Annotated in this window: 34 protein-coding genes and 1 pseudogene (1 of these 35 running past the window's edge); 28 read left to right on the forward strand and 7 right to left on the reverse strand. The window is 65.1% G+C overall.

From position 1 onward, the window contains the following. Positions 1 to 278 precede the first annotated feature (278 nt). The gene (locus LL972_RS13370; RefSeq protein ID WP_228328011.1) at positions 279 to 3,434 is read right to left on the reverse strand and encodes a TonB-dependent receptor; all 3,156 of its coding nucleotides are present in this window, start codon (positions 3,432 to 3,434) and stop codon (positions 279 to 281) included. A gap of 638 nt (positions 3,435 to 4,072) precedes the next feature. Between LL972_RS13370 and LL972_RS13375 the strand changes: the two genes are divergently transcribed. The 25 genes and pseudogenes from LL972_RS13375 (at position 4,073) to LL972_RS13495 (ending at position 45,914) form a co-directional block, all read left to right on the forward strand. Next, a complete protein-coding gene (locus tag LL972_RS13375) occupies positions 4,073 to 4,813 on the forward strand; it encodes a flagellar motor protein (protein ID WP_026064871.1) in 741 nt (246 codons plus the stop codon). Between the two features lie 7 nt (positions 4,814 to 4,820). Continuing rightward, the gene (gene motD / locus LL972_RS13380) at positions 4,821 to 5,795 is read left to right on the forward strand and encodes a flagellar motor protein MotD (RefSeq protein WP_104585116.1); all 975 of its coding nucleotides are present in this window, start codon (positions 4,821 to 4,823) and stop codon (positions 5,793 to 5,795) included. A 1-nt stretch (position 5,796) separates the two neighbouring features. Beyond that, the gene (locus LL972_RS13385) at positions 5,797 to 6,579 is read left to right on the forward strand and encodes a ParA family protein (protein ID WP_016904758.1); all 783 of its coding nucleotides are present in this window, start codon (positions 5,797 to 5,799) and stop codon (positions 6,577 to 6,579) included. Next, positions 6,576 to 7,754: a chemotaxis protein CheW gene (locus LL972_RS13390; protein WP_228328012.1), complete on the forward strand. Its 1,179-nt coding sequence runs from the start codon at positions 6,576 to 6,578 to the stop codon at positions 7,752 to 7,754. Before LL972_RS13385 ends, LL972_RS13390 begins: the two co-directional genes overlap by 4 nt. Before the next feature lie 103 nt (positions 7,755 to 7,857). After that, positions 7,858 to 8,166: an STAS domain-containing protein gene (locus LL972_RS13395; protein WP_026064926.1), complete on the forward strand. Its 309-nt coding sequence runs from the start codon at positions 7,858 to 7,860 to the stop codon at positions 8,164 to 8,166. Continuing rightward, on the forward strand, positions 8,163 to 8,528 hold the full coding sequence (locus tag LL972_RS13400) for a response regulator (protein ID WP_002806565.1): 366 nt from the start codon (positions 8,163 to 8,165) through the stop codon (positions 8,526 to 8,528). Before LL972_RS13395 ends, LL972_RS13400 begins: the two co-directional genes overlap by 4 nt. A 32-nt stretch (positions 8,529 to 8,560) precedes the next feature. Continuing rightward, on the forward strand, positions 8,561 to 10,564 hold the full coding sequence (locus tag LL972_RS13405) for a chemotaxis protein CheA (protein ID WP_228328013.1): 2,004 nt from the start codon (positions 8,561 to 8,563) through the stop codon (positions 10,562 to 10,564). 499 nt (positions 10,565 to 11,063) lie between these two features. Further along, positions 11,064 to 13,199, forward strand: a pseudogene (locus LL972_RS13410) (methyl-accepting chemotaxis protein); the annotation flags it as partial. 296 nt (positions 13,200 to 13,495) lie between these two features. Then, positions 13,496 to 14,029 carry a hypothetical protein gene (locus LL972_RS13415; RefSeq protein WP_228328015.1) on the forward strand — a complete coding sequence of 178 codons (534 nt, stop codon included), beginning with the start codon at positions 13,496 to 13,498 and terminating at the stop codon, positions 14,027 to 14,029. Between the two features lie 347 nt (positions 14,030 to 14,376). Beyond that, the gene (locus LL972_RS13420; RefSeq protein ID WP_228328016.1) at positions 14,377 to 16,554 is read left to right on the forward strand and encodes a methyl-accepting chemotaxis protein; all 2,178 of its coding nucleotides are present in this window, start codon (positions 14,377 to 14,379) and stop codon (positions 16,552 to 16,554) included. 50 nt (positions 16,555 to 16,604) lie between these two features. Next, positions 16,605 to 19,397 carry a methyl-accepting chemotaxis protein gene (locus LL972_RS13425; RefSeq protein WP_228328017.1) on the forward strand — a complete coding sequence of 931 codons (2,793 nt, stop codon included), beginning with the start codon at positions 16,605 to 16,607 and terminating at the stop codon, positions 19,395 to 19,397. Between the two features lie 215 nt (positions 19,398 to 19,612). Continuing rightward, on the forward strand, positions 19,613 to 21,868 hold the full coding sequence (locus LL972_RS13430; protein WP_228328018.1) for a methyl-accepting chemotaxis protein: 2,256 nt from the start codon (positions 19,613 to 19,615) through the stop codon (positions 21,866 to 21,868). A gap of 389 nt (positions 21,869 to 22,257) precedes the next feature. Beyond that, the gene (locus LL972_RS13435) at positions 22,258 to 24,510 is read left to right on the forward strand and encodes a methyl-accepting chemotaxis protein (RefSeq protein ID WP_228328019.1); all 2,253 of its coding nucleotides are present in this window, start codon (positions 22,258 to 22,260) and stop codon (positions 24,508 to 24,510) included. Positions 24,511 to 24,618: 108 nt separating this feature from the next. Beyond that, on the forward strand, positions 24,619 to 27,093 hold the full coding sequence (locus LL972_RS13440; protein ID WP_228328020.1) for a methyl-accepting chemotaxis protein: 2,475 nt from the start codon (positions 24,619 to 24,621) through the stop codon (positions 27,091 to 27,093). 671 nt (positions 27,094 to 27,764) lie between these two features. Then, entirely contained in the window at positions 27,765 to 30,023 is a 2,259-nt protein-coding gene (locus LL972_RS13445) for a methyl-accepting chemotaxis protein (protein WP_228328021.1), read from the forward strand. Between the two features lie 505 nt (positions 30,024 to 30,528). Continuing rightward, positions 30,529 to 32,793, forward strand: coding sequence for a methyl-accepting chemotaxis protein (locus LL972_RS13450; RefSeq protein ID WP_228328022.1), 2,265 nt, complete (start codon positions 30,529 to 30,531; stop codon positions 32,791 to 32,793). Between the two features lie 331 nt (positions 32,794 to 33,124). Further along, on the forward strand, positions 33,125 to 35,797 hold the full coding sequence (locus tag LL972_RS13455; RefSeq protein WP_228328023.1) for a methyl-accepting chemotaxis protein: 2,673 nt from the start codon (positions 33,125 to 33,127) through the stop codon (positions 35,795 to 35,797). 625 nt (positions 35,798 to 36,422) lie between these two features. Next, positions 36,423 to 37,208: a flagellar brake protein gene (locus LL972_RS13460; RefSeq protein ID WP_228328024.1), complete on the forward strand. Its 786-nt coding sequence runs from the start codon at positions 36,423 to 36,425 to the stop codon at positions 37,206 to 37,208. Between the two features lie 131 nt (positions 37,209 to 37,339). Then, entirely contained in the window at positions 37,340 to 37,825 is a 486-nt protein-coding gene (locus LL972_RS13465; protein WP_016904902.1) for a chemotaxis protein CheW, read from the forward strand. A 171-nt stretch (positions 37,826 to 37,996) separates the two neighbouring features. Next, entirely contained in the window at positions 37,997 to 38,380 is a 384-nt protein-coding gene (locus LL972_RS13470) for a hypothetical protein (protein WP_005993867.1), read from the forward strand. An 85-nt stretch (positions 38,381 to 38,465) separates the two neighbouring features. Further along, entirely contained in the window at positions 38,466 to 40,847 is a 2,382-nt protein-coding gene (locus tag LL972_RS13475; RefSeq protein ID WP_228328025.1) for a methyl-accepting chemotaxis protein, read from the forward strand. A 197-nt stretch (positions 40,848 to 41,044) separates the two neighbouring features. Next, positions 41,045 to 41,914 carry a CheR family methyltransferase gene (locus tag LL972_RS13480; protein ID WP_228328026.1) on the forward strand — a complete coding sequence of 290 codons (870 nt, stop codon included), beginning with the start codon at positions 41,045 to 41,047 and terminating at the stop codon, positions 41,912 to 41,914. Next, complete coding sequence (gene cheD / locus LL972_RS13485) at positions 41,911 to 42,507, forward strand: chemoreceptor glutamine deamidase CheD (RefSeq protein ID WP_024937701.1); 597 nt, start codon at positions 41,911 to 41,913, stop codon at positions 42,505 to 42,507. The genes LL972_RS13480 and cheD overlap by 4 nt, the downstream gene beginning before the upstream one ends. Continuing rightward, positions 42,504 to 43,580 carry a protein-glutamate methylesterase/protein-glutamine glutaminase gene (locus LL972_RS13490; RefSeq protein ID WP_228328027.1) on the forward strand — a complete coding sequence of 359 codons (1,077 nt, stop codon included), beginning with the start codon at positions 42,504 to 42,506 and terminating at the stop codon, positions 43,578 to 43,580. Before cheD ends, LL972_RS13490 begins: the two co-directional genes overlap by 4 nt. A gap of 6 nt (positions 43,581 to 43,586) precedes the next feature. Further along, a complete protein-coding gene (locus tag LL972_RS13495) occupies positions 43,587 to 45,914 on the forward strand; it encodes an EAL domain-containing protein (RefSeq protein WP_228328028.1) in 2,328 nt (775 codons plus the stop codon). 290 nt (positions 45,915 to 46,204) lie between these two features. Here the strand turns inward: LL972_RS13495 and LL972_RS13500 are convergent, their stop codons facing one another. From LL972_RS13500 to LL972_RS13515, 4 genes are all read right to left on the reverse strand, one after another. Next, a complete protein-coding gene (locus tag LL972_RS13500) occupies positions 46,205 to 47,083 on the reverse strand; it encodes an alpha/beta fold hydrolase (RefSeq protein ID WP_228328029.1) in 879 nt (292 codons plus the stop codon). A gap of 196 nt (positions 47,084 to 47,279) precedes the next feature. Further along, entirely contained in the window at positions 47,280 to 49,871 is a 2,592-nt protein-coding gene (gene acnB, locus LL972_RS13505) for a bifunctional aconitate hydratase 2/2-methylisocitrate dehydratase (protein WP_228328030.1), read from the reverse strand. A gap of 48 nt (positions 49,872 to 49,919) precedes the next feature. Beyond that, positions 49,920 to 50,330 carry a type II toxin-antitoxin system VapC family toxin gene (locus LL972_RS13510; protein WP_016903181.1) on the reverse strand — a complete coding sequence of 137 codons (411 nt, stop codon included), beginning with the start codon at positions 50,328 to 50,330 and terminating at the stop codon, positions 49,920 to 49,922. Then, complete coding sequence (locus LL972_RS13515) at positions 50,327 to 50,575, reverse strand: AbrB/MazE/SpoVT family DNA-binding domain-containing protein (RefSeq protein WP_016903180.1); 249 nt, start codon at positions 50,573 to 50,575, stop codon at positions 50,327 to 50,329. The genes LL972_RS13510 and LL972_RS13515 overlap by 4 nt, the downstream gene beginning before the upstream one ends. Before the next feature lie 151 nt (positions 50,576 to 50,726). On the opposite strand from LL972_RS13515, the gene acnA reads away from it, so the two are divergent. Further along, positions 50,727 to 53,495, forward strand: a complete 2,769-nt coding sequence (gene acnA, locus LL972_RS13520; RefSeq protein WP_228328031.1) for an aconitate hydratase AcnA — start codon at positions 50,727 to 50,729, stop codon at positions 53,493 to 53,495. A gap of 208 nt (positions 53,496 to 53,703) precedes the next feature. Here acnA and LL972_RS13525 read toward each other — a convergent pair whose 3' ends face one another. After that, positions 53,704 to 54,156, reverse strand: coding sequence for a nuclear transport factor 2 family protein (locus LL972_RS13525; protein WP_228328032.1), 453 nt, complete (start codon positions 54,154 to 54,156; stop codon positions 53,704 to 53,706). A 94-nt stretch (positions 54,157 to 54,250) separates the two neighbouring features. On the opposite strand from LL972_RS13525, the gene LL972_RS13530 reads away from it, so the two are divergent. Both LL972_RS13530 and LL972_RS13535 read left to right on the forward strand, forming a co-directional pair. Further along, positions 54,251 to 55,933 carry a long-chain fatty acid--CoA ligase gene (locus tag LL972_RS13530; RefSeq protein ID WP_228328033.1) on the forward strand — a complete coding sequence of 561 codons (1,683 nt, stop codon included), beginning with the start codon at positions 54,251 to 54,253 and terminating at the stop codon, positions 55,931 to 55,933. Between the two features lie 180 nt (positions 55,934 to 56,113). Beyond that, positions 56,114 to 56,983 carry a crotonase/enoyl-CoA hydratase family protein gene (locus tag LL972_RS13535; protein ID WP_228328034.1) on the forward strand — a complete coding sequence of 290 codons (870 nt, stop codon included), beginning with the start codon at positions 56,114 to 56,116 and terminating at the stop codon, positions 56,981 to 56,983. A 13-nt stretch (positions 56,984 to 56,996) separates the two neighbouring features. On the opposite strand, the gene LL972_RS13540 is transcribed toward LL972_RS13535, so the two are convergent. Continuing rightward, positions 56,997 to 57,671: the end of an ATP-binding protein gene (locus LL972_RS13540; protein ID WP_228328035.1), read on the reverse strand. Its footprint extends 1,500 nt past the window's final position; only the last 675 of its 2,175 coding nucleotides appear in the window; the start codon falls outside the window, past its right edge; the stop codon is at positions 56,997 to 56,999.

Below are 57,671 nucleotides of genomic sequence, written 5' to 3' on the forward strand. Positions count from 1 at the left end.
GCATCACGCCTGCCATGAAGTTGGCGATGGCCACTTAGCTCCACTTCTGGCGACCGCTAGAAGTGGGGGGATTACCAGCTGACTGCGCTGGGAAATAACGGTTCGAAATAACGGTTCCAGGTTCACTTCTTTCAGCGAGCTCTGAGTCAAGCGCAGCATCGCCGACCGACCGCGTGCGCACGAAGGTGTTGTCGTGGACGGCGAACACTTCAGCCCGCGTCGCCAAACCATCGCGCCCATACCGCCACGCGGCAGGCATGGGCGCGACAAGTTGGCGCCTAGAACTTATAGGTCAGTCCCAGATACGCCAGTCGGCCTGCGTAGCCGCCGCTGTAGAAGCGGGCGCGGGTGTCCTCGCCCAGGTGCGCGCGGGACTCCTGCTTGGTCAGGTTCAGCACCGAGGCGGTGAGGCTGAGCGCGGGGGTGATGTTGTAGGCCGCGTTGACGTCGATCTGGTAGTACGGCTCCTCAAAGACGTTCAAGCCGTTGACCAGGCCTTGCACCAGCTCACCGCGACGGTTGTACGAGGCGCGCAGCAGCAGGCTGTCGGTCTCATAGAACACGGTGAGGTTGGTCTGGTTCCTGGCGCTGCCCGGCATGGACGTCTTGCCGGCCTCGGTGCCGTCCTCCAGCCGCACCGCCGCCTTGCTGGCATCGTTGTAGGTGTAGTTGAACTGCGCACCGAGGCCGGACGGCAGCGTGTGCTGCGCGTACAGCTCCACACCCTGCGAGACCGCGTCCTGGCCGCCGGCCTGGGTACTGTAGTTCTGCACGGTGACCGGTTGCCCGTCGACCATCATGTTGACGTCGCTGATCACGTCGACCGCGAAGTTCTCCACGTTCTTGCGGAACAGCCCCACACCTGCCACCGAACCCGGGTGGAAATACCATTCCAGCCCCAGGTCGAACTGGTTGGCCTTGTACGGCTCCAGGTTCTTGTTGCTGCCCGAGCCGTACCAGCCCTGCTCGCTGGCACCGCCGGTCAGGCGCCGGTCGGCCACGTACTCGGGGCTGTAAAACTCCAGGCTGCCAGGCGCGGCGATGTCGTTGTAGCTAGGGCGTGCGATCACTTTCGCGGCTGCCGCGCGCAGCAACAGGTTTTCGGTCAGGTCGTAGGCCAGGTTGAAACTCGGCAGCACGTCGGTGTAGTTGCGGTCCAGCCCGCTGACCACGAACGACTCGGTGCGTTGCACGCTGTCGGCCAAACGCCAGTAGCCTTCGGTGCCGCAATAGGTGTCGGCCGGCGCGCCGCCGGGCGTGGCGGCGCCCTGCTGGCAGGCCAGCGGGTTGCCGTCGGTGCCATCGAAGAAGTAGTCGTTGTAGGCGGTCACCTTGTCGGTGGAATCGGCACGCTGGCCGGTGCGCGCCACCCGCACGCCAACGTTGCCACGCAGCCGCTCGGTGTGGAAGTTGAGTTGCAGGTAGGTGGAATAGATCTCCTCGTCGACGTTGTAGACGAAGTTGTCTTCGTTGCGGGTCTGCATCGCGCCGTAGGTCTGGTTCAAGTAGCCGATGTAGCCCGGGAAGTTGATCGCCGGGAACGCGCTGGCGTTGACGCCACCGGCCAGGTTGTCCTGCGCGAACAGCAGGCCCGGCGAGAACTGGGTGGCGATGGCATTGCAGCGCCCGTTCCAGTAGCGGTTTTCGTAGTCACTTGGATCGGTACCCGGGCACACCCAGTAGTTGTTGCCGGTACTGCGGTGGATGCCGCCGTCGCGACGCTTGAGGCCGAACTGCAGCGAGTCGACCACCTCGCCGTCGAAATGCCAGGTGGTATCGATCTGCGCGTACTGCTGCTGGTTGGTGTTGCGGGTCCAGGACGAGCCGGTCGAGCCCAGGTCGACCTGCAGGATGCCGTCGCGCAGGTTCTGCATCAGCTGCGGCGAGAATGTCATGGACGGCGTGCCGGTCAGGTCCCAGGCGCTGGCAAAGTTGCCGTTGCTCCAGCTGCCGTCGGCGTTCTGCAGGCGCGGCTTGATCGGCAGCGAGAACTGCAGCTCCGGCCCGCCCTTGGCCCAGGTGCGGCCGACCTTGAACGCCACGTCCACCTGCTCGCCACGCCATTCGCCGCCCAGGTCCACCGTCTGCGACTGCGATTTCTCGATGTTGTAGCTGCCGGTGATCTGCGGGGTCGGCACGGTGCAATCGTCCGAGCCCCAGCCGCCCGGCGGCAGGCCGGCCGCGGCGGCCTCGGCCTCGCTGCAGTAGTAGGTCTTGCCCGGGCGCAGGCTGTAGGCGGCGCCAGTGACAATCGTGCCGCTGGGATCGAACTGCAGCCGGTCGAGCAAACGGCCGCCGCGCCAGTTGCCGTCGCCGTTATAGCGGGCAATGTTCCACTCGGGAATCTTGATGGTATTGGTCTGCGAGTCCTGCGACAGGTCGAAGCGGAAGTAGTTCGCGGTCAGCGTCAGGTCGTCGGTCGGCTTGAACTGCAAGGTCAGTTGCGCGCCCTTGCGCTCGCGCTCCTCGCGTTTGGCGCCCAGGCTGACCGCCGTCGGCATCATGAAACCGGTGGAGTAATTGCCGTCCTGGTTCCAGAAGCCGGTCCCGCCCCACCAGTTGGCGTTGAAGTCGGACGGATTTCCGTTCACGTCGACCGCCGGGCCGACTTCGTCGCGCCCGTACCACTGCCAGCTCTCGGTACTGGCATCGAGCGTCCGTGCGGTGCGCTTCTGCTGCGTGTAGCCAACGAAGACACCGAAGCGGTTGTCCTTGTCGTGCCACGAATACGAACCGGAGAACTGGCCGTCGGTCTTCTTGCTGGTATCGGACCAGGTGCCCTCGGCCGAGACGAAGCCGGAATGTGGCTCCAGTTCCAGCGGGCGCCGCGTCTGCAGGATCACCGTGCCGCCGATGCCGCCTTCGTCGATGCGCGCTTCCGGCGTCTTGTACAGCTCCGCGCTGCCCAGCAGGTTCGACGGCAGCAGCGTGTAGTTGAACGAGCGCGTCGGGTCGCCGTTGGACTCGGCGGTGGCGATGTAGTTGCCGTTCAATTCGGTCAGCACCAGCTCCGAGGACAGGCCGCGCACACTGACGTTCTTGCCTTCGCCGCCGTCGCGGCTGATGACCACGCCGGGCACGCGCTGCAGCGCATCGGCCACGTTCTTGTCGGGGAACTTGCCCACGTCCTCGGCGGTGATCACATCGACCACGGCGTTGGCGTTGCGCTTCTGCTCCAGGCTTTTTTCGATCGCGTAGCGGTAGCCGGTCACCGTCACCGCATCCAGGTCCGTGGCCTGCAACTCGGCCTGGCCGGTGGGCGCCGGCGTGGCGTCGGCCTGCTGGGCGACAGCGGTGGTAGAGGCGGCGCTCGCGAACAAGACGATGGCGATACCGGCGGACAGCGTGCTGCGGTTGCGTGCGAATGGCATGCAGTTCATTTCGATCATGCTCTCCCAATAGTGATCGGCTTCGGCGGATTCCTGTCGATCCAACGATCGGACAAAGACGCCGCGCGAAGTGACGCAGAAATATCCGGCGCCGTTGCGCCCCCCTCCTCTTGCGTCCGCTTCCACGCAGATGCGATTAGATCGTTCTAATGCCGTGGAAAGCTAAGTAGCACAGCCCATGCGGCAGCGCATTCTGCCGCGCAACAGACCCGCGGCGTTGCGAGGCATCCACGATGGGCGGCCGGCCCGCCACGCTTGCACGCTGCACGGCAGAACCTGCCGCGTCGCCGGCTGCAGCAGCGTGATCGCTGCAAGCAACACACCCTTGCCCGCAACCGGACGCAAGCGGTTTGCCGAAGCGCCAGCACACACCTGATTTAAAACCGAGCTCAGCAAGAGACTGGATCGACGTGAGGGCATCGCCCACCACACGCCGCTTGGCGGCCGTCGCCAACGCGATCGCCACACCGAACCTGCGCGCGCTTGTTGCCTGCGTACACGCGCAAGGGGGGCGGGCCTGCTGCGGCATTGATGACACGCCCTGGTCGGGAGCGCATGCGCCGATGACCTGTCACCCCTGCATCGACGCCGTGGAAGCGGCCCATGCCGCAAAACGACAACTTTCTGGCGCATCGACCGAGCGCGCCTATCAAGTCCGCCGCGCTCGCGCCGATATCGCTTCCATGGACAGACTCAGCATCATCGGACTGGTGCTCGCGATCGTGGCGATCGTGGGCGGCAGCGTGTTGAAAGGCGCCGGCATTTCGTCGCTGTGGTCGCCGGCTGCCTTCGTGATCGTGATCGTCGGCACCGTGGCGGCGATCCTGCTGCACACCTCGCCGGCGGTTTTCCGGCGCGCCTTCAAGATCCTGCGCTGGGTGATCCAGCCGCCGGCCAGCGACCGCCCGCAGTTGCTGGCGCGCATCGTCGAGTGGAGCAACATCGCCCGCCGCCAGGGCCTGCTGGGCCTGGAAGACCAGCTGCCGCGCCAGGACGACGCGTTCCTGCGCAAGGGCCTGCAGATGCTGGTCGATGGCGTGGAGCCCGAATCCATGCGGCATATGCTCGAGATCGAAATGGACAACCAGGAGCGGCAGGACCTTGCCGCGGCCAAGGTGTTCGAAGGCATGGGCATCTACGCGCCCACGCTGGGCATCATCGGTGCGGTGCTCGGGCTGATGGCGGTGATGAAGAACCTGGCCGACCCGGCCATGCTCGGCCATGGCATCGCCGCGGCCTTTACCGCCACCATCTACGGCATCGCCTCGGCCAACCTGCTGTTCCTGCCGGTCGCCGCCAAGCTCAAGAGCGTCATCCATTGCAGCACCAACGAGCGCGAAATGGCGATCGAAGGCTTGATCGCGATCGCCCAGGGCGAGAACCCGCGCAACATCGAGTCGAAACTGGCAGGCTACTTGCATTAGTCCCGTCATGGCCCGCCGTCGCAAACACCACGAAGACCATGGCAACCACGAAGCGTGGGCGATTCCGTATGCCGATCTGATGACGCTGCTGCTGGCGTTCTTCGTGGTGATGTACGCAATCTCCTCGCTCAACGAGGGCAAGTACAAGGTCATGGCGCAGGCGCTGACCACCGCCTTCGGTGGCGCGTCCACCGCCGCCAGCCCGGTGCAGGTGGGCAGGACCCAGACCCTGGGCGCCGATTACGACCGCCCGTCGGTGATCAAGGCCGGCGCGCCGATGGCCGCGTCCAGAGGACCGACCGACCCCACCCTGCTGCCGTCGATGGCCGCGCAGATGCGCATGCCGGTGTCGCTGCGCAACCAGGCGCAGCTGGCGCGTGCGCAGCGGCAGATGGACGCGGTGGCCCAGCAGTTGGGCAAGACGCTGGCGCCGCTGATCGACCAGAAACTCATCACCATCCGCCGCAACGATCTGTGGATCGAGGTGGAGATCAACAGCGACATCCTGTTCGGTACCGGCTCGGCGGCATTGGCCGGCAGCGCCCGCGGCACCCTGTCGGCACTGGCCGCGGTGCTGCGCGATGCGCCCAACGGCGTGCGCGTGGAGGGCTATACCGACAACCAGCCGATCGCCACCGCACAGTTCCCCTCCAACTGGGAGCTGTCGGCCGCGCGCGCCGCCAGCGTGGTGCACCTGTTTGCCGACGACGGCATCGCCCCGCAGCGATTGGCGATGGTGGGCTATGGAGAATTCCGCGCACGTGCCGATAACAGCACTGAGGCGGGACGGAATGCGAACCGGCGTGTGGTGTTGATCATCCTCGCTGACTCGGCTGGCTCACTCGCACCCGATCCGCCATCGCAGCTGCATGCGACCGCCGCCGGGGCGCCCAAGCTTCCCAAGTCTGACGGCGGCCAAACGGCCGTCACCACCGAAAGCGGCACAAGTTCCGTTCCCGCCGTAATTCAAGGAGTGCAGTGAGATGCGTATCTGGGCAATCGCCAACCAGAAGGGCGGCGTCGGCAAGACCACCACGACGCTGGCATTGGGTCGTGGCCTGGCCGCGCTCGGCCACCGGGTATTGTTGATCGACCTCGATCCGCACTCCTCACTCACCCGCGCGTTCGGGGTGGCGATCGACCCGCCGCCGCGCGGGGTGCTGGACCTGTTCGGCACCCCGCCGAGCGACCTGGCCAGCCTGGCCCACGAAAGCGCCATCCCCGGCCTGTCCTATGTCTGCGCGCAAGCCGCACTGGCCACGCTGGAACGCCGCAGCGCCAACCAGCCCGGCCTGGGCCTGGCCCTGCAGAACGCGATGACCCGGCATGCCGGCCAGCACGACTACATCCTGCTCGACTGCCCACCCACGCTCGGCCTGCTGATGATCAACGCGCTGGCCGCCTGCGACCGCGTGGTGGTGCCGACCCAGGCCGAGCCGCTGGCGCTGCATGGCCTGGCCAGCATGGTGCGTACCGCCGACATGGTGCAGCGTTCGCGTCGCCGCGCACTGCCGGTGTCGATCCTGCCGACCCTGTTCGACCGCCGCACCCGCGCCGGCACCGAGACGCTCAAGGAGATGCAGGACACCTACGGCGCCGTCGTCTGGGAAGACGCGGTGCCGGTGGATACCCGAATCTGCAATGCCGCCGCATTGACCGTCCCCGCCACCGGCGGCGACTACCAGGGCCGCGGCCTGTCCGCCTATCGCCGTGCGCTGGAATGGGTGCTGGCCGATGACGCGGTGCGTATGGAGCAAGCCGCATGAGCAACCACACCGCCAACGGTGAGCTGGACGATTATCTGGAAGGCCTGCTGCACGATGCCGGCGTCGAGCCCACTGCCCTGGCTGCCACTGCCACTGCCACCGTCGCGGCGGCACCGGCAACTGCCGAGGCAGACGTCACGCTGGCCGAAGCGCCGGTGCAGGCTGCCGCGGCCCCCGAAGCCGCCGCTGTCTCCGAAGCGGCCACGTCCAACGCGATCGCCGCGGTGCTCAGCGCCGATGCGATCGCCGCCGATTTCCTCGCCGAAATGGATGCCGACCCGGCCTTCGGCCCGCCGGTGGTCGCCGCGCCCAGCGCCGCAGACATCGCCGCCGATTTCCTCGCCGAAATGGATGCCGACCCGGCCTTCGGCCCGCCGGTGGTCGCCGCGCCCAGCGCTGCAGACATCGCTGCCGATTTCCTCGCCGAAATGGATGCCGACCCGGCGTTCGCCACGGCGGCGCCCAGCCCGTTCATGAGCACTGCCGACCTGATGGCCGAGATGGACGCGGACCCGGCCTTCGCCAGCGCTGCCTCCGGCGCGGACCTGCTGGCCGCCGATCTGCTGTCGGAGATGGATGCCGACCCGGCCTTTGCCGATGCCGCACCCGCCGCGCCGGCACCTGCGCGGCCTGCGCCGGCACCGATGCAGGCACCGCACCGCGCGCCGCCGTCGCCGATCTATCCGCAAGGCCTGCAGGCACTGCTGGCCCCCGGCCAGGCCGAGCACATCCAGGCCGAGCGGCGCGCGGCCGAACGCAGCACGCGCTGGCTGCGCCTGCGCTGCGGCGAACAGACCTATGCGCTGGAATTGCTCAAGGTGCAGGAGGTGGTACTGCCGGTGCCGCTGCTGCCACTGCGCGGCACCGCCAGCGCGATGCTCGGCATCATGAACCTGCGTGGCCAGGTGGTGCCGGTGATCGACCTGGGCATGCATCTGGGCTCGGCGCCGATCAACATGGATCTGCAGACGCGCGTGGTGGTGCTGGAGGAAAACGGCGAGACCATGGGCCTGCGCGTGTCGGCGGTGGAAGACGTCACCAGCCTGACCGATCAGCAGATCGAACCACCGGACAACGCACGCCTGTGCCGCATTTCCAACAACCTGTTCCGCGGCGTCGCGCGGCTGGGCCATCAGCCGATGATCCTGCTCGATGCCAGCCATTTGCTGCATTGATCCGGCCCGCAGCTGACGCGCACCTGCACGCGCAACGATTCACCGTTAAAGCTTTCCCGCCGCCCGCCGTTAGTACGCATAGAACCATCCGTTCGGAGCAACAATGAGCACAGTGACATTGGGTGAGGATCTCGGCATCGAGACCAGCGCCGACCTCAAGCAGAAGCTTGCCGCGTTCCTGGCCCAGGACGGCGAAGTGGTGCTCAATGCCGGCGACGTCCGGCGTATCCATACCGCCAGCGTGCAGTTGCTCTGTGCCTTTGTGCAGACCCGCCGCCAGGCGGGGTTGCATACCGAATTCGATGGCTGCAACGACACTTTTAGAGATGCGGCCCGTCTGCTCGGCGTCACCGACGCGCTCGGACTTTCCGCATCCAATGACAACCTGAAATCTGTGGAGAACGCCGCATGAGCGCACGTATCTTGGTGGTGGACGATTCGGCGTCAATGCGCCAGATGGTCTCTTTCGCCCTCACCTCTGCCGGCTTTGCCGTCGAAGAAGCCGAGGACGGCGCCGTGGCGCTGGGCCGCGCGAAGGGCCAACGCTTCAACGCGGTGGTGACCGACGTGAACATGCCCAACATGGACGGCATCTCGCTGATCCGTGAGCTGCGCCAGCTGCCGGACTACAAGTTCACCCCGATGCTGATGCTCACCACCGAGTCGGCGGCCGACAAGAAGTCCGAAGGCAAGGCCGCCGGTGCCACCGGCTGGCTGGTCAAGCCGTTCAACCCGGAACAGCTGATCGCCACCGTCCAGAAAGTTCTGGGTTAATTCCACTTGCCTCACCATCGGATGTCACGCCCATGAGCATGGACCTGCAACGTTTCCACGCCACCTTTTTCGAGGAAAGCCGCGAAGGGCTGGACGCGATGGAGGCCGGGCTGTTGTCCCTTGAAGAGGGCAACCGCGACCCGGAAATCATCAACTCGGTGTTCCGCGCCGCGCACTCGATCAAGGGCGGCGCTGCCACCTTCGGTTTCGAAGCGGTCGCCGGCCTGACCCACGTGCTGGAGACGCTGCTGGACGAGTTGCGCTCCAACAAGCGCCAGCTCGAGCCCAATGCGGTCGATGCCATGCTCGGCTCGGTCGACGTGCTGCGCGCGCTGCTGCGCGAAGCCGAACACGGCACCCCGGCCGACCCGGCCGCGGTCAAGGCCGTGCATACCCGCTTGAACGCGGTGCTGGCCGGCGAAGCGCCGACCCCCGCGGCGGTGGCCAAGCCGAAGGAAGAAGAACCCGAAGCCTGGCATATCGGCTTCACCCCGGCGCCGTCGCTGTTCATGAGCGGCAACGACCCGCTGCGCATCATCCGCGAGCTCGAGCACCTGGGCCCGCTGCAGATTGCCGCGCGCCTGGAGCGCATGCCGGGCTTCGAGAACATCGACCCGCTGGAAGCCTACCTGGCCTGGGATCTGGGCCTGATCGGCAAGATTCCGCGCAGCAAGATCGAAGACACCTTCGCCTGGGTGGTGGACGATTGCGAGCTGGACATCCGCCCGATGGCGGTGCCCGGCCCGCCGCCGAGCCTGGCCGTCGAAGCCGCCGCTGCGCCTGTCGCCGTCGCTGCGGCACCTGCCGCCGCTGCCGAACCTGCCGCCGCCGCTGCCGCGCCGGCCAAGGCCGCCGCGGCCGAAGCGGAAACCTCGATCCGCGTCAGCGTCGACAAGGTCGATGCCCTGATCAATCTGGTCGGCGAGCTGGTCATTACCCAGGCCATGCTCAAGCAGGTCTCCACCGGCCTGGATCCGGCGCATGCCGAACAGCTGTTCGCCGGCCTGGATCTGCTCGAACGCAATACCCGCGATCTGCAGGAAGCGGTCATCGGCGTGCGCATGCTGCCGGTGGACGCAGTGTTCCGCCGCTTCCCGCGCCTGGTCCGCGACCTCTCCAGCCGCCTCGGCAAGCAGGTGCGCCTGCGCACCATCGGCGAAGGCACGGAACTGGACAAGGGCCTGATCGAAAAGATTGCCGATCCGTTGGTGCACCTGGTGCGCAACTCGATCGACCACGGCCTGGAAATGCCCGATGCGCGTCGCGCCTCCGGCAAGGACGAAACCGGCACGATCACCCTGGCGGCCTCGCACCAGGGCGGTCATATCGTGATCGAAGTCAGCGACGACGGCCGCGGCCTCAATCGCGCCAAGATCCTGGAAAAAGCCGCCGAACGCGGCATCGCCGTGCCGGACAACCCGACCGACGCGCAGGTGTGGGACCTGATCTTCGCACCGGGTTTCTCCACCGCCGATGCGGTGACCGATCTGTCCGGTCGTGGCGTGGGCATGGACGTGGTCCGCCGCAACATCCAGGGCCTGGGTGGCGAAGTGCAGCTGGAAAGCAACGCCGGCAGCGGTACCCGCGTGCTGATCCGCCTGCCGCTGACCCTGGCCATCCTCGACGGCATGACCGTCTCGGTCGCCGGCGAAACCCTGATCCTGCCGCTGGCCTACGTGCTCGAGGCACTGCAGCCGGCGCCGGAAGACATCCGCTCGATGGCGGGCGACGGTCGGGTGCTGCGGGTGCGCGGCGAGTACCTGCCGATCCTGTCGCTTACCGACTACTACGGCTTCGGCGGGCAGCAGTCCTCGCAGGAACCGCTGGTGGTGGTGGTCGAAGGCGACGGCCAGAAGATCGCGCTGGAAGTGGATGAACTGCTCGGCCAGCAACAGGTCGTGGTCAAGAACATCGAGAACAACTACCGCCGTATCCCGGGTGTCTCAGGCGCCACCATCCTGGGCGATGGCCGGGTCTCGCTGATCGTGGACATCGGCGGGCTGGTGCGCTCGCTGCGTGTGCCGCAGGCCGCGTAACACGCCAGGCCACGCAAGAAGTGCAGTGTGATCCCCTTCTCCCATCGGGAGAAGGTGCCCGGAAGGGGCGGATGAGGGTACGCGCACAGCCACGCACAGTTGGAGTTACACGCGGCTTCGCCGGTACCCTCGCATCACCCCTCTCCCGCAGGAGAGGGGCTCAAAGCGCCCAGGCCGCCGATTTTGTGCGGCAACGACAGAGCCCTGGCAGCGATGCCGGGGCTTTGTCGTTGCGATGCGTCCGTGTGCCCTGGTTTTGCTGCTTGCCTGCTGTGGGTGAGCACGCCTGCATGCGCGCGGCGTGCTCAGCGTTGGCCGTACGCGATCTGCAACGTGAGCTCACGCCACATCGCTCCTCCCCCGCTCTCCCACACGCGCACTGCGCAACGCGTCACACATAAAGAACGCAGGCGGGCTGGCAAACGCCGGCAAGCTCAAGAAAACCGGCAAGCGAACGCTACCGCTGTACCTCTTTTCCTCCCTCCTCCCAGAGAACACCATGAAATTTCTGCACTCCCTCAACGTCGGGCGACGCCTGGCGTTGGCATTTGCGTTGCTGATCGTTTTGCTGGCCGGCTCGACCAGCCTGGCGCTGTATGAATTCAAGACCGTCAACAACCAGGTCTCGATCATCATCAAGATCAACAACCGCAAGGCGCAGCTGCTCAACCAGATGCGCGAGAGCAATATGCTGGGCGAGCGTTACATCCGCGACTTCATGCTGGCCACGCCGCAGCAACAGCCCGCGATCGATGCGCAGCTCAAGGTCAATCGCGCGCATTACGCCCAGCTGTGGGCTGCGCTGAAACGCCTGCCGACCACCGCAGATGGCATGCGTGCGCGCCAGCGCATCGAAGACAGCCTCACCGCCGCCCGCGCCACCAACAACCGTCTGCTCGGCATGATCCGCGCCGGCAATCTGGACGGCGCCAAGCAGCTGTTGCGCGGCGAAGCGCAGCCATTGCTGGAGCGCCGCTCCAAGGCGATTGCCGCCGCAGTGGAACTGCAGAACGCGCAGAACGCTGCCGGTGCCGCCGCCATTCTGGGCAGCGTTGCGTTGGCCAACCGCGCGTTGATCGCCTTCGGTCTGCTGTCGGCTGGCCTGGCCGCCGCACTGGCATGGCTGATCTCGCGCAGCCTGGTACGTCCGTTGACCCAGGCCACCCAGGTCGCCGACGCCATTGCGCACGGCAAGCTGGACAACCCGATCGGCCCGCAGCCCGGCGATGAACCCGGCCAGCTGTTGACCAGCATGCGCGGCATGCAGGACCAGCTCAAGGCCGTTGCCGCCGCACAGCAGGACATGGCGCGCCGCCACGACAACGGGCAGATCAGCTTCCGCATGGACGAAGCGGTGTTTCCCGGCGAATACGGCAGCATGGTGCGCGACACCAATGCCCTGGTCGATTCGCATATCGCAGTGAAGATGAAGCTGGCGCAGATCATGTCGCGTTATGCGATCGGCGACCTGAGCCAGGACATGGACCGCCTGCCCGGCGAAAAAGCCGTGCTTTGCGACACCATGGATGCGGTCAAGCGCAATCTGTCTGCGATGAACAGCGAGATCAAGCTGCTGGCGCAGGCCGCGGCCAATGGCGACTTCAGCGTGCGTGGCGATACGCAGCGCTTCCAGTACGACTTCCTGGCCATGGTGGAGAGCCTCAACCGGTTGATGGCCACCGCCGATGGCAACCTGGGCGCGTTGTCCAAGGTGCTGCAGGCGATTGCCGCCGGCGACCTGACCGAGCGCATGCATGGCCAGTTCCACGGTGTGTTCGCGCAGATGCGCGACGATGCCAATGCCACCACCGAGCAGTTGTCCGCCATCGTCGGGCGCATCCAGCACGCCACCACGTCGATCAATGCGGCGGCCAGCGATATCGCCGCCGGCAACAACGACCTGTCGCAGCGCACCGAACAGCAGGCGGCCAACCTGGAAGAAACCGCCGCCTCGATGGAGGAGCTCACCTCCACCGTCAGACAGAATGCCGAAGGCGCCCGCCAGGCCAACCAATTGGCAATCGGCGCGGCCGGCGTGGCCTCGCAAGGTGGCGAGGTGGTCGGCAAGGTCGTCGCGACGATGGCCGACATCGAGACATCGTCCAGGAAGATCGCCGACATCATCAGCGTCATCGACGGCATCGCCTTCCAGACCAATATCCTGGCCTTGAACGCGGCGGTGGAAGCGGCGCGGGCCGGTGAGCAGGGCCGCGGCTTCGCCGTGGTCGCCTCGGAAGTGCGCACGCTGGCGCAGCGCTCGGCCGGTGCGGCCAAGGAGATCAAGCAGCTGATCGACGACTTGGTGAGCAAGGTCGCCGAAGGCGCGGCGCTGGTGAACCAGGCCGGCAGCACCATGAGCGAGATCGTCTCTTCGGTGCAGCGTGTCACCGACATCATGGGCGAGATCTCCGCCGCCTCGCAGGAACAGTCGGCCGGCATCGAACAGGTCAACCTGACCGTGACGCAGATGGACCAGGCCACCCAGCAGAATGCCGCGCTGGTGGAAGAAGCCACCGCCGCCGCACGCGCGATGGAAGCGCAGGCCGGGCAGCTGTCGGATGCGGTGGCGATCTTCAGGATCCAGCCGAACGCTGCGCCGCCTGCGACAAGTCGCACACCCGCCGCGCGGCATCTGACGGTGGTTTAAGCGCACCAGGCTGCGTCCTGCCCTTGTCCGGCGCTGCGCGCAACCTTCTCCCGGTGGGAGAAGCAAACGCCCTGTGCGGTTTGACACGTTGGCATTGACGCTAAAACGCCCCGATTTTGTCGGGGCGTTTTGCCATCTGGCAGCGACTGGCAGCCCACCGCAACACCGCTGCGATTCCCAGGCAAGGCTGCCGTTTGTCGAAAGGTGATCAAGCACAAGCTTCGGCGGCCGATACCAGGAACAATGAGGGCTGCCTGGCCCGCGCCACGTCCAAGGAAGTCCGCATGCCTGCCGTCAACTCACCACGCGCTGTCCGCCACATGCTGGGCTCGGTGTGCGCCGCCGCGCTGCTGGCTGCCAGCATCTCGTTGCCGCCGTCCTTCGCGGCACCGGCTGCGCCGGTCTCGGTCCTGCTGGACAACGTGCCGGTGAACGCGCTGCAGTCGCTCGCCATCGACCTGGTGCAGTTGCGCGACGAGCAGCGGGCGCAGCTTGCCGCAGCGCATGACCCCGCCCGCATCGAGGCCTACGACGAGCGTCTGGGCAACCTGCGTCAACGCATCGCACGGCATGCGGGCTATTTCCAGGCCAGCGCGCCGCAGGGCGAGCAGGCGCGCCAGTTTGCGCTGGTGCAGCAGCAACTGGGCCAGTATCTGGCGCAGCATCGCCAGGCCAACCGCGCCCTGCACGACGGCGACCTGCAGTCTGCGCAAGCCTTGTCGCTGGGCCATGCAGGCGACACGCGGCAGCTGCTGTGGACCGAACTGCACACCCTGCAGCAGTCGGTGGCCAGCGTGGGCAATCCGCAACGCCACTGAGCAACGCCCGCGTCGCGACCGCAGTGGTCGCAGTGGTCGCAGCGGCATCGCAGCCCTTCCGGCCAGCCCTGCTCTGGCCCGGAGCACGTGGCCTGCCACGCAGGTCCTTGTGTCCTGGTGCGCGCTGCCTTGTCCAGCTGGTCCATCTGCCGCGTGCCCGCCCGACGGGTGCGCGCTGCCGCCGCATAACCATGGCAACCAGCTGACACGCCCGGTTTGCGGCAGCCGCAACTGCGAAAAGCACTGAAAAACCGCCTCCGTACCGGCTGTCGCACCGTGCTCAACATTTTGGGGATCAGGTCGCTATTCGACTTACCTCGGTCACATTCCTTTGCTGGATACCTGCCATGACCTTCAAGACCACGATTGCAAACACGCTGGCCAACGTTCCGCTGAAGCGCAAGTTTCTGGCGCAGACCGCGCTGGTGGCGCTGGGCATCATCGCGCTGGCGGTGATCGCCGCACGCATGCAATACGTGGATCTCACCGATACGCGCCGCGACGGGCTCAAGAGCCAGATCGAAATGGCGATTGCGGTGGTCAATGGGTATGCCGAGCGCGCCGAAAAAGGCGAGATGGATGTGGCGACCGCCAAGAAGGCCGCGCTGCATACCTTGTCCACCATGCGCGCACGTGGCGGCGTGGATTACATCTACGTCACCGACCAGACGCCGGTGATGCTGATGCACCCCACCCGCCCGGACCTCAACGGCAAGCCGCTCAACGATGTGCTGAGCCCCGACGGCAAGCGCATTTTCCCGACCTTCGTCACCGCGGCGCAGGCCGGCGGCGGCTACGTCGATTACGCCTGGGCCAAGCCCGGCGAAAAAGACCCGGTGCAGAAGACCTCGTACGCCTCGCTGTACAAGCCGTGGGGCTGGGTGATCGGCACCGGCGTGTATCTGGACGACACCCAGTCGCAGGCGCTGGCCTTCACCGGCATCGTCGCCATGGCCGGCGGCGTGCTGGTGCTGCTCAACCTGTTGGTGGGCTGGCTGATCGGCAATTCGATCCTGGAACCGGTATCGCGCGCGCTCGCCGCCATCAAGGGCGTGGCGCGTGGCGATCTGAGCGTGCGCACCGCCCAGCACGGCAGCGATGAAATCGGCCAGATGCTCAAGGCCACCGACGACATGGTGCACACGCTGGAGCGCTTCTCCGCGCAGACCAAGGTGATGATGCACATGCACGCCGGCGAAGACGTCAGCCACCGCATGCCCACCGATTTCCCCGGTGTCTACGGCGAGCTGGCCGGCGGCATCAACACGATGATCTTCGAACACCTGGACGCCATCGTCGATGCGATCGGCATCCTCAACGAATACGCGCAAGGCGATCTGTCGCGCGACGCCGCACGTTTGCCCGGCACGCGTGCGGTGCTGCACGAAGCGATGGATGCGGCCAAGGCCAGCCTGCTGGCGATCAACACCGAGATCAAGCGCCTGGCCCAGGCCGCGGCCAATGGCGACTTCAGCCAGCGCGGCGATGCCACGCGCTTCAGGCACGACTCGGCACGCATGATCAACGACCTCAACGCGATGATGGAAGTCAGCCACCGCAACCTGGGCAAGCTGTCCGAGCTGCTGGCCGCGCTGGCCGAGGGCGACCTCACCGCACGTATGGACGGTGAGTTCCACGGCGTGTTCGCACGCATGCGCGATGACGCCAATACCACTGCCACGCAGCTGGCCGGGATCGTCGGGCGCATCCAGCAGGCCGCCGGCGCCATCACCGGTTCGGCCAGCGAGATCGCCGCCGGCAACAACGACCTGTCGCAGCGTACCGAACAACAGGCGGCCAACCTGGAAGAAACCGCTGCCTCGATGGAGGAGCTCACCTCCACCGTCAGGCAGAACGCCGAAAGCGCGCGCCAGGCCAACCAGCTGGCAATCGGCGCGGCATCGGTGGCCTCGCAAGGCGGCCAGGTGGTCAGCCAGGTGGTGGACACCATGTCCGGCATCCAGACCTCGTCGAAGAAGATCGCCGAGATCATCTCCGTCATCGACGGCATCGCCTTCCAGACCAATATCCTGGCCTTGAACGCGGCGGTGGAAGCCGCCCGTGCCGGCGAACAGGGCCGCGGCTTTGCCGTGGTCGCCTCCGAGGTGCGCACGCTGGCACAGCGCTCGGCCGGCGCGGCGAAAGAGATCAAGCACCTGATCGACGACTCGGTCGGCAAGGTGGCGCAGGGTTCGGCGCTGGTGGATCAGGCCGGCAAGACCATGGCCGAGATCGTGTCCTCGGTGCAGCGCGTGACCGACATCATGAGCGAGATCTCCGCCGCCTCGCAGGAACAATCGGCCGGCATCGAGCAGGTCAACCTCACCGTCACCCAGATGGACGAGAGCACCCAGCAGAACGCCGCGCTGGTGGAAGAAGCCACCGCCGCCGCCAACGCCATGCAGCAGCAGGCGCAGCAGCTCGACGAGGCGGTGTCCAGCTTCCGGGTGACCGCAGCCTCGCCTGCGCAGCGCGGCCCTGGCCTTCGTACCGCACGCGCGCAGGCCTTGCGCGTCGCCAGCTGATTGCCGCCAGATCGCTCCCGCACCACCTCCCTCACTTCGAAGCCACGCGCATGCCCTCGTCCCCCACGCAATCTCGCTCCGGCGGCAGTCTGGCGTACCGCCTGATGCTCGGCACCGCAGTCGCTGCGTTGCTGTGCTTCGGCCTTACCGCGGCGATCAGCTACTGGCAAAGCAGTCGCGCACTGATCGCCTCGGCACAGACCACGATGCAGAGCGCGGCGCGCTATCAGGCCGAGCAGATCGGCAGCGAACTGGGGCAGGCGTTCACCACCGGCCAGTCGGTCGCCAGCGCCTTGCTGGCGCAGCGGGCACATGGTGGAGTGAGCCGCGATGCGGCGGCAGCGATCGTGCACGACCAGCTGCAGAACCATCCCGAATGGGTGGGCATGGGCACGTTGTGGGAGCCGCAGGCCTTCGATGGCAAGGACGGCGACTACGTCGATGCCCAGGGCCACGACAACACCGGTCGTTTCATGACCTACTGGGCCTACAACGGCCAGTCGCTGATCCGCGAACCCTTGGTCGGTTACGAAAAACCCGGCGACGGCGACTGGAACCTCAAACCGCGCGAGCTGGGCCGGCAGATCGTGGCTGGCCCCTACGATTACCAGATCGGCGGCAAGCCGGTGCTGATGACCACCTTGTCCACGCCCATCATGGATCAGGGCAAGTATGTGGGTGTGGTCTCGGTGGATTTCGCCCTGGCCGCGTTGCAGAAACGCCTGAGTGCGTTACGTCCGATGGACGACGGCTATGTCGAGCTGATCTCGCCCGCCGGGGTGATTCTGGCCTCGCGTGACGCTGCGCGGATCGGCAAGCCGGCCGACGGTGGCGACTATCGCGCGATGCTGGAGGCGACCAGGGTCGGCAAGGACTATCTGGATTTCACGCCGGATGCCGCCGGCATGGTCAGCGCCTATGTGCCATTGCAGATCGGCCAGGCGCAGGAGCGTTTTGCGCTGGGCGTGGTGGTGCCGTATGCGGCGATCATGCAGCAGGCACATCGCCTGTTGTGGACCATTCTGGCGGTCGGCCTGGGCTCGGCGCTGGTGCTCAGCATTGTGCTGTTTGCACTGTTGCGCCGTCAGGTGGTGGGTCCGCTGGATGCCGCAGCAAAGGTTGCCGGTGCCATCGCTTCCGGCAAGCTGGACAACCAGATTGCCGCGCAGCGCCAGGACGAAGTGGGCCGCCTGATGGGCGCCATGCAGCGCATGCAGACCGACTTGCGCCAGCGCATCGAACGCGATGCGCAGATCGCCAACGAAAACCTGCGCATCCGCACCGCGCTGGAACATTCGGAAATGGAAGTGCTGCTGGCCGACGAGCAGCACACTGCCGTGTTCATCACCGAGGCACTGCACACCTCGTTCAAATGCGGCGAAGCAGCGTTTCATGCCAAGGGCCAGCAGGGCTTCAGCGCAGATGCAGTGGTCGGCAAACCGCTGGACTATGTGTTCGGCACCGATGCCGAAGGCAGGGCGCGTTTACAGCGCCTGCAGCAACTGCAGTCCACCACGTTGGAGCGCTACGCCTTCGGCCCGGTGACGCTGGATCTGACCATGACCCCGCTGTACGCCGCCGATGGCCATCGCAGCGGCAGCATGCTGCTGTGGCGCAATGTCAGCGCCGAGGTCAGCACCCAGGCAGAGGTCGCCGCGCTGGTGCAATCGGCGCTAATGGGCGACTTCGGCCAACGCCTGGCATTGGATGACAAGCACGGCTTCTATCTGGAATTCGGCCGTCAGCTCAACGGCCTGCTGGAAACCACCTCGCAAGGACTGGAGCGCATTTCCCGCCTGCTCAGCGCGCTGGCCGAGGGCGACCTCACCGTACGCATGGACGGACAGTTCCAGGGCGTGTTCGCGCGCATGCGCGACGATGCCAACGCCACAGTGGCGCAACTGACCGGCATCGTGTCGGGCATCCAGACCTCGGCCACGCAGATCAACGCGGCTGCCAGCGAGATTGCCGCCGGCAATAGCGATCTGTCGCAACGCACCGAACAACAGGCCGCCAACCTGGAGGAAACCGCCGCCTCGATGGAGGAGCTCACCTCCACCGTCAAGCAGAACGCCGAGCACGCGCGCCAGGCCAACCAGCTGGCGATCGGCGCGGCCGATGTCGCATCGCATGGCGGCGCGGTGGTGGCGCAGGTGGTCACCACCATGTCCGGCATCGAAGTCTCCTCCAAGAAGATCGCCGAGATCATCAGCGTGATCGACGGTATCGCGTTCCAGACCAATATCCTGGCCTTGAACGCGGCGGTGGAAGCGGCGCGTGCCGGCGAGCAAGGCCGTGGCTTTGCCGTGGTCGCCACCGAAGTGCGCACGTTGGCGCAGCGCTCGGCCGGCGCTGCGAAAGAGATCAAGCAGTTGATCGACGACTCGGTGGGCAAGGTGGCGCAGGGCGCGTCGCTGGTGCAGCAGGCCGGCACCACCATGGCCGAGATCGTGGCGAGCGTGCAACGCGTCACCGACATCATGGGCGAGATCTCCGCCGCCTCGCAGGAGCAGTCCAGCGGCATCGAGCAGGTCAACCTCACCGTCACCCAGATGGACGAAGCCACCCAGCAGAACGCGGCATTGGTGGAAGAAGCCACCGCCGCTGCACGGGCGATGGAAGAACAGGCCGGCCAGCTGACCGACGCTGTGGCGGTGTTCAAGCTCAGCCACGCCGGCAGGCCGGCGGCGATTGCCTCTGCCGCCAAACCCGGGGTCAGCGCGGTTGCGCCATCTAAACGGGCACCGACCGACAACAAGCGTGCGGCCATGCCGCCGCGTCAACCCGCGCGCACCTCGCCCGGCACTGCCGCCGGCAACGACGGGCAGTGGCAGGACTTCTGAGCCGGGCGTGCACGCTGCCCTGGCCGGGGCAGCTTCCGCGCACCTGCCGCGCCACCGGCATGCCCACCCTGCCCGCCACGGTTGCATTGCCAGCGGCCTGATCGCAGCACACGCAAGCCGGCCGCCATACCGTTCATCCTTCAAAGATAAAGAATCATGCCAGGCAGCCGCTAGCGTGCTGGAGAGCGTTCCTGCGCGATATCCCGGAGTCACTGATGAACAAGTTCAACGATTGGCCGATCCGCCGCAAACTGATGGTGGCATTCTGTCTAAGCGCCGTGCTCACCGCCTTGCTGGGTGGCCTGGGCTATTCACGCATGCGGCAGATGCAGCAGCAGGCAGTGCTGATCAATGAGGATGTCGTCCCGATCCTGAGCAAGCTCTCGGAGCTGCGTGCCTTCGGCGGCGAATTCCGTATCTACGAATCCGGTCAGTTCGTCAATCTTGAGGATCCGGAGCGCTACGCCTACTTCCTCTCCCGCATGGATGAGATCCAGGGCAAGTACGCGCAGACACAAAAGGCGCTGGAAGCGAAGATCGACACTGCGTCGCCGCTCAAGGCCGCGTATACCAAGCTCGCCGAACAAAGCGCGAGCTACTTTCAAGCCAACCAGACGCTGCGCACGCTCTACAAGCAGCCCGACTACGCGGCGGCAGTGCTTGCGAACAAGCAATCCGGCGACATCCGCAAGGAGCTGTTCGCGACGATCGACAAAATGTACGCCGAGCAGTCGACCGCGCTGGCCAACATGGTCGCCGCCAGCAGCGCCTCGTTCAAGGTGACCAGCGCAGTGCTGCTGCTGGGCACGCTGTTGATGGCAGCGCTGTCGGTGACCTTTGGCTGGCTGATTGCGCGTAGCATCACCAATCCGCTGTCCAAGGCGCTGGGTGCCATCAAGGCGGTCTCGCGTGGCGATCTGAGCGTGCAGGTCAACAAGACCAGCAACGACGAAATCGGCCAGATGCTCGACGCCACCGGCAACATGACGCAGATGCTGCGCCGCTTCACCGACGAGACCGCGCGCATGTCGCACCTGCATGCGGCCGAAGACATCACCCACCGCATGCCGGAGGATTTCCCCGGCGTGTACGGCACGCTGGCCGGCGGCATCAACACGATGATCTTCGAGCATCTGGATGCCATCACCGACTCGGTGCGCATCCTCAACCAGTACGCACAGGGCGACCTGACCCAGGACGCACGCCGCCTGCCAGCCAGCCGCGCGATCCTGCATGAAGCGATGGACGCGGCCAAGGCCAGCCTGTTGTCGATCAATACCGAGATCAAGCAGCTGGCGCAGGCTGCAGCCGCCGGCGATTTCAGCGCACGCGGCGACGCGGCGCGCTTCAAGTACGACTTCGCGGTGATGGTGGCGGATCTGAACTCGATGATGGAAGTCAGCGACCGCAATCTGGGCAAGCTGTCGCAGCTGCTCAGCGCGGTGGCCGAGGGCGATCTGACCGCACGCATGGACGGGCAATTCCACGGCGTGTTCGCGCGTCTGCGCGATGATGCCAATGCCACCACCCAGCGCCTGACCGACATCGTCGGGCGCATCAAGCATTCCACGCTGGCCATCAACACCGCCGCTGGCGAGATCGCCGCCGGCAACCAGGACCTGTCGCAGCGCACCGAGCAGCAGGCCGCCAACCTGGAAGAAACCGCCGCCTCGATGGAAGAGCTCACCTCTACCGTCAAGCAGAATGCCGAGCACGCGCGCCAAGCCAACCAGCTGGCGATCGGCGCAGCCGATGTGGCCTCGCACGGCGGCAGCGTGGTCGGCCAGGTGGTCACCACCATGTCCGGTATCCAGACCTCGTCCAAGAAGATCGCCGAGATCATCTCCGTCATCGACGGCATCGCCTTCCAGACCAATATCCTGGCCTTGAACGCGGCGGTGGAAGCCGCCCGTGCCGGCGAACAGGGACGCGGCTTTGCGGTGGTCGCCTCCGAGGTGCGCACGCTGGCACAGCGTTCGGCCGGTGCCGCGAAGGAAATCAAGAGCCTGATCGACGATTCGGTCAGCAAGGTCGCAGAAGGCTCGGCGCTGGTGAACCAGGCCGGCAGCACCATGAACGAGATTGTCTCTTCGGTGCAGCGCGTCACCGACATCATGAGCGAGATCTCCGCCGCCTCGCAGGAACAGTCGGCTGGCATCGAGCAGGTCAACCAGACCGTCACCCAGATGGACGAGGCCACCCAGCAGAACGCCGCGCTGGTGGAAGAAGCCACTGCCGCCGCGCGTTCGATGGAAGAACAGGCGCAGCAGCTCACCGAAGCGGTGGCCTTGTTCCGCCTGTCGGCCGAGCTGGAAGCGGTCACGCGTGCCACGCCGGTGGTGCGCCAGATCACCGCCAAGCGGCCTGCCGCCGCCAGCGCACCGGCTGCCAAGCCGCCGGTCGCCAGGCCCGCGGCACGCGCCGCGGTGGCGTTGGCACCGTCCAACGAATCGGACTGGGCCGAGTTCTAAGGCACACCGCAGCGGCTGCGTACTTGCCGCTGTAGAACAGAAGCCGCGCTCTTGAGAGCGCGGCTTTTTTATTGCCGCATCACTTTTGAAAAGACATATCAACCCGACAGGCAATAAAACAACTTCTAAATAACTTTTTACTTATGTAGCAATATTCTATTGTCGAGTTCGTCATTATCTCCACCGATAACGTTTACATAACCGAATTAAATCTCACCCCGCGGCGTATTATTTTTCACAAGCCTGACCGAGTTATATATTTTTTTGATATCGAGGTATTCAGTGATGCTGTCGCGCGCCGTTACTGCGCATAGCGACAAGTCACGCAGACACTGGTTGGCGTTACCTGGCCGCTCCCATCCATCGCATAAAGCCTTCCAGGATTTGTCATGACTGCACTTCTCCAACGCTACAACGTCGGCCCTCGACTAGCGGCGGCTTTTGCTGTCCTGATCGTATTATCCAGCATCATCGCGTTTATCGGTTATCGCGGCCTGACCTCTGCACGTGCGCTGGTGGACCATCTGGTGCATCAAAACATGCAGAAGATCCGCCTCTCCAATGACATGATGAGTGCCAATTACATCATTTCGATGCAGATCCGCAATGTCGTCCTGCCGACCTCCAATGAAGATAATCTCAAGTTCATCGAGATCATCAAGACGGCGCGCACCGATTACCTCAAGGCACGCGAAACCCTGTATGCAATTCCCCCCTCCGAAGAAGGCAAGGCCATTCGGGCGGAAATCGATCGCCGCCGCGCCGTGGCGAAAGAGTTGAACGACAAAGTCATTGACCTTGTCATGACCGGTCACAGCGACGACGCGTTGCCTTTGCTGCTGACCAAGGCCGCGCCCGCAATGCAGCAGTGGCAGGACAAGATCGCCGAAAACATCGCACTGCAGGACAAGCTGGCCGGCGACGCTTCCGCTGCGGCACTGCAATCCATGGACGACTCGCGCAAGCTGCTGATCGGCGGCTCGCTGCTGGTGGTGCTGCTAAGCGGCACGCTGGGCCTGTTGATCACCCGCAGCCTCACCCAGCCGCTGAGCCGGGCCACCCGCGCTGCCGAATCGATTGCCGGTGGCAAACTGGATAACGACGTCGATACCCAGTTCAATGACGAAAGCGGCCGTCTGCTCAAGGCGATGAGCAAGATGCAGCTGCAGCTGCGCAACCTGCTCGCCGCACAGACCGACATGGCCAGGCGCCACGACAATGGCCAGATCAGCTTCCGCATCGATGCCGATGCCTTCCCCGGCGAGTACGGCCGCATGGCACACGACACCAACATGCTGGTGGGCTCGCACATCGCGGTGAAGATGCGCCTGGCGCAGATCATGGGCCGCTACGCGATCGGCGACCTGTCCGAGGATATGGAAAAACTGCCCGGCGAAAAGGCCGTGCTCAGCGAGACCATGGCGCAGGTCAAGGTCAATCTCGGTGCGATGAATACCGAGATCAAGCATCTGGCCGTGTCGGCGGCCAACGGTGACTTCAGCGCCCGCGGCGACGCCGAACGCTTCCAGTACGACTTCCGCCTGATGGTGGAAAGCCTCAACAACCTGATGGCCACCGCCGACGGCAACCTGCAGTCACTCTCCGGTCTGCTGCAATCGATCGCCGCCGGCGACCTCACCGCACGCATGAGCGGCGACTTCCGCGGTGTGTTCGCGCAGATGCGTGACGATGCCAATGCCACGGCCATGCAACTGGCCGAGATTGTCAGTGGCATCAAGACCTCGGCGGTGTCGATCAAGGGTGCTGCCAGCGAGATCGCGGCCGGCAACCAGGATCTGTCGCAGCGCACCGAGCAACAGGCGGCCAATCTGGAAGAAACCGCTGCCTCGATGGAAGAGCTCACCTCCACCGTCAAGCAGAACGCCGAGAGCGCGCGCCAGGCCAACCAGCTCGCCATCGGCGCAGCCGGCGTGGCCTCGCAGGGCGGCGAGATCGTCAGCAAGGTGGTCGCGACCATGAGCGGGATCGAAGCCTCGTCCAAGAAGATCGCCGACATCATCTCGGTCATCGATGGCATCTCGTTCCAGACCAATATCCTGGCCTTGAACGCGGCGGTGGAAGCGGCGCGTGCCGGCGAACAGGGGCGCGGCTTCGCCGTGGTCGCCTCGGAAGTGCGCACGCTGGCGCAACGCTCGTCTGCGGCCGCCAGGGAGATCAAGGGGCTGATCGACGACTCCGTGCAGCGTGTCTCCGAGGGGTCGGTGCTGGTGCACAGCGCCGGCAAGACCATGGGCGAGATCGTGTCCAGCGTGCAGCGGGTCACCGACATCATGGGCGAGATCTCCGCTGCCTCGCAGGAGCAATCCTCGGGTATCGAGCAGGTCAATCAGACCGTCACCCAGATGGACGAGACCACCCAGCAGAATGCCGCATTGGTGGAAGAAGCCACCGCCGCCGCACGGGCGCTGGAAGACCAGGCCACCCAGCTCACCGACGCCGTGGCGGTGTTCAAGACCGATGCCCATGCCTATGCCAAGGCACCGGTGCGCACGGCAGCGCCGCGTCCGGTGGTGACTCCCGCACTGAAGGCCAAGGTCGCCGCGGCCGGACGCAGCGCCGCGGCCAAGCCGCGCATGGTCGTCACCGCGCCGAGCAACGACAGCAGCTGGCAGGAGTTCTGAGCAAAGCGAGCGCAACACTCTGAATGGAGCTGGCCGGCGTCGACGCCGGTCAGCTCAAGGCATCGCCGTGATCGGCCGATAGGCTGCGTACGCCTATGAGAAACATCCATGACCACCTCGCCCGCGCTGTCGCCGCAGACCGCCCCACCCACCCCGCGTCGCTGGAGCCGCCGCTGGGATGATCTGGCGATCGCCAGGAAGCTTGGCGTGATCGGGATGCTGGCGTTGGCCGGCCTGGTCATTCCGGTGCTGCTGTACAGCGGCAAGCTCAACGAAAGTGTGGCCATCAGCAGCAACGAATTGCGCAGTTATGCGCCGCTCGGACAGATGCTGGGGCTGATCACCGATCTGCATGCGGCCCACGTGGACAGCGGCGGCACCGCCAGCGCCGCGGCCGAGCGTGCCGATCGCGATCTGCAACACCTGCTCGCCACCACCGCCACGATACCGGGCTTCGAACGCAGCCAGACGGCCTTGCTTGGCCTGCAGCAGCGCCACGTCGCCAGCGCCGCTGCAGACGGCTACACCGCGGTCAGCGAACAGGCATTTGCCGCGCTCGACGCCCTGCGCGACGACAGCCAGCTGGTCTACACCCCATATATCGAAAGCTACCACCTGGTGGTGGCCACGCTGATCTACAGCCCCGATGCCACCGAGTCGCTGACCCGGCTGGATGCGGCCAGCGACCCGTCGCAGGCGGCCGACAGCCGCGCCATGCTGCGCGAACAGCTCAACCAGCTGGCCCGCAGCCACCGGCGTTTCCGCCACGAGCTGGACAAGGCGATGGGCCTGCTGGAACAGCCCGACCCCGCGCTGGCCGATGCCGCCAAGGCCGAAACCGCGCGTGCAGACGCGGCGCTGGCCGCGCTCGGCACCGCGCTGGACGGCAGCGATGCCAACGCCGACACCAGGTGGAACGCCGCGCTAGACGATCTCGGCCAGGCCATGCAGGCGCTCAGCAGCGTCTCGCTGCAGGCCTTGCAGCGCCAGTCCGAGCGTCACCTGGCCGATGCCCGCAACGCGATGTGGCAGGCCATTGCCGGACTGTCGCTGCTGGCCGTGCTGATCGCGGCGCTGGGCTGGTCCACCTTGTCCCGGCTGACCCGCAATGTGCGCCGCGCCGCTGCGGTGGCGGCCAATATCGCCCAAGGCCAGCTCGGCGAGCACATCGCTGCGCCCAGCCGCGATGAAACCGGCCAGCTGCTCGACAACATGCGCCGGATGCAGGAGCAGCTGCAGCGCGTGCTGGCGGCGCAGAGCGAGATGGCGCAGCGTCACGACGCCGGCCAGATCAGTTACCGCATGGACGCCGAGACCTTCCCCGGCGCCTACGCCACCATGGTGCGCGACACCAACGCCCTGGTCGGCTCGCATATCGCAGTGAAGATGAAACTCGCCCAGATCATGTCGCGCTATGCGATCGGCGATCTGAGCCAGGACATGGACCGCCTGCCCGGCGAGAAAGCCGTGTTCAGCGACACCATGGATGCGGTCAAGGCCAACCTGTCGGCGATGAACAGCGAGATCAAGCTGCTGGCGCAAGCCGCCGCCAACGGCGATTTCAGCGTGCGTGGCGATACGCAGCGCTTCCAGTACGACTTCCTGGCCATGGTCGACAGCCTCAACCAGCTGATGGCCACCGCCGATGGCAATCTGGGCGCGCTGTCCAGTGTGCTGCGCGCCATTGCCGCAGGCGACCTCACCACCCGTATGCAGGGCGACTTCCACGGCGTGTTCGCGCAGATGCGTGACGATGCCAATGCCACCGTGGCGCAACTGGCCGATATCGTCGGACGCATCCAGCAGTCCACCGACGCCATCAACGATGCCGCCAGCGAGATTGCCGCCGGCAACCAGGACCTGTCGCAGCGCACCGAGCAGCAGGCCGCCAATCTGGAAGAAACCGCTGCCTCGATGGAGGAACTCACCTCCACCGTGCGCAACAACGCCGAGCATGCGCGGCGCGCCAACCAACTGGTGGTCGGCGCCGCCGCAGTGGCCTCGCAAGGTGGCACGGTGGTCGGCGACGTGGTCGGTACCATGGCCGGCATCCAGGCGGCGTCCCGGAAGATCGCCGACATCATTTCGGTCATCGACGGCATCGCGTTCCAGACCAACATCCTGGCCTTGAATGCGGCGGTGGAAGCGGCACGCGCCGGCGAACAGGGGCGCGGTTTTGCGGTGGTCGCCTCCGAGGTGCGTACCCTGGCGCAGCGCTCGGCCGGCGCGGCCAAGGAGATCAAGCAGCTGATCGACGATTCGGTGAGCCGGGTCGAGCAAGGCAATGTGCTGGTCAGCCAGGCCGGTCGCACCATGCAGGACATCGTCGATTCGGTGCGCAGCGTCACCGAGATCATGCACGAGATCAGCGAGGCCTCGCAGCAGCAGTCTCAGGGCATCGAACAGGTCGGCCAGACCATCGCACAGATGGACCAGGCCACCCAGCAGAACGCCGCGCTGGTGGAAGAAGCCACCGCCGCCGCACGTTCGATGGAACACCAGGCGCAGCAGCTGCGCGATGCGGTGTCGGTGTTCCAGCTGCAGGCCGCTGCCGTGCCGGCCAGGCTCGTGCGTGCTGCGTGACGCAGTGGCGTGCGGATGTGCGCGCGTGCGATGCCGCACGCTTGTGGGCTGTCGCACAGTGCCCTCGTGCAACGCGGTCGCCGGCAGCGGTGTCTTGACCGATTGCGGTTGACCAACACCGCTGAGCCCTGCGATCGAGCACTGCATCCCGATCGAAATTGACGCGGTGGCATGACATCGCCGTTGCAGACCCCGCTTCAACGTGCCCAGGGCGGGTCTGATGCCTGCCGCAGGCAATGCATGCCTGTCCTCGCTGCAGCGCCGGGGTCGCCCTGGCCGGGGCATCGCTGCATCGGGGGGGCTTTCCACCCGGTCACCTCGCAACGGCAACGGTGCGTCGCGCCCGCAAGGGTGAGACAGATGTGAATCCGCGGACGGGTGCGTCGGCGTTGATAGCGCTCCCACCGGCATTTCCGGTCAGTTTGTGCACATGCGCGTCACTTCGGTGACGGCCACCCATACGCAGCAGGGGCGATGAGTTCAGTCGCGTAGCCGCCGGCCGTTACCTATCACGGCACGCATACCTGCCTTGCAATCGCTGGGGCCACCCTGCTGTTGCCCGGGTGATGGATCGGCTGGATGCGTGCCTGCCCTGCTGTACCTGCGTATTACCCACGCGTCCGCGCCGACGCGTTTTGTCCTTTCTTGCCAACTGCCTCGAGACCCCCCAAATGATCGCTCTTCTTCAACGGTACAACGTCGGCAAGCGCCTGAGCTTCGCCTTCGGCACGCTGATCCTGTTGTCGTGCGCGCTGGTCGCCGCCGGCCTCTACACGCTGGCGCAGGCCCGCGACCGCATGGACACGGTGGTCAACCGCAACATCACGATCATGCAGTACGCACAGGACATGACCAACGCCACCTCGGTCATCGCCGTGCAACTGCGCAACATCGTGTTGCCGACCTCGCAAGAAGACAATCTGCGCTTCTACGCCACCATCAAGGACCAGCTGAAGAGCTACGAAGACACGCGCCGCAAGCTGTACGAGTTTTCCGCTTCGCCCCAAGCGACCCGGATCCGTGACCGCATCGACCTTGCCAGCGACCAGGCCCGCAAGACCAACGAAGACGTCGCGCAGCTGGGCCTGACCGGCAAGCCTGATGAAGCACTCAAGCTGCTGCTGGCAAAGGCCGCACCGGGCACGCAGGAATGGCAGAACGCGTTGACGGAGTATTCGGACCTGCAGCGTCAGCGCACCCGGGAAGCCTATGTGGCCACGACAGCGGAAATGGTCCGCGGCCGGGCCATGCTAATCGGCGGCGGCCTCGCGGTGGTGCTGTTCAGCACCCTGCTCGGCTTCCTGATCACCCGCAGCCTGGTACGCCCGCTGACCCAGGCCACCCGCGCCGCTGAAGCGATCGCCAACGGCAATCTCGACAACGACGTGCGCACGCAGTCCAACGACGAAACCGGCCGCCTGTTGCAGGCCATGGACCGCATGCAGGGCCAGGTTCGCAATCTGATCACCGCACAGCTGGACATGGCCAAGCGCCACGACGATGGCCAGATCAGCTTCCGCATGGATGCCGATGCCTTCCCGGGCGACTTCGGCCGCATGGCCAAGGACACCAATGCCCTGGTCGGCTCGCACCTCGCGGTGAAGATGCGCCTGGCGCACATCATGGGCCGCTATGCGATCGGCGACCTGTCGGAGGACATGGAAAAGCTGCCCGGCGAAAAGGCCGTGCTCAGCGACACCATGGCGCAGGTTAAGGTCAATCTTGGTGCGATGAATACCGAGATCAAGCATCTGGCCGTGTCGGCGGCCAACGGCGACTTCACCGCCCGCGGCAATGCCGAGCAGTTCCAGTACGATTTCCGCGTCATGGTGGAGAGCCTCAATAACTTGATGGCCACCGCCGACGGCAACCTGCAATCGCTCTCCGGCCTGCTGCAATCGATCGCCGCTGGCGATCTCACCGCACGCATGAGCGGCCAGTACCAGGGTGTGTTTGCGCAGATGCGCGACGACGCCAACGCCACCGCCGAACAGCTGGCCGGCATCGTGGGCCGCATCCAGACCGCCGCCGACGCGATCGGCCTGGCATCGGGCGAAATCGCCTCCGGCAACCAGGATCTGTCGCAGCGCACCGAACAGCAGGCCGCCAACCTGGAGGAAACCGCCGCTTCGATGGAAGAGCTCACCTCCACCGTCAAGCAGAATGCCGAACACGCCAGCCAGGCCAACCAGCTCGCCATCGGCGCGGCGGCCGTGGCGTCGCAGGGCGGCGACGTGGTGGCCAAGGTGGTCACCACCATGTCCGACATCCAGAGCTCGTCGAAGAAGATCGCCGAGATCATCAGCGTCATCGACGGCATCGCCTTCCAGACCAATATCCTGGCCTTGAATGCGGCGGTGGAAGCGGCACGCGCCGGTGAACAAGGCCGTGGCTTCGCGGTGGTCGCCTCCGAGGTGCGCACCTTGGCGCAGCGCTCGGCCGGTGCGGCGAAAGAGATCAAGCACCTGATCGACGACTCGGTCGACAAGGTCACCCAGGGCGCCACCCTGGTCGATCAGGCCGGCACCACCATGGCCGAAATCGTCGCCAGCGTGCAGCGCGTCACCAACATCATGGGCGAGATTTCCTCTGCGTCGCAGGAGCAGTATTCCGGCATCGAGCAGGTCAACCAGACCGTCACCCAGATGGACGAAACCACCCAGCAGAACGCCGCGCTGGTGGAAGAAGCCACCGCCGCCGCACGGGCGATGGAAGAACAGGCCCAGCAGCTCACCGAAGCGGTCGCCGTGTTCAAGGTTGCCGAACACGCACCGGTGGCGCGCCAGTTGTCGGCCATTGCCAATGCGCCTGCCAATGCCCGCAGCACACCGCGTCCGATCGCCCGCACCAGCACTGCCGCGCCCTTGCGTCGCAGCACCGCTGGTGCATCCGCAACGGCAAACGACGTGGGCGACTGGCAGGAGTTCTAAGCAGCACTGACCGCTGTCGGCACATCCACGAGAGTGCGCGTCAGTTATTGCAACGCGCGTGGACATGAGCGGGGTACGCACCACGCTTGAGCACACGGCCCTGCAATCCGCATCTGCAGCATGTTCACCACGGCACCGCACTCGCGGTGCCGTTTTGCGTTGTGCGCGACATCACCGCTGTCCACACGCTCGCTTGCACCGCGATCAGCGTGAAATTTCACTTCACATCGTGCCTGCCGATCTCTGTCGCGCCACCTTCAAAACCGCACTTACCGGGTGTTTTCTAGGGAAATTCCTGACATACCCCCACCGATTCCCTACCCCTTGTATACATGGCAGTCACGTGCCTGAGACCCGGCTTTACCGACCAGTCCAGCTTGCCTCAATACAGCAGTTCTAACGCCGTTATCTGACCGACGCATCACACAAGGCATGACGTGCAACGCAATGCTCCAGCACTGCTGCAGGCCATTCCATCCAACGGTACATTTGCTCAGGTCACTCCATGAACTCCTTCCTGCACCGCTTCAACGTCGGCAAGCGCCTTTCCCTGGCCTTCGGCGTCTTGATCCTCCTGTCCTGCGCGCTGGTGGCCGCCGGCCTGTACACCCTCAGCCAGGCACGCGAACGCCTGGACACCATCGTCAACCGCAACATGGCGATGATCCAGTACGCCACCGACATGCTGGACGCCAACGCCACGATCTCGTTGAACCTGCGCAACATCGTGCTGCCGACCACCGCCGAACAGAATCGCCAGTTCGGTGATGTGATCGACGCCCAGCGCATCCGCTACAAGGAGCTGCGCGAGAAGCTCTATGCATTTCCCGCCGACGCGCACGACCAGGAACTGCGCAATGCGCTGGATTCGACCCGCGAGCAGGCACTGGCGCATAACCAGCAGGTGCGCGAACTGGGCACGGCCGGCAAGGTCGACCAGGCCATGCCGATCCTGCTCGAACGCGCCGCGCCGGCCACCCAGCGCTGGCAGGATGCGATTCGTACCTACTCGGACGCGCAGCGCAAGAGCAGCCAGCTGGCCTACGACCAGGCTAATGCCTCGATGGCGCGTGGCCGCAGCATGCTGATCGGCGGCGGCCTTGCGGTGGTGCTGCTGAGCGCGCTGCTGGCGTGGATGATCACCCGCAGCCTCACCGGCCCGTTGAACCGCGCCACCCGTGCTGCCGAGGCGATCGCCGACGGCAAGCTCGATAACGCCGTGCACAGCGAGGCCAGCGACGAAACCGGTCGTCTGCTGCAGGCGATGGACAAGATGCAATCCCAGGTGCGCAACCTGATCACCGCGCAGCTGGATATGGCCAAGCGCCACGACGGCGGCCAGATCAGCTTCCGCATGGATGCCGATGCGTTCCCGGGCGACTACGGCCGCATGGCCGGCGATACCAATGCCCTGGTCGACAGCCACGTCCAGGTCACGCTGCGTCTGGCACAGATCATGGGCCGCTACGCGATCGGCGACCTCAGCGAGGACATGGATGCGCTGCCTGGCGAAAAGGCCAAGCTGACCGACACCATGGCGCAGGTGAAAACCAACCTGGCCTCGATGAATCAGCAGATCAAGCAGCTGGCCCAGTCCGCCGCCGACGGCGACTTCGGCGCCCGCGGCGATGCGGCGCAGTTCCAGTTCGATTTCCGCGTCATGGTCGAGAGCCTCAACCAGTTGATGGCCACCGCCGATGGCAGCCTGCAGTCGCTGTCGGGCATTCTGCGGGCGATTGCGGCAGGCGACCTGACCGCGCGCATGGACGGCGATTTCAAGGGCGTGTTCGCACAGATGCGTGACGATGCCAATGCCACCGCGACCCAGTTGTCTGGCATCGTCGGACACATCCAGCAATCGGCAACCTCCATCAACGCCGCCGCCAGCGAGATCGCCACCGGCAACCAGGATCTGTCGCAGCGCACCGAGCAGCAGGCCGCCAACCTGGAAGAAACCGCTGCCTCGATGGAAGAACTCACCTCCACCGTCAGGCAGAACGCCGAAAGCGCACGCCAGGCCAACCAGCTTGCCATCGGCGCCGCCAGTGTGGCCTCGCAGGGCGGCGACGTGGTCAGCAAGGTGGTCGACACCATGAGCGGCATCGAAGCCTCGTCCAAGCGCATTGCCGACATCATCAGCGTCATCGACGGCATCTCGTTCCAGACCAACATCCTGGCCCTGAATGCCGCCGTGGAAGCGGCGCGTGCCGGCGATCAAGGCCGTGGCTTTGCCGTGGTCGCCTCCGAGGTGCGCACCCTGGCACAGCGTTCGTCCGCAGCAGCCAAGGAGATCAAGAGCCTGATCGACGACTCGGTGCAGCGTGTGGCCGACGGGTCGCAGCTGGTGGACCAGGCCGGCAAGACCATGGCCGAGATCGTCGCCAGCGTGCAGCGCGTCACCAACATCATGGGCGAGATCTCCGCCGCCTCGCAGGAACAGTCGGCCGGCATCGAGCAGGTCAACCAGACCGTCACCCATATGGACGAAGCCACCCAGCAGAACGCCGCGCTGGTGGAAGAAGCCACCGCCGCCGCCCGCTCAATGGAAGAACAGGCCCAGCAGCTCACCGAAGCGGTCGCCGTGTTCAAGATCGTCGAGCAGGGCCCGGCAGCACGTCAGCCCGCGTCGATGCTCGCCGCGCCCGTCAACGCACGCTTCGCGGCCCGCCCGGCCGCACGTGCCGGCAGCAACGCAGCGCCACGCCGCGCCACCACCGGCACGGTGACAGCGGCAGCCACTGCCAGTCCGAGCGACTGGCAGGAGTTCTGAGCCCCACCGCAACGTGTAACACCCGTAGTCTCCAGAAACAGCATTCGAGCGTAGTTTGATTCGGTCAACGAATCTTGAGGGTCGCTTCCTTGCGAGGGAAGCGGCCCTTTTTTTGGTTCGGGCATCCGCCGGACGGCATCGGGGCAAACGCTGCTCCAAGCGCGAAACTTCACCAAGAAATAACAAATGCTGTTTTGCTCTGTTGGCCCTGGAAGTCAAGCGAGCTGGACAATTGTGCTGACTTCAACACATACCATCAATTAATTGCATAAATGGCCGTTATCGACTTCACGCATCCGTAACGCCCTCCCCCGGGCAAGGTCGATTCCTCATGCATTCCTTCAATCGATTGTCCGTCGGTACCCGGCTGTCCGCGCTGCTGACACTGGTGATCGCGCTCTCCCTCGGCCTGCTGGCCCTGACCATCTACCGCCAGTCCGCCGACGACATCGAATCCCAGGTCAAGGCCGAGCTGCGCTCCAGCACCCGGTTGATGCAACAGTCGGTCGCGATGTACGACGTCACCCTGACCGAAGGCACCCAGCGCCTGGGCAGTGTGTTCGACAGCATGCTTCCCAGCGGCGAGCGCACCCTCGATACCGCCAGCTCCGTCACCATCGGCGAGCAGCAGACGCCGTCGCTGCGTGCCGGCAGGCAGGCACTGAACCTCAATGTCGACGCGGTGGATCGCTTCGCGCAGACCGCCGGCGGGGTCGCGACGATCTTCGCGCGCAGCGGCGACGACTTCGTGCGCATCACCACCTCGCTGCGCAACAAGCAGAACGAACGCGTGATCGGCACCCTGCTCGACCGCAAGGGCAAGGCCTATGCCGCGCTGTCGCAAGGCAAGGCCTTCACCGGCCAGGCGCAACTGTTCGGCGAGCAGTACATGACCCACTACCAGCCGCTGCGCAATGCCGCCGGCGAGGTGATCGGCGCGCTGTTCGTCGGTCGCAACTACACCCAGGGCCTGGCCGCGCTCAAGGCGCAGGTCAGCACCACCAGACTGGGCCAGGACGGCTATTTCGTCATCGTCGACATGGCACCGGGCGAGCATCAGGGCCAGGTCATCGCTGCCCCGCCGGGCACACCGGCCACCCTGGCGGCGCTGGTGCCGGCCGAGCAGCAGGCGCTGTTGCAGTCGGTACTGGACGGCAAGCAGCCCAGCGCCAACCTGCAGTTGCGCGATGCCAAGGGCAACAGCCAGGCCTTCGAAGTCACCGCCCAGCGCTATGCGCCGTGGCAGTGGGCGGTAATCGGCACCCAGCCGCGCAGCGCCATCGATGGCCCGCTGGACGAGCTGATGGGCAGCATGCTGCTGTTCTCGCTGGTGGTGCTGGGCCTGTGCATCGCGGTGGTGTTCATTGCCGCGCGCAGGATGGTCACCCGTCCGCTGCTGGCGGTGGAGCGCGTGCTCGGCGATGTCGCTGCCGGACGCCTGGACAACCCGATCGAGGTCGACCGCCACGACCAACTCGGTCGCCTGCTGCTCAATGCGCGCACCATGCGCGACGACCTGCGCGCGCGCCTGCAACGCGATCACCTGATCGCCAGCGAAGCATTGCGCGTGCGCACTGCACTGGACGATGTCAGCACCAACGTGATGATCGCCGATGCGGATCGCCGCATCATCTACGTCAACCGCCCGCTGCAGCGCATGCTCAAGAGCGTGCAGGACGAGCTGCGCCGCGACCTGCCCAACTTCGATGCCGATGCGCTGATCGATGCCAGCATCGACCAGTTCCACCGCAAGCCCGAACATCAGGCGCGCATGCTCGACCAACTCACCGGCACCCACACCGCGCAGATCCATGTCGGTGGCCGCACCATGCGGCTGGTGGTCAACCCGGTGCTGGGCGCGGCCGGCGAGCGCATGGGCTTTGTGGTCGAGTGGGCCGACCGCACCCAGGAAGTCCAGGTGGAACAGGAAGTCGCACGCATCGTGCAGGCCGCCGCTGCCGGCGATCTGAGCGAGCGTGTCGGCCTGGAAGGCAAGCAGGGCTTCCTGCTGCTGCTCGCCCAGCAACTCAACGTACTGCTAGACAACAATGCAGATGGATTGTCGCGCGTGTCCGCCCTGCTCTCTTCGCTGTCGCAGGGCGATCTGACCGCGCGCATGGATGGCGACCTGCAAGGCGTGTTCGCCACCATCCGCGACGATGCCAATGCCACGGCCGATCAGCTGGCCGGCATCGTGCGCCGAATCAAGGACTCGTCGCTGGCGATCAACTCGGCTGCCACCGAGATCGCCACCGGCAATGGCGACCTGTCGCGTCGCACCGAACAGCAGGCCGCAGCACTGGAAGAAACCGCCGCCTCGATGGAAGAACTCACCGCCACCGTCAAGCAGAATGCCGACAACGCCGACCAGGCCAATCGGCTGGTGCTGGACGCCGCCGGCGTGGCGGCCAAGGGCGGCGATGTGGTCGGCCGCGTGGTCACCACCATGGCCGACATCGACACCTCGTCCAAGAAGATCGCCGAGATCATCTCCGTCATCGACGGCATCGCCTTCCAGACCAATATCCTGGCCTTGAACGCAGCGGTGGAAGCGGCGCGCGCCGGCGAACAGGGGCGCGGCTTCGCCGTGGTCGCCTCGGAAGTGCGGATGCTGGCGCAGCGTTCGGCCGGTGCAGCCAAGCAGATCAAGCACCTGATCGACGACTCGGTGACCCGCATCGGCAACGGCGCCGCACTGGCCTCCGAGGCCGGCAGCACCATGCAGCAGGTGGTCAGCTCGGTGCAGCGCGTCACCGACATCATGGGCGAGATCACCAGCGCCTCGCGCGAGCAGGCCGCCGGCATCACCCAGGTCAACCAGACCATCACCCAGATGGACGAAACCACCCAGCAGAACGCCGCGCTGGTGGAAGAAGCCACTGCGGCTGCACGCGCGATGGAAGACCAGGCCGCGCAGCTGGTGGATGCGGTGGCGGTGTTCCGCCTGGAGCAGCAGGACCAACTGAACACCTTGCTGGCCAACGCACGGCACGCCTATCCCTGATGCCACACGCGGAGACAGCGCGTTCATCAACTCGGTGAGTCGAGGGTGGCATGCCCTCGCCGCTTGCGGAAACGCCGTAAATCCGTCAGTGGAAGCTGCGTTGCGGCGTTTGAATGCAGCCGGTGCCTAGATCAAAAGTCCAGTGTGTCGAGAGCGCGTGCCCTCACCGCTCGCGGGACACGCCGTGAACCCATCCCTGGGGGCTCGGTGGCGGCATCCATGCCGCCACACGGTCCCGCAACCGGCAAGGACACCGCACCAGACAGTTGCTCGGCTGCTTTATTAAAGGCCATGCACACCGACCATTTCGACTGGCCCTTGTCCGCTCACCGTCGCGGGACCTTAAGCGGCATGGATGCCGCGCTGGAGCCTACAGCGACGTACTTGCGGCGTATCCCGCGATGGTGGGCGGGCAAGGGCCCCTCCGCAAATCCGCAGATCCCGCCCGCTCCGCAACTGGATCTATCGCACCATCCAGCGCCAGGAACACAACGCCGAAAGCAACCAAGACGTCACGCAGTGGTTTTTTGTCAGCCGCTCTTAAAGATTTCGCTCTGCCGCCGATATCAAGGCGACGCCGGGACAACCGTTGCGGCGTCTTCCCGCATCTACTGTGCCTGTGCCCATGTCCCAAGGCGATACCTCAGAGCTGGATCACGACGCCGATCACCTTGCCGAAGGTGACGAGCGCTATCTGCTGCGCAACAAACGGCGGATCCGTGGCCTGCTGCGGCAGTTGCTCGACCAGCGCGCCATCGTGACCATGCATGTGGCTGGGCGCGACATGGCCGTGCCCACCGCCGTGCTCGAAGTGGACGAGGACGACGACTGCGTGATTCTGGACGGCAGCCATAACGAGGCCTCCAACCGCGCCATCCAGGAGGCCAAGTACCTGCTGTGCTACGCACAACTGGAACGGGTCAATATCCGCTTCCGGCTGGAAACGCCCGAGCGGCTGGAACGCGAGATCCATGTCGCCTTCCGCGCCGACCTGCCCGAGGCGATGTATCACATGCAGCGTCGCGAGTCGTACCGGCTGGAAACGCCGATCACCGACTCGCCCATCTGCATCATTCGCCAGGACGACGCACAGGGCGGCAATCTCAATCTGCAGCTGCGCGTGATCGATATCAGCAGCGGCGGCCTGGCAGTCTCGCTCACCGATGGCATGCCACTGCTCGAACCGCAGCGCACCTACCGCAACTGCACGCTGCAACTGCCGGACACCGCGCCTATCACCCTGCCGCTGACGGTGTGCAGCCAGTACAAGCAGACCCTGCCCAACGGCAGCGAAGGTTTCCGCATCGGCATGCAGTTCAGCGACCTGCCACGCGGCGCCGACGAGACCATCCAGCGCTACATCTTCCGGGTCGACCGCCAGCGCAATGCGCGCAAGAGCGGCGTGTTCTGAACCCACCCGCACCAGCCACGGCGCACGGCTAAAGTTGCCCTGCACTGCGCCGATGTTGCTAGGGCAATCCTCATCCGCATGCTTTTCTTATAGCTGCAATCCGACACTCAGCCGCAACGCCCGGAGTTTCCATGAACGACAAAAGCACGACCACCGGCACCGGTGGTGAATTCCTCAGCTTCGCCCTGGGCGAAGAACACTACGGCGTGGACATCCTGAAAGTGCAGGAAATCCGCGGCTACGATTCGGTCACCCGCCTGCCCGACGCACCGGACTACATCAAGGGTGTGATCAACCTGCGCGGCACCATCGTGCCGGTGATCGACCTGCGCCTGAAGCTGCGCCTGAAAGAAGCGCGCTACGACGCCTTCACCGTGATGATCGTGCTCAACGTCGAAGACCGCGTGGTCGGCATCGTGGTGGACAGCGTCTCGGACGTGATTCCGCTCAACGACGATCAGATCCGCCCCACCCCCGAATTCGGCGCCTCGGTCGACACCCGCTTCATCTCGGGCATCGGCACCCAGGACGATCGCATGCTGATCCTGCTGGATATCGAGACCCTGCTGGACAGCACCGAACTCGGTCAGCAGCAGCTGGCCGAAGAAGCGGCCTGATTCAGACCATCTGGTGTCGGGAGCTTCCCGACACGAGACGTACAACGAAGTTGAAGTGAGATGGAAATCACGTTTTTCAGATTCAAGTTGAACGGCGGCTGGCCGATAGCTGAATAGAAGCCCGCGTACACAAACGGGTCACCGTTCGACTTTTGATTCTGGAGAATCCCAATGAAGTTCCTGCTCTCGCTCCTCCCCGTCGCTGCTCTCGTGATCGTTGCTCCCACGCTGTCGGCTCAGTCGCAGGAAATGATTCCGCCGGAAATGGCGACCCGCTTCGTCGGCAAGGACGGCATGGTGTGCGGCAAGGTCGAAAAGGCCAAGTACGCCCAGAGCTCGGAAGGTGAACCCACCTTCCTGTACATGGGCGGCATGTTCCCGCGTCACACCTTCTCGGCCCGTATAGACGGCGCCAACCGCGGCAAGTTCAGCTTTGCCCCGGAAAGCCTGGAAGGCAAGGACGTCTGTGTGCTCGGCAAGATCCAGCGCGACAGCTCGCGTGCCGAAATCGAAGTCAGCTCGCCGGCCAGCCTGAAGCTCGCCACCATCAAGTAATCGTTTCGCACATCGCCACGCCCTCGCGCGTGGCGATGTGCTGTTTGCGGTTATGCGCACTGACTTCTATCGGGGAATCGTGTCAATGCAATGGATCAACAATCTCAAATTGATGCCCAAGCTGATGCTGGCGTTCGGCATCGTGCTGCTGATCATGCTGGTGCAGGGGATCATCGCCTATGCGGGCCTGGCGTCGCTCAATAACGTCACCCGCGACCTGGCCGGCAATACCATGTCCAGCGTGCGCGAAGCAGGCGATCTGCGCGGCATGCTCGGCGAATATCGAAATGCGTCTTATCAAAATCTGGTGCGCGCCAGCGACTCGGTCAAGCAGGAAGCCAAGGTCCGCGCCAAGCGGCTCAATGGCGAAATCGAAGCCACGATCAAAGGCTATCCCCGCCTGATCGAAACCCCGCAGCAAAAGAAATTGTTCGACGTGTTCGTGGCGGACTGGAAGAAGGCAGCGGCCTCCTACGCCAGCGTCGACGAAATGGTCGAGCTCAATCTGCCCGACGATGCCGTCGACACCTTCGTCGGCGAGACCCGCACCCTGCACAACAAGGCCAAGGATTCGCTGGCCGCGTTGATCGCCGAAGACAATCTGCTGGCGCAGGCTGCCAAGAGCAAGGCTGAAAAGGTCCATGCCACCTCGGTCTCGTTGACCGTGATGGTGCTGTTGATCGGCATCGCCGGTGGCCTGGGTCTGGCATTCCTGTTCGCACGTTCCATCGTCAAGAGCATGCGCGGCGCGGTGTCCACCGCCACCGAAATCGCCAGCGGCAAGCTCGACGGCCAGATCAATGTGCAGGGCCAGGACGAAGTGGGCGAACTGATGCGCTCCATGCACCGCATGCAGCGCGACCTGAAGGAACGCATCGAACGCGACAAGAAGATCGCCGACGAAAACCTGCGTATCCGTACCGCGCTGGACAAGTCCTCCACCGGCACCTTCATCACCGACACCGATCGGGTCATGATCTACGCCAACGAGGCGTTCCAGAAGCTGGTCACGCATTACGAAGGCAGCATCCGTCTGTCCTCGCCCGAGTTTGAAGCCAGCAAGATCATCGGTCAGCACATCAGCTATCTCGGCCTGCCCGAACCGACCGTGCGCAAGGCCATCGCAGCGTTGGAACGCGACGGTATCACCAGCTTCGAAGAGCGCTACGGCGAGTTTGTGATGATGCAGACCGTCACCGTCATCAAGAACGAGCAGGGCGAAAGCACCGGCGATGTCTGTGAATGGCGCGATCGCACCATCGAAGTCCAGGTCGAAGAAGAAGTCGCCCGCATCGTGCGTGCCGCCGCCAGCGGCGACATGAGCGGACGGGTGGAAACCGATGGCAAGCAGGGCTTCTTCCTGCAGCTGGCCCAGCAGCTCAACGGCCTGCTGGATGCCAACGCCGCCAGCCTGGAGCAGATCTCCGCATTGCTGTCGGCGCTGTCGCGCGGCGACCTGACCGTGCGCATGCGCGGCGAATTCAGCGGCGTGTTCGCGCAGATGCGTGACGATGCCAATGCCACCGCCGAGCAGCTTTCCGACATCGTCGGGCGCATCAAGGTCTCGTCCACCGCGATCAACTCGGCCGCCGGCGAGATCGCCTCGGGCAACAGCGACCTGTCGCATCGGACCGAGCAGCAGGCGGCCAACCTGGAAGAAACCGCCGCCTCGATGGAGGAGCTCACCTCCACCGTCAGGCAGAACGCCGAAAGCGCCCGTCAGGCCAACCAGCTCGCCATCGGCGCCACCGGGGTGGCCTCGCAAGGCGGCGACGTGGTCTCGCAGGTGGTCACCACCATGTCCGGCATCGAGGCTTCGTCCAAGAAGATCGCCGACATCATCTCGGTCATCGACGGCATCGCCTTCCAGACCAACATCCTGGCCTTGAACGCGGCGGTGGAAGCCGCCCGTGCCGGCGAACAGGGCCGCGGCTTTGCCGTGGTCGCCTCCGAGGTGCGCACGCTGGCACAGCGTTCGGCCGGTGCCGCCAAGGAGATCAAGGGCTTGATCGACGACTCCGTGCACAAGGTGGCCGAGGGTTCGGCACTGGTGCGCAAGGCCGGTGCGACCATGGCCGAGATCGTGGCCAGCGTGCAGCGCGTCACCGACATCATGGGCGAGATCTCCGCCGCCTCGCAGGAACAGTCGGCCGGCATCGAGCAGGTCAACCAGACCATCACCCAGATGGACGAAACCACCCAGCAGAACGCCGCGCTGGTGGAAGAAGCCACTGCGGCCGCACGCTCGATGGAAGAGCAGGCCGGCCATCTGGCCGAAGCGGTGTCGGTGTTCAAGCTGGACGAGTCCGCCGCCCCGGCAGCCCCGGCCGCGCGCGTGCGCCCGGTCGCCTCGCGTCCGGTTGCGGTGACGTCCGCGGCCAAGCCGGCCGCGCGTGCCGCGGCCACGTCGTCGCGGCCGGGCAAGCCGCAGGCCGCGTTGGCTGACGGCAACTGGCAAGAGTTCTGATCCAAGGCGGTCCCCGCAAAGCCCCGGCACCGCCGGGGCTTTGTATATCTGCAGCCAGCGCAGCGCATTGGCAGCGCCCAATGCCCCGCCAACGCGGTTGCAGGCAGCAGAAGCGAACCCGACCTTCTGCAAGGCACCGATTGGTGCTTCAGTTGCATGACCACGTGGCCGATATCCAGTAATAGCTCACGACGCTTATGGATATGACGACCACCTCGACTTCCGCTTCAGACACACGCGAATTTGATTTTGGCGACCGCGATTTCAAGCGCGTCTGCGACCTGATCTATCAGCGTGTCGGCATCGCCCTGGCTCCGGCCAAGCGCGACATGGTGTATGGCCGGTTGTCGCGTCGTCTTCGCGTGCTCGGCCTGCGCTCTTTCCGCGACTACCTGGACCAGTTGGAAGCAGGCAACGACGACGAGGAATGGCAGGCGTTCACCAACGCGCTGACCACCAATCTGACCTCGTTCTTCCGCGAGCCGCACCACTTCGACAAGCTGCGCGAAGAACTGCAAAAGCGCGCCTCGCAGGCACCGTTGAAGATCTGGTCGTGCGCGGCCTCGACCGGTGAGGAGCCCTACTCCATCGCCATCACCGCCTGCGAAGCCTTCGGCACCTTGACCCCGCCGGTCAGCATCGTCGCTACCGACGTCGACACCCAGGTACTGGAAACCGCCTCGCGCGGCGTCTACGCCATCGACCGGGTTGCCTCGCTGGACGCATCGATCAAGCGCAAGTACTTCCAGCGCGGCAGCGGCCCCAACGAAGGCAAGTGCCGGGTCATCCCGGCGTTGCGCCAACTCATCGAATACCGCCAGCTGAACCTGCTGGCACCGCGTTACGACGTCGGCGGCCCGTACGCGGCGCTGTTCTGCCGCAACGTGATGATCTATTTCGACAAGCCGACCCAGCGCGGCATCCTGTCGCGGCTGGTCAGCCATATGGGCGACGACGGTCTGCTCTACACCGGGCATTCGGAGAACTACCTGCACGCGGCCGATCTGATCCAGCCGTGCGGGCGCACGCTGTATCGGCGCAGCCCGCGCGCCGGAGCGTCTGCATGAGTACCGCCGTGCAGGTCGACGATGTCATGCGCTACCGCGATTCGCGGTTCCAGACCATCACCGCCAAGCTGCTGCCCACCCAGTACCTGGTGGTCGACGACGACACCGCGTTGACGACCACCTTGGGATCGTGCGTTGCCGCCTGCCTGCGCGACCCGGTCCTGAAGATCGGCGGCATGAATCACTTCCTGTTGCCGGAGGGCCAGGTCGGCGATGGCGCACCCGCGCGTTACGGCAGTTATGCGATGGAGTTGCTGATCAACGACATGCTCAAGCGCGGCGCGCATCGCAAACGCATCGAAGCCAAGGTCTTCGGTGGCGCCAACGTGCTCAAGGGCTTCACCAGCAATCCGGTCGGCACCCGCAACGCCGAGTTCGTGCGCCAGTACCTGCAGGCCGAACACATTCCCATCATTGCCGAAGATCTGTGCGGCATCCATCCGCGCAAGGTGTGGTTCTTCCCGACGACCGGACGCGTGGTCGTGCAGCGTTTGCCGCATGCACACGAAGCCGAAGTCGCCGCCGCCGAATCGGCCGTGCGCGCCCGTCTGTCCAAAGCACCGGTTACCGGTGGAGTGGAGTTGTTCGAATGACGCTGGAAACCCCTGTGCGTGTATTGATCGTCGACGACTCGGCGGTCGTACGTCAGATGCTGACCGAAATCCTCTCGCGCGATGCCGGTATCGAGGTGATCGGCTCGGCCGCCGACCCGATCCTGGCACGCGAAAAGATCAAACGCCTCAATCCGGACGTGATCACGCTGGATGTGGAAATGCCGCGCATGGACGGCCTGGTGTTCCTGGAAAACCTCATGCGCCTGCGCCCCACCCCGGTGGTGATGATCTCCTCGCTGACCGAGCGTGGCGCCGACACCACCTTGCAGGCCTTGTCGCTGGGTGCGGTGGATTTCGTCTCCAAGCCCAAGATCGACGTCGCCCGCGGGCTGGAAGGCTACGCCGAAGAAATCGTCAGCAAGGTCAAGATGGCCTCCAAGGCCAAGGTCAGCGCGCTCAATCGTCCCAGCGCGCCCAAGCTCACCCTGGACATGCAGTCCGCGCCGGTGCCGGGCAGCGCGCTGCGCTTCCGCACCACCGACCGCCTGATCGCCATCGGCGCCTCGGCTGGCGGTACCGAAGCCTTGCGCGTGGTGCTCGAGCACATGCCCGCCGATGCACCGGCGGTGGTGATGACCCAGCATCTGCCGGCCAGCTTCAGCACCGCCTTTGCCGAACGCCTCAATCGCCATTCGGCGATGTCGGTACGCGAGGCCAGTGATGGCGAGGCGATCCTGCCCGGCCACGCCTATCTGCCGCCGGGCGGCCAGCACTTGCGCATCATCCGTGACGGTGCGCGCTGGCGCTGCCGCATCGACGACGGCCCGCCGGTCAACCGCCACAAGCCGGCGGTGGACGTGCTGTTCCGTTCGGTCGCCGCCAACGCCGGCCCGAATGCGGTCGGTGCCATCCTCACCGGCATGGGTGACGACGGCGCACGCGGCCTGCTGGAAATGCTGCAGGCCGGCGCGCCCACGCTGGTGCAGGACGAAGCCAGCAGCGTGGTGTGGGGCATGCCCGGTGCCGCCTACAAGCTCGGTGCCGCGCAGGAAGTGGTGCCGCTGGACCGCGTGGCCGAGCGCCTGATCGCGCTGTCGGCGCAGGCACGCTGATCCGGCATGAAGTCCCGTCCCCCGCATCCGACCGAACCGGCGGCGGTCCCCGGCGTCGCGGACACCGCGTCGCTGGCGACGGCGGATGCGCCGGCAAGTAACGCGACACACCCCGGGACGATCAAGGCCGGCCCGGTCACCGGTGGCATGACCAGGCCAGACGAACATCCCGACGCCACCCGCTCGCGCGTGCTGGCCGAAGCGCTGGACGGCAGCAGCAGTGCGATCCTGATCTGCGATCTGCAATCGCGCCTGCTCTATGCCAATGATGGCTTCCAGCGCATGTTCGGCTATACCGAGGCCGAACTGGTGGGCAAGCGTCCCTCGGACGTGCTCACCCGCGCGCAGAGCGACCAGGAAGAAGTGGCGCGCATCCGTGACCGTGCCGACGCGCTGCAGCAGACCCAGGCCGACCTGCTGGTGTACCGCAAGGACGGCACGCCGCTGTGGATCTCGCTCAACTTCAACCCGATCTACGACGCTAGGCATCTGCCATCGCATTACGTGGCGGTGCTGACCGACATCACCGACACCAAGATGCATGAGGTGCTGCAGCACCGCGTACTCGAGGCCCTGGTGCAGGAGCGGCCGCTGATCGAGGTCATGACGCTGATCTGTACCGAGGTCGAGCGCATCGCGCCGGATGTGCTGGCCACGGTCATGAGCGCGGACAATCAAGGCTGCCTGCATTCGCTGGCCGCCCCCAGCCTGCCGCCGGAGTATGCCGATGCGGTCAACGGGTTGAAGATCGCGCCGGGTGCAGGTGCCTGCGGCACGGCCGCCTGGCGCGGCCGCCCGGTGATGGTGGAAGACATCGCCACCGACCCGCTGTTTGCGCAATTCCGCGAACTGTTGCTGCCGATGGGCTTGCGCGCGTGCTGGAGCACGCCGATCCGCTCCAACAGCGCACGCGTGCTCGGTACCTTCGCGCTGTATTACCGCAAGGCGCAGCGTGCCGATGCCTGGCACGTGCGCCTCACCGATCTGTGCCAGCAGTTGTGCACGCTGGCACTGGAGCGCGAACAGATCCGCCAACGCGTGCATCAGCTCGCGTTCTACGATGCGCTGACCGGCCTGCCCAACCGCATCATGTTCAGCGCACGCGCCGAGCAAGCATTGACGCAGGCCGAATATGCCGGCGAACCGGCCACGTTGATGTTCATCAACATCGACCGCTTCAAATTGATCAACGACAGCCAGGGCCATGCCGCCGGCGATGGACTGTTGCGCGACATCGCCTTGCGCATCGGCGAACAGCTGACCGCCACCGCCATGCTGGCGCGCCTGGCCGGCGACGAGTTCGCACTCGCGCTGCCGCAATGCAGCGCCGAGCAGGCCAGTGCCGCCGCAGAACGTGTGCTGGGCACCATTGCCAGGCCGCTGCCGGTCGGGCACATGACCGTGCATCCGTCCGCCAGCATCGGCGTGGCGATGTTTCCCGAGGACGGGCGCGACATCAACATCCTGCTGCGGCATGCCGATCTGGCCATGAATCGCGCCAAGCAGGAAGGCGGCGGCCGGTTCCGCTTCTTCAGTTCCGACATGAACCGCATGGCGCAGGAGCGCGTTGCGCTGGAAGCGGAGCTGCGCCAGGCCATCGGCCGCGATCAGCTGCAGCTGCATTATCAACCGCAATTGCATAGCGCCGCGCCGCACGCGCTGTACGGCGTGGAAGCGCTATTGCGCTGGAATCATCCGCAGCTGGGCGCCATTTCGCCAGCGCGTTTCCTGCCCGTGGCCGAAGAGCAAGGCATGATGCCGCAGCTCAATGACTGGGTGCTGCGCAGCGCCTGTCGGCAGATCGCCGACTGGCGCAATCGTGGTGTGCCGGTGGCACGCGTGTCGGTGAATCTGTCGGCGAGCAGCTTCGAAAGCCCGCGCATGCTCAGCGACCTGCTGCGCCTGATCGCCGACATGGGCGCGCAGCCCTCCGACCTCACACTGGAAATGACCGAGAGCGTGATGCTCTCCGGGCAGCCGGGCGTGCTGGAGAACCTGCACGCCATCCGCGAAGCCGGCATCTCGTTATCGCTGGACGACTTCGGCACCGGCTATTCAAGCCTGAGCCATCTACATCGTCTGCCGATCGACGAGCTCAAGCTGGACATGAGCTTCGTGCGCGACATCGAACACAGCGAAGACGCCCGCGCCCTCACCACCTCCGTGCTGCGCATCGGCGAGCATTTGCGCAAGCACGTGGTTGCCGAAGGCGTGGAAAACGAAGCACAGCGCCTGTTCCTCGCCGATCTCGGCTGCGAAGTGCTGCAGGGCTATCTGTTTTCGCGGCCATTGCCGGCAGCGGCACTGGAAGCCTGGTTGGGCGCGCAGCCTTAGCGCGGCTTCGGTGTCCGTGGCAGAGCCCAAAAGCAGGTGTTCTTGAGCTCAGGCTGGAGAATGTCGAACAGCGAACGCAAAGCGTCTGATCTGGTGCTTCGGTGCAGGGCCCTTGCCCGCCCACCCTCGCGGGACACGCCGCAAGTACGTCCTGTAGGCTCTGGCGCGGCATCCATGCCGCTCAAGGTCCCGCGACGGTGAGCGGGCAAGGACCAGTCCGGATGGTCGGTGCTCATGGCTGCAAGCAGCACATGGCGTACTGCTGACTCACCAGATCAGCACCACACCATTCAGGGCGATGCCTCAGCCTGACCACCGCCTTCAAGCGCGCGCCTTTCCATCCGCGTCGAATCCGATGCCACCGTGCGCTTCAACCATCCCAACAACTGCGCGGTGACGAACGCCGGATTCTCCAGCGACGCGATATGCCCGGCGTCGGGAATCAGCTCGTAGTCGCAACCGATCACCTCGGCCATCAGCCACAGCTCTTCCGGCGGCCGCGGAATATCGTCTGCGCCGCCGAGCAGGAACGTGCTGGCCGGATTCAGCGCAGACATCGCCTGCAGGCGATCCGCGCGCCCGAAGATCAGCCGGCCCAGCGGCACGATGGATGTGCGCAACTGCTCGGCCGACATCGCCGCCAGGCGCTGCGCAAACGCAGCCGGCAGCGCGGAATTCAGATCGATCCCGGGACGGAAGAAGATCGGCACGATCGCCTCGATCAACGCAGGCGTCACCTGCCCTGCCGCTTCGATTGCATCGAGCAGACCGAAATAACGCGTTTGCGTGGCCTGCGGCTCGGCACCCAGGAAGGTATCCATCAACACCAGGCTGCGCACGCGCTCCGGTGCCAGCAGCGCCAGCTCGGCGCCCCACATGCCACCGACCGACAAACCGACCACCGCGCAATGTGGCAGTTCCAATGCATCCAGCAACAGCAGCATCTGCTCGGCAAGATCGCCCACCGTCTGCGTGCCCGCCGGCAATGCTGCCGATTGTCCGTGTCCCCACAACTCGGGAACGATGACCCGATAGTGCTGCGACAGCGCCTGGATCTGCGGCTCCCACATGGCCGCATCCCAGAGATAACTGTGGCCAAGCAATACCGGAAACCCTTGACCGTATTGTGCGTAGTGCAGCGTTTGACCAGCGATCGTGCAAGTGGGCATTGGAGATCATGAGAGCGAATGGGAGCGGCGCCACTCTAGACCTCCCCACTTCAGATTTTTGTTGCAATGCGACAGGCGAGTTAACTGCGATTGCCTTAACTCCCGGCATTGCGCAGCTAAAACGAAGACATCGCCCGAATAACGAAAAACGCCCGGCATTGCCGGGCGTTTTCGAACACGTGATCAACCAGCTGGATCAGGCAGCGACGGTGTCGGCCACGTCCTGATATTCCTGGATCTGATCGAAGTTCATGTAGCGGTAGATCTGATCGCCACTGGTCTTGATCACGCCCACATCGGCCATGTACTCATCCTTGGTCGGGATGCGACCCAGGCGTGAGCAGATCGCGGCCAGTTCCGCTGAACCCAGGTACACGTTGGTGTTGCGGCCGAGACGGTTGGGGAAGTTGCGCGTGGAGGTGGAGAACACCGTGGCGCCCTCGCGTGCCTGGGCCTGGTTGCCCATGCACAGCGAGCAGCCCGGCATTTCCATGCGCGCACCGGCCGCGCCAAAGGTGCCGTAATGACCTTCCTTGGTCAGCTCGGAGGCGTCCATCTTGGTCGGCGGCGCAACCCACAAACGGGTCGGGATATCGCGCTTGCCTTCCAGCAACTTGGCGGCGGCACGGAAGTGACCGATGTTGGTCATGCACGAACCGATGAACACCTCGTCGATCGCCGCGCCGGCCACGTCGGACAGTGTCTTGACGTCGTCCGGGTCGTTCGGGCACGCCACGATCGGCTCGTGGATGTCGGCCAGGTCGATCTCGATGACGGCGGCGTATTCGGCGTCGGCATCGGGCTGCAGCAGCTGCGGATCGGCCAGCCACTCTTCCATCTTCTTGATGCGGCGGCCCAGCGTGCGTGCATCGGCATAGCCTTCGGCAATCATCCAGCGCAGCAGCGTGATGTTGCTGGTCAGGTATTCGATGATCGGCGCCTTGTCCAGGTGCACGGTGCAACCGGCCGCCGAACGCTCGGCCGAGGCGTCGGACAGTTCGAACGCCTGCTCCACCTTCAGGTTCGGCAAGCCTTCGATTTCCAGGATGCGGCCGGAGAAGATGTTCTTCTTGCCCTGCTTGGCCACGGTCAGCAGCCCGTCCTTGATCGCGTACAGCGGGATCGCGTTGACCAGGTCGCGCAGGGTCACACCCGGCTGCATCTCACCCTTGAAGCGCACCAGCACGCTCTCGGGCATGTCCAGCGGCATCACACCGGTGGCAGCCGCGAACGCCACCAGGCCGGAGCCGGCCGGGAACGAAATGCCAATCGGGAAACGCGTGTGCGAGTCGCCACCGGTGCCGACGGTGTCGGGCAACAGCATGCGATTGAGCCAGCTGTGGATCACGCCATCGCCCGGACGCAGCGACACGCCGCCACGGGTGGAGATGAACTCCGGCAAGGTGTGGTGGGTCTTGACGTCGACCGGCTTCGGATAGGCGGCGGTGTGGCAGAACGACTGCATCACCAAGTCGGCCGAGAAGCCCAGGCAGGCCAGGTCCTTGAGCTCGTCGCGGGTCATCGGGCCGGTGGTGTCCTGCGAGCCCACCGAGGTCATCTTCGGCTCGCAATAGGTGCCCGGGCGCATGCCCTGGCCTTCCGGCAAGCCACACGCGCGGCCGACCATCTTCTGCGCCAGCGAGAAGCCCTTGCCGGTGTCCGGCGGGTCCATCGGCAGACGGAACAGGTCCGAGGCCGGCAGGCCCAGGAACTCGCGCGCCTTCGCGGTCAGGCCGCGGCCGACGATCAACGGAATGCGGCCACCGGCGCGCACTTCGTCGAACAACACATCCGACTTCATCGCGAACTCGGCGATCACCTGGCCGTTCTTCAGCGCCTTGCCGTCATACGGACGCAGCTCGATCACATCGCCGTGCTCCATCTGCGACACGTCCAGCTCGATCGGCAACGCACCGGCGTCTTCCATCGTGTTGTAGAAGATTGGCGCGATCTTGCTGCCCAGGCACACACCGCCGAAGCGCTTGTTCGGGATGTACGGAATATCCTCACCAGTCCACCACAGCACCGAGTTGGTGGCCGACTTGCGCGAGGAACCGGTACCGACCACGTCGCCCACATAGGCGACCAGATGGCCCTTGTCCTTGAGATCGGCAATGGCCTGGATCGGGCCGCGCTTGCCGTCTTCTTCCGGCACGAAGGCTGCACCGTCGCGGGCGTTCTTCAGCATCGCCAGCGCGTGCAGCGGGATGTCCGGGCGCGTGGTTGCATCCGGGGCCGGCGACAGGTCGTCGGTGTTGGTCTCGCCGGGCACCTTGAACACGGTGACGGTCATGCTCTGCGGCACTTCCGGCTTGCTGGTGAACCACTCGGCATTGGCCCAGCTCTGCAGCACGGCCTTGGCGTGCGCGTTACCGGCCTCGGCCTTTTCCTGCACGTCGTGGAAGGCGTCGAACACCAGCAAGGTGTGCTTGAGCGCCTCGGCGGCGGTGGCGCCCAGCTCGGTGTTGTCGAGCAGGTCGATCAGCGGCTGGATGTTGTAGCCACCCAGCATGGTGCCGAGCAGCTCGGTCGCACGCGTGGGGCTGATCAGCGCGGTCTTTTCGGTGCCGAACGCCACCGCTGCCAGGTACGAGGCCTTGACCTTGGCAGCGTCGTCGACACCGGCCGGCACGCGCTGGCTGAGCAGCTCGACCAGGAATGTTTCTTCGCCCGCCGGCGGAGCCTTCAGCAGCTCGATGACCTCGGCGGTCTGCTGCGCGGTCAGCGGCAGCGGCGGGATACCGAGCGCGGCGCGCTCTGCAACGTGGTGGCGATAGGCTTCCAACATGCGGATTCTCCGAAAGACAACAGTGAATGTGTAAACGCGAAACGTGGATCAGCGTGCGGGTTTGGGGACAACGATCTTCAAACCCTTGAAGTAGTCGCGGAAAAAGCCCTCGTCGCGGGTGATCAACCCGTCGCACTGGAGCATCGCGTGGGCGCCGATCAGGAAATCGGCCACCACCCGCTCGCGCTTGCCGCCGCGCGCGCGGAAGCGCTTGTTCATATGGCCGGCGCGCACCGCCGCCGCTTCCTGGGTGGCTTCGTACCGCACACCGATCGAGGCCAGGGTTTCCATCAGGTCGACCTGGGTATCGAGCATGGCCAGCACCTCGGCCACCACCGCATCGCAGACCACCACCTCGTCGCGCGCCAGCGCATCGCCGATGCAGATCTCCGACACCTCGCCGTAGACCGCATCGCCGACCAGGATGTCGAGCAGCACCGAGGAATCCAGGGCGATCATGGGTCGAACGGATCCCCGGGCGCGCGGCCACGGATGGCACGCATGGCTTCGTCGGTACTGGTCAACCCGTCGACCAGCTTGAACTTGCCGCGCACCTTGCGCAGCGCCTCGCTGACGTCCTTGCGCAGGATGATGCGCCCGCCGTCGAGCTCGATCTTGAGCGTGGTGCCCTTGGTCAGGCCCAGGGCATCGCGCACGGCCTTGGGCAGCGTGATCTGCCCGCGTTCGGCAACTGTGGCTTCCATGGAGGTGGCCCCGGCAGAAAGTATGCAGCGATTTTACATACTTGACTTGTCGTACTCAAGACCACATACCCTGTCCTGCAACCGAACGTACACACTGAATTGGTCACACTGTTCCAAACAGACCTACAGCCTGCAGCCATAGGAGTGATGCATGAGCGATTCCTTTTCCACCCGTACCTCGCTTGAGGTCCACGGCAAGCGCTACGAGTACTACAGCCTGCCGAAGCTGGGCGAGCGCTTCGAGATCGGCCACCTGCCCTATTCGATGAAGATCCTGCTGGAGAACCTGCTCCGGCACGAGGACGGCGGCGTCACCGTCGGCAAGGACCATATCGAAGCGGTCGCCACCTGGGACCCCAAGGCCGAGCCCGATATCGAAATCGCCTTCATGCCGGCTCGCGTGGTGCTGCAGGACTTCACCGGCGTGCCGTGCGTGGTCGACCTGGCCGCGATGCGCGATGCCGTGGTCAAGCTCGGTGGCAACGCCGACCAGATCAACCCGCAGATTCCCTCCGAGCTGGTCATCGACCACTCGGTGCAGGTGGATGTGTTCGGCTCGGCCGATGCGCTCGACCTCAACGGCAAGATCGAGTTCCAGCGCAACCAGGAACGCTACGGCTTCCTGCGCTGGGGTCAGAAGGCGTTCGAGAACTTCAAGGTGGTGCCGCCCAACACCGGCATCGTCCACCAGGTGAACCTGGAAAACCTGGCGCGCGTGGTGATGAGCGCGGACAAGGACGGGACACAGATCGCCTACCCGGACACCGTGTTCGGCACCGACAGCCACACCACCATGATCAACGGCATCGGCGTGCTGGGCTGGGGCGTGGGCGGGATCGAGGCCGAGGCCGCGATGCTTGGGCAGCCGTCCTCCATGCTGATTCCGCAGGTGGTCGGCTTCAAGCTCAGCGGCAAGCTGCCTGAAGGCGCCACCGCCACCGACCTGGTGCTCACCGTCACCCAGATGCTGCGCAAGGCCGGCGTGGTCGGCAAGTTCGTGGAGTTCTACGGCGAAGGCCTGCAGCATCTGCCGCTGGCCGACCGCGCCACGATCGGCAACATGGCACCGGAATACGGCGCCACCTGCGGCATCTTCCCGGTCGACGAAGAATCGTTGACCTATCTGCGCCTGTCCGGCCGCAGCGAGGAGCAGATCGCGCTGGTCGAGGCCTATGCCAAGGCGCAAGGCCTGTGGCACGACGTCAACACCCCGCCGGCGCAGTACAGCGCCACGCTGGAGCTGGACATGGGCGAGGTCAAGCCGTCGCTGGCCGGCCCCAAGCGCCCGCAGGACCGCGTGCTGCTGGAAGACATGCAGTCCAACTTCCGCGAGAGCCTCAAGCCGTTCGTGGACGCGCGCAGCAAGCGCCTGACCGACATCAAGCAGGAAGACCGCCTGAAGAACGAAGGCGGCGGCGGCACTGCAGTCGGCGCCAAGGCGGCGCAAGCCGAGAGTTCCACCGACAGCGGCGCTGGTTGGCAGCTGCGCGACGGCTCGGTGGTGATTGCCGCGATCACCTCCTGCACCAACACCTCCAATCCGGCAGTGATGCTGGGGGCCGGCCTGCTCGCGCGTAACGCGGCGGCCAAGGGGCTGAAGGCGCAGCCGTGGGTGAAGACTTCGCTCGGGCCGGGTTCGCGCGTGGTCACCGATTATCTGAGCAAGGCCGGCGTGCTTGCCGACCTGGAAAAGCTCGGTTTCTACGTGGTCGGCTACGGCTGCACCACCTGCATCGGCAATTCCGGCCCGCTGCCGGACGATGTGTCTGCGGCGATCGCCAAGGACGATCTGGTGGTGTCTTCGGTGTTGTCGGGCAACCGCAACTTCGAAGGCCGCGTGCATCCCGAAGTGAAGATGAACTACCTCGCCTCGCCGCCGCTGGTGGTGGCGTATGCGATCGCCGGTACCACCGACATCAACCTCACCACCGACCCGCTGGGCACCGGTAGCGACGGGCAACCGGTGTATCTGCGCGACATCTGGCCGAGCAACAAGGAAATCGGCGACACCATCGCCGCCACCGTCGGCCCGGAGATGTTCAAGCAGAACTATGCCGACGTGTTCAAGGGCGACAGCCGCTGGAACACCATCGCCTCCCCGGATGGCGCGCTGTACGAATGGGACGCGGCCTCGACCTACATCAAGAACCCGCCCTACTTCGATGGCATGACCATGCAGGTGGGCCATGTCGAGGACGTGCATGGTGCACGCATCATGGGCCTGTTCGGCGACTCGATCACCACCGATCACATCTCGCCGGCCGGCAACATCAAGAAGGATTCGCCGGCGGGTCGCTTCCTGCAGGAGCGCGGCGTGCAGCCGGCCGACTTCAACAGCTACGGCAGCCGCCGCGGCAACGACGACGTAATGGTGCGCGGCACCTTCGCCAACATCCGCATCAAGAACCTGATGTTCGGCGGCGAAGAAGGCGGCAACACGCTGTACTACGGAAAGGACGGCGCCGCGCCGGAAAAACTGGCGATCTACGATGCGGCAGTGAAGTACAAGGCCGACGGCGTGCCGCTGGTGGTGCTGGCCGGCAAGGAATACGGCACCGGCTCCTCGCGCGACTGGGCGGCCAAGGGCACCAACCTGCTCGGCGTCAAGGCGGTGATCGCCGAGAGCTTCGAGCGTATCCATCGCTCCAACCTGGTCGGCATGGGCGTGCTGCCGCTGCAGTTCCTCGAGAACGAAAACGCGCAGACCCTGGGCCTGGATGGTTCGGAAGTGTTGGACATCACCGGCCTGCAGGACGGCGCTAGCCGCCGTGCCACGGTGGATGCCAGAAAGTCCGACGGCAGCGTCAAGCAGTTCCAGGTCAAGGTGCTGCTGCTGACGCCCAAGGAAGTGGAGTACTTCAAGCACGGTGGTCTGCTGCAGTACGTGCTGCGCCAACTGGCTGCACGCAAGGCGGCCTGATTGCAGAGCGCTGCGATACAAGCGTAATGACACTCCCGCCGCCTGGCGGGAGTGTCGTTTTGGGCGGTCAGAACTTTGTCACGCCGGACAAGTGAGCAATTGTCAGATGCAGAGAGACGGTGCGCGCGAACGCAGCGCGACGGGCAGATGTGCCTCCAACAGGCACCGGCCGCGCTCGCCTGGCGATGCACGCATCAGAAGCGCCGTATCAGCGCCCCGTCGGCTCCCATTGCGCGTGATACAGCTGCCAGTCGCCGTCCTGCAGGCGCCAGCCGGTGGTCACCTGGTAGGTCTGTGCCTGCTCGGGCAGCCAGCGCCCGCTGCCGCCGGTCAGCAGCGCGGTGAAACGCGCGCTTGCGATGTCATTGCGCAGTTGCATATCCACCGGCCCCAGAGTCACACCGATGCTGCGATTGCCCAGCATCTGCAGCTGCATCAATCGCCGCAGGCCGGCTGCGTCCAGTCCTTGTTGGCCGACAAAATCCTCGGCCACCGGCGCCATCGCCTCGCCGATGTCGCGCGCTTCGATCGCCTGATGCATCGTCTCCAGCGTTGCGCGCAGCCGTTGTTCCGGTGCAGCACGTGTGCAAGCGATCAAGGCCACGACGCAAATGCCGACCCACCCGACACGCCACCGCGCTTGAATGCTGCCCCGCGTCACGCTTCGCCTTTTCCATGCATGACGGTATGCTGCCAGCTGTTGTAGTGCCGTGGAACACACCGCGTCACGTACCGAACACCCTGGAGGGGGGCAGATGAATCAGGCACGTCCTTGGTTGCAAAGTTATCCGGCCGGCGTCGCCGCCGAGATCGATCTGGAGCAGTTCCGTACCGTGGCAGAGGTGTTCGCCACCTCGGTCAAGCGGTTTGCCGACCGCCCCGCGTATCACAGCTTCGGCAAGACCATCACCTATCGCGAAGCGGATCAGCTGGTCGAGCAATTCGCCGCCTATCTGCTTGGCGAACTGCAGTTGAAGAAAGGCGACCGCGTCGCCTTGATGATGCCCAACTGCCTGCAGTATCCGGTGGCCACCTTCGGCATCCTGCGCGCCGGCCTGACCGTGGTCAACGTCAATCCGCTCTACACCCCGCGCGAGCTGAAGCATCAGCTGATCGACTCCGGCGCCAGCGTGCTGGTGGTGATCGACAACTTCGGCACCACCGTGCAGCAGGTCATCGCCGACACCCCGGTCAAGCAGGTGATCACTACCGGCCTGGGCGACATGCTCGGCTTCCCGAAAGCGGCGGTGGTCAATTTCGTCGTCAAATACGTCAAGAAGCTGGTACCGGATTACCGCATCAAGGGCGCAATCCGTTTTCGCGATGCACTGGCGCTGGGCCGCAAGCACAGCGTGCCGACGCTGCAGATCGAGCCCGACGACATCGCCTTCCTGCAGTACACCGGCGGCACCACCGGCGTGGCCAAGGGCGCGATGCTCACCCACCGCAATCTGGTGGCCAACATGCAGCAAGCCCACCAGTGGCTCGCCGGCACCGGCAAGCTGGAAGAAGGCGCCGAGGTGGTGATCACCGCGCTGCCGCTGTACCACATCTTTGCATTGACGGCCAACGGCCTGGTCTTCATGAAGATCGGCGGCTGCAATCACCTGATCAGCAATCCGCGCGACATGCCCGGCTTCGTCAAGGAACTGAAGAAGACCCGCTTCACCGCTTTCACCGGCGTCAACACGCTGTTCAATGGCCTGCTCAATACCCCCGGCTTTGACCAGGTGGATTTCTCGTCGCTCAAGATGACCCTCGGCGGCGGCATGGCGGTGCAACGTTCGGTCGCCGAACGCTGGAAAAAGGTCACCGGCCTGACTCTGGTCGAGGCCTACGGCCTGACCGAAACCTCGCCCGCCGCCTGCATCAACCCGATGGACCTGAAGGACTACAACGGCTCGATCGGCCTGCCGATTCCGTCCACCGATGCCTGCATCAAGGACGACGCCGGCGCGGTGCTGCCGCTGGGCGAGATCGGCGAGCTGTGCATCAAGGGCCCGCAGGTGATGAAGGGCTACTGGAAGAAGCCGGAAGAAACCGCCAAGGTCATGGATGCCGACGGCTGGCTGCATACCGGTGATATCGCGCGGATGGACGAGCAGGGCTTTGTCTACATCGTCGACCGCAAGAAGGACATGATCCTGGTGTCCGGCTTCAACGTCTACCCGAACGAGATCGAGGACGTGATTGCCGAAATGCCCGGCGTGCTGGAAGTGGCCGCCGTCGGCGTACCGGACGAGAAGTCCGGCGAGATCGTCAAGGCTGTCATCGTGAAGAAGGACCCTGCCCTGACCGCCGATGCCGTCAAGGCGCACTGCCGCGCCAACCTGACCGGCTACAAGCAGCCGCGCGTGATCGAATTCCGCAAGGAGCTGCCGAAAACCAACGTCGGCAAGATCCTGCGCCGCGAACTGCGGGATGCGCCCAAGGGCTAATTAATCCAACGGCGCCAGCGCAGATCGACAGCCACCCGGCTGCCATCAAACGCCCGCACTGCCGCCAGGCTTGCGGGCGTCTGCTTTTGCACGCATAGAATCGGACGTCGGCGCACGCTTTTTTCATCTCACTCTCCGTCCGTAAGGCGGCCGGCCGGACGGTCTTCACGGAGAACCACCATGTCTGCAGTTCAACCTTTCATTCGCACCAACATCGGCTCGACCCTACGCATCATCGAAGAACCGCAGCGTGACGTGTACTGGATCCACATGCATGCCGACCTGGCCACCAATCCGGGACCTGCCTGCTTCTCGTCGCGACTGGTCGATGACATCACCGGCTATCAGACCAACCTCGGTCAGCGGCTGAAGACTGCTGGCGTGCTGTCACCGCACGTGGTGCTGGCATCGGACAGCGACGTATTCAATCTGGGAGGCGATCTGGCGCTGTTCTGCCAGCTGATCCGCGAAGGCGACCGTGCACGCCTGCTCGACTATGCGCAGCGCTGCGTGCGTGGAGTGCATGCGTTCCACGTCGGCCTCGGCGCGCGTGCGCACAGCATCGCATTGGTCCAGGGCAATGCACTCGGCGGCGGGTTCGAAGCAGCGCTGAGCTGCCACACCATCATTGCCGAGGAAGGCGTGATGATGGGTTTGCCGGAGGTGCTGTTCGATCTGTTCCCGGGCATGGGCGCCTACTCTTTCATGTGCCAGCGCGTCAGTGCACAGCTGGCTCAAAAGATCATGCTCGACGGCAATCTGTATTCGGCCGAGGAACTGCTCGGTATGGGGCTGATTGATCGCGTCGTGCCGCGTGGCCAGGGCGTGGCAGCTGTGGAACAGGTGATCCGCGAGAGCAAGCGCACCCCACACGCCTGGGCGGCGATGCAGCAGGTACGCGAAATGACAACCGCCGTGCCGTTACAGGAGATGATGCGCATCACCGAGATCTGGGTGGACACCGCGATGCAGCTCGGCGAGAAATCGCTGCGCACCATGGACCGCCTGGTGCGTGCGCAGTCGCGCCGCTCAGGGATCGACGCGGGCTGATGCGCCAGGGGTCTTATTCGCTGCCAAGGGGGGAGCGCTCGCCGTCCTCGACATGCTGCATGCGTGAGTCGAGTGCGTCCCTACCGGCCTTCAGTTGCTCGCGCAATCCAGACAGCCGTTGCCGCCACTCCGCCTGCAGTTGCCAGTCGGCCATGCGCATCAGCTCACCGCCATTGCTGGCAACCTGGGCCAATCCCAGGTTGCTCGCCACCCCCCGCAGCGCGTGTGCACTTTCACGCAACTGCTCCCAGTCCGAGCGCGTACCGTCGCGCTCGATTGCCTCTACGCAGTTCTGCGCATCTTCCAGACATTGCCGTACGAACTGACGTTCGAACTCGTCGCCCATTCCGAGCGAGGCCAACTCATCGAGCACACTGGAATCGAGTACACCTTCGAAGGTGGCCGGAATCTGTACGCTCGCGGTTGGCGTGGCCAAGGCCCGCGTACTGACAGCCAGATCCGCCAACGTATCCAGGAGCTTGGACGCCACCACCGGCTTGGCTAAAAAGGCACGCGCTCCCGCCTGTTCGCAGCTACGAATCGCTTCGGGAGTGACATCGGCGCTGAGCACGACCACCGGGGTATAGCGCATGCCACTGGCCTGCATCACGCGTAGTTGCTTGAGCATGTCCAGGCCGTTCATGCCCGGCATGTGCAAATCCACGATCACCGCGTCGAAATCTTCCTC

It is taken from the genome of Xanthomonas campestris pv. asclepiadis (genome assembly GCF_020784175.1).
In the GTDB taxonomy this organism is placed as follows: Bacteria; Pseudomonadota; Gammaproteobacteria; order Xanthomonadales; family Xanthomonadaceae; genus Xanthomonas; species Xanthomonas campestris_D.

Coding starts and splice junctions, on each gene's coding strand:
- LL972_RS13415 (WP_228328015.1), top strand. CDS start 13,496: ATGCCTGCCGTCAACTCACCACGCGCTGTCCGCCACATGCTGGGCTCG.
- cheD (WP_024937701.1), top strand. CDS start 41,911: ATGAGTACCGCCGTGCAGGTCGACGATGTCATGCGCTACCGCGATTCG.
- LL972_RS13430 (WP_228328018.1), top strand. CDS start 19,613: ATGAACAAGTTCAACGATTGGCCGATCCGCCGCAAACTGATGGTGGCA.
- LL972_RS13500 (WP_228328029.1), bottom strand. CDS start 47,083: ATGCCCACTTGCACGATCGCTGGTCAAACGCTGCACTACGCACAATAC.
- LL972_RS13490 (WP_228328027.1), top strand. CDS start 42,504: ATGACGCTGGAAACCCCTGTGCGTGTATTGATCGTCGACGACTCGGCG.
- LL972_RS13465 (WP_016904902.1), top strand. CDS start 37,340: ATGAACGACAAAAGCACGACCACCGGCACCGGTGGTGAATTCCTCAGC.
- LL972_RS13400 (WP_002806565.1), top strand. CDS start 8,163: ATGAGCGCACGTATCTTGGTGGTGGACGATTCGGCGTCAATGCGCCAG.
- LL972_RS13510 (WP_016903181.1), bottom strand. CDS start 50,330: ATGATCGCCCTGGATTCCTCGGTGCTGCTCGACATCCTGGTCGGCGAT.
- LL972_RS13420 (WP_228328016.1), top strand. CDS start 14,377: ATGACCTTCAAGACCACGATTGCAAACACGCTGGCCAACGTTCCGCTG.
- LL972_RS13515 (WP_016903180.1), bottom strand. CDS start 50,575: ATGGAAGCCACAGTTGCCGAACGCGGGCAGATCACGCTGCCCAAGGCC.
- LL972_RS13440 (WP_228328020.1), top strand. CDS start 24,619: ATGACCACCTCGCCCGCGCTGTCGCCGCAGACCGCCCCACCCACCCCG.
- LL972_RS13455 (WP_228328023.1), top strand. CDS start 33,125: ATGCATTCCTTCAATCGATTGTCCGTCGGTACCCGGCTGTCCGCGCTG.
- LL972_RS13470 (WP_005993867.1), top strand. CDS start 37,997: ATGAAGTTCCTGCTCTCGCTCCTCCCCGTCGCTGCTCTCGTGATCGTT.
- LL972_RS13405 (WP_228328013.1), top strand. CDS start 8,561: ATGAGCATGGACCTGCAACGTTTCCACGCCACCTTTTTCGAGGAAAGC.
- acnB (WP_228328030.1), bottom strand. CDS start 49,871: ATGTTGGAAGCCTATCGCCACCACGTTGCAGAGCGCGCCGCGCTCGGT.
- LL972_RS13435 (WP_228328019.1), top strand. CDS start 22,258: ATGACTGCACTTCTCCAACGCTACAACGTCGGCCCTCGACTAGCGGCG.
- LL972_RS13445 (WP_228328021.1), top strand. CDS start 27,765: ATGATCGCTCTTCTTCAACGGTACAACGTCGGCAAGCGCCTGAGCTTC.
- LL972_RS13530 (WP_228328033.1), top strand. CDS start 54,251: ATGAATCAGGCACGTCCTTGGTTGCAAAGTTATCCGGCCGGCGTCGCC.
- LL972_RS13385 (WP_016904758.1), top strand. CDS start 5,797: ATGCGTATCTGGGCAATCGCCAACCAGAAGGGCGGCGTCGGCAAGACC.
- LL972_RS13450 (WP_228328022.1), top strand. CDS start 30,529: ATGAACTCCTTCCTGCACCGCTTCAACGTCGGCAAGCGCCTTTCCCTG.
- LL972_RS13390 (WP_228328012.1), top strand. CDS start 6,576: ATGAGCAACCACACCGCCAACGGTGAGCTGGACGATTATCTGGAAGGC.
- LL972_RS13395 (WP_026064926.1), top strand. CDS start 7,858: ATGAGCACAGTGACATTGGGTGAGGATCTCGGCATCGAGACCAGCGCC.
- LL972_RS13425 (WP_228328017.1), top strand. CDS start 16,605: ATGCCCTCGTCCCCCACGCAATCTCGCTCCGGCGGCAGTCTGGCGTAC.
- motD (WP_104585116.1), top strand. CDS start 4,821: ATGGCCCGCCGTCGCAAACACCACGAAGACCATGGCAACCACGAAGCG.
- acnA (WP_228328031.1), top strand. CDS start 50,727: ATGAGCGATTCCTTTTCCACCCGTACCTCGCTTGAGGTCCACGGCAAG.
- LL972_RS13475 (WP_228328025.1), top strand. CDS start 38,466: ATGCAATGGATCAACAATCTCAAATTGATGCCCAAGCTGATGCTGGCG.
- LL972_RS13535 (WP_228328034.1), top strand. CDS start 56,114: ATGTCTGCAGTTCAACCTTTCATTCGCACCAACATCGGCTCGACCCTA.
- LL972_RS13460 (WP_228328024.1), top strand. CDS start 36,423: ATGTCCCAAGGCGATACCTCAGAGCTGGATCACGACGCCGATCACCTT.
- LL972_RS13480 (WP_228328026.1), top strand. CDS start 41,045: ATGGATATGACGACCACCTCGACTTCCGCTTCAGACACACGCGAATTT.
- LL972_RS13375 (WP_026064871.1), top strand. CDS start 4,073: ATGGACAGACTCAGCATCATCGGACTGGTGCTCGCGATCGTGGCGATC.
- LL972_RS13495 (WP_228328028.1), top strand. CDS start 43,587: ATGAAGTCCCGTCCCCCGCATCCGACCGAACCGGCGGCGGTCCCCGGC.